The 54506-nt window shown below is 57.1% G+C and carries 60 protein-coding genes and 1 tRNA gene (1 of these 61 only partly in view); 33 read left to right on the top strand and 28 right to left on the bottom strand.

Annotation, left to right across the window (positions count from 1 at the left end; all coding sequences use genetic code 11):
* Nucleotides 1–16 precede the first annotated feature (16 nt).
* Complete coding sequence (locus tag ACR0DS_RS12095) at nucleotides 17–826, top strand: division plane positioning ATPase MipZ (RefSeq protein WP_480559621.1); 810 nt, start codon at nucleotides 17–19, stop codon at nucleotides 824–826.
* A gap of 73 nt (nucleotides 827–899) precedes the next feature.
* Here ACR0DS_RS12095 and ACR0DS_RS12090 read toward each other — a convergent pair whose 3' ends face one another.
* From ACR0DS_RS12090 to ACR0DS_RS12080, 3 genes are all read right to left on the bottom strand, one after another.
* Nucleotides 900–1514 (bottom strand): PIN domain-containing protein, encoded by a 615-nt coding sequence (locus ACR0DS_RS12090; protein WP_480507322.1) that lies wholly within the window; start codon nucleotides 1512–1514, stop codon nucleotides 900–902.
* A 229-nt stretch (nucleotides 1515–1743) separates the two neighbouring features.
* Nucleotides 1744–2994: an adenylate/guanylate cyclase domain-containing protein gene (locus ACR0DS_RS12085; protein ID WP_480616749.1), complete on the bottom strand. Its 1251-nt coding sequence runs from the start codon at nucleotides 2992–2994 to the stop codon at nucleotides 1744–1746.
* Nucleotides 2995–3054: 60 nt separating this feature from the next.
* On the bottom strand, nucleotides 3055–3507 hold the full coding sequence (locus tag ACR0DS_RS12080) for a MarR family winged helix-turn-helix transcriptional regulator (protein ID WP_480559617.1): 453 nt from the start codon (nucleotides 3505–3507) through the stop codon (nucleotides 3055–3057).
* 57 nt (nucleotides 3508–3564) lie between these two features.
* Here ACR0DS_RS12080 and hmgA point away from each other — a divergent pair, with 57 nt between their 5' ends.
* The 8 genes from hmgA (at nucleotide 3565) to ACR0DS_RS12040 (ending at nucleotide 10450) form a co-directional block, all read left to right on the top strand.
* Nucleotides 3565–4920, top strand: coding sequence for a homogentisate 1,2-dioxygenase (gene hmgA, locus ACR0DS_RS12075; protein ID WP_480559615.1), 1356 nt, complete (start codon nucleotides 3565–3567; stop codon nucleotides 4918–4920).
* A gap of 42 nt (nucleotides 4921–4962) precedes the next feature.
* Nucleotides 4963–5091 carry a hypothetical protein gene (locus ACR0DS_RS12070; RefSeq protein ID WP_480492720.1) on the top strand — a complete coding sequence of 43 codons (129 nt, stop codon included), beginning with the start codon at nucleotides 4963–4965 and terminating at the stop codon, nucleotides 5089–5091.
* Between the two features lie 44 nt (nucleotides 5092–5135).
* A complete protein-coding gene (fahA, locus tag ACR0DS_RS12065; protein ID WP_480483799.1) occupies nucleotides 5136–6392 on the top strand; it encodes a fumarylacetoacetase in 1257 nt (418 codons plus the stop codon).
* 87 nt (nucleotides 6393–6479) lie between these two features.
* The gene (locus tag ACR0DS_RS12060; protein ID WP_480559613.1) at nucleotides 6480–7430 is read left to right on the top strand and encodes an MBL fold metallo-hydrolase; all 951 of its coding nucleotides are present in this window, start codon (nucleotides 6480–6482) and stop codon (nucleotides 7428–7430) included.
* Between the two features lie 134 nt (nucleotides 7431–7564).
* Nucleotides 7565–9175, top strand: a complete 1611-nt coding sequence (locus ACR0DS_RS12055) for an FAD-dependent oxidoreductase (protein ID WP_480483801.1) — start codon at nucleotides 7565–7567, stop codon at nucleotides 9173–9175.
* A gap of 5 nt (nucleotides 9176–9180) precedes the next feature.
* Nucleotides 9181–9378, top strand: coding sequence for a DUF2783 domain-containing protein (locus ACR0DS_RS12050; protein WP_209506076.1), 198 nt, complete (start codon nucleotides 9181–9183; stop codon nucleotides 9376–9378).
* Between the two features lie 11 nt (nucleotides 9379–9389).
* Nucleotides 9390–10028 carry a maleylacetoacetate isomerase gene (gene maiA, locus ACR0DS_RS12045; RefSeq protein ID WP_480559611.1) on the top strand — a complete coding sequence of 213 codons (639 nt, stop codon included), beginning with the start codon at nucleotides 9390–9392 and terminating at the stop codon, nucleotides 10026–10028.
* Nucleotides 10029–10114: 86 nt separating this feature from the next.
* Nucleotides 10115–10450, top strand: coding sequence for a DOPA 4,5-dioxygenase family protein (locus ACR0DS_RS12040; RefSeq protein ID WP_480559609.1), 336 nt, complete (start codon nucleotides 10115–10117; stop codon nucleotides 10448–10450).
* On the opposite strand, the gene ACR0DS_RS12035 is transcribed toward ACR0DS_RS12040, so the two are convergent.
* Nucleotides 10447–12075, bottom strand: a complete 1629-nt coding sequence (locus ACR0DS_RS12035; protein ID WP_480559607.1) for an acyl-CoA synthetase — start codon at nucleotides 12073–12075, stop codon at nucleotides 10447–10449. The genes ACR0DS_RS12040 and ACR0DS_RS12035 overlap by 4 nt on opposite strands.
* A gap of 221 nt (nucleotides 12076–12296) precedes the next feature.
* On the opposite strand from ACR0DS_RS12035, the gene ACR0DS_RS12030 reads away from it, so the two are divergent.
* Nucleotides 12297–13688, top strand: coding sequence for an aminotransferase family protein (locus ACR0DS_RS12030; protein WP_480559605.1), 1392 nt, complete (start codon nucleotides 12297–12299; stop codon nucleotides 13686–13688).
* A 93-nt stretch (nucleotides 13689–13781) separates the two neighbouring features.
* Here the strand turns inward: ACR0DS_RS12030 and ACR0DS_RS12025 are convergent, their stop codons facing one another.
* The 6 genes from ACR0DS_RS12025 to ACR0DS_RS12000 all read right to left on the bottom strand — a co-directional run bounded on the left by ACR0DS_RS12025 (nucleotide 13782) and on the right by ACR0DS_RS12000 (nucleotide 17916).
* Nucleotides 13782–14372 (bottom strand): YeeE/YedE thiosulfate transporter family protein, encoded by a 591-nt coding sequence (locus ACR0DS_RS12025; protein ID WP_480483805.1) that lies wholly within the window; start codon nucleotides 14370–14372, stop codon nucleotides 13782–13784.
* A 4-nt stretch (nucleotides 14373–14376) separates the two neighbouring features.
* Nucleotides 14377–14925 (bottom strand): YeeE/YedE thiosulfate transporter family protein, encoded by a 549-nt coding sequence (locus ACR0DS_RS12020; RefSeq protein ID WP_480559603.1) that lies wholly within the window; start codon nucleotides 14923–14925, stop codon nucleotides 14377–14379.
* 224 nt (nucleotides 14926–15149) lie between these two features.
* A complete protein-coding gene (rplT, locus tag ACR0DS_RS12015; protein WP_039523695.1) occupies nucleotides 15150–15515 on the bottom strand; it encodes a 50S ribosomal protein L20 in 366 nt (121 codons plus the stop codon).
* 15 nt (nucleotides 15516–15530) lie between these two features.
* Nucleotides 15531–15731, bottom strand: coding sequence for a 50S ribosomal protein L35 (rpmI, locus tag ACR0DS_RS12010; RefSeq protein ID WP_010443552.1), 201 nt, complete (start codon nucleotides 15729–15731; stop codon nucleotides 15531–15533).
* Between the two features lie 183 nt (nucleotides 15732–15914).
* Entirely contained in the window at nucleotides 15915–17465 is a 1551-nt protein-coding gene (locus ACR0DS_RS12005) for an alanine/glycine:cation symporter family protein (RefSeq protein WP_480559601.1), read from the bottom strand.
* A 13-nt stretch (nucleotides 17466–17478) separates the two neighbouring features.
* Nucleotides 17479–17916 carry a universal stress protein gene (locus tag ACR0DS_RS12000; RefSeq protein ID WP_480473950.1) on the bottom strand — a complete coding sequence of 146 codons (438 nt, stop codon included), beginning with the start codon at nucleotides 17914–17916 and terminating at the stop codon, nucleotides 17479–17481.
* A gap of 136 nt (nucleotides 17917–18052) precedes the next feature.
* Here ACR0DS_RS12000 and ACR0DS_RS11995 point away from each other — a divergent pair, with 136 nt between their 5' ends.
* On the top strand, nucleotides 18053–18559 hold the full coding sequence (locus ACR0DS_RS11995) for a winged helix-turn-helix transcriptional regulator (protein WP_480519514.1): 507 nt from the start codon (nucleotides 18053–18055) through the stop codon (nucleotides 18557–18559).
* Nucleotides 18560–18591: 32 nt separating this feature from the next.
* On the opposite strand, the gene pyk is transcribed toward ACR0DS_RS11995, so the two are convergent.
* The gene (gene pyk, locus ACR0DS_RS11990; RefSeq protein ID WP_480559599.1) at nucleotides 18592–20037 is read right to left on the bottom strand and encodes a pyruvate kinase; all 1446 of its coding nucleotides are present in this window, start codon (nucleotides 20035–20037) and stop codon (nucleotides 18592–18594) included.
* 143 nt (nucleotides 20038–20180) lie between these two features.
* On the opposite strand from pyk, the gene ACR0DS_RS11985 reads away from it, so the two are divergent.
* From ACR0DS_RS11985 to ACR0DS_RS11975, 3 genes are all read left to right on the top strand, one after another.
* Nucleotides 20181–20918 carry an N-formylglutamate amidohydrolase gene (locus tag ACR0DS_RS11985; protein ID WP_480559597.1) on the top strand — a complete coding sequence of 246 codons (738 nt, stop codon included), beginning with the start codon at nucleotides 20181–20183 and terminating at the stop codon, nucleotides 20916–20918.
* An 86-nt stretch (nucleotides 20919–21004) separates the two neighbouring features.
* On the top strand, nucleotides 21005–21244 hold the full coding sequence (locus ACR0DS_RS11980; RefSeq protein WP_480559595.1) for a DUF6868 family protein: 240 nt from the start codon (nucleotides 21005–21007) through the stop codon (nucleotides 21242–21244).
* 88 nt (nucleotides 21245–21332) lie between these two features.
* On the top strand, nucleotides 21333–21647 hold the full coding sequence (locus ACR0DS_RS11975) for a DUF1244 domain-containing protein (RefSeq protein WP_480559593.1): 315 nt from the start codon (nucleotides 21333–21335) through the stop codon (nucleotides 21645–21647).
* Nucleotides 21648–21690: 43 nt separating this feature from the next.
* Here ACR0DS_RS11975 and ACR0DS_RS11970 read toward each other — a convergent pair whose 3' ends face one another.
* From ACR0DS_RS11970 to dgcN, 3 genes are all read right to left on the bottom strand, one after another.
* Nucleotides 21691–22551: a D-amino-acid transaminase gene (locus ACR0DS_RS11970; RefSeq protein WP_480559591.1), complete on the bottom strand. Its 861-nt coding sequence runs from the start codon at nucleotides 22549–22551 to the stop codon at nucleotides 21691–21693.
* Nucleotides 22552–22561: 10 nt separating this feature from the next.
* Nucleotides 22562–23527: an N-acetyl-D-Glu racemase DgcA gene (dgcA, locus tag ACR0DS_RS11965; RefSeq protein ID WP_480483812.1), complete on the bottom strand. Its 966-nt coding sequence runs from the start codon at nucleotides 23525–23527 to the stop codon at nucleotides 22562–22564.
* A 75-nt stretch (nucleotides 23528–23602) separates the two neighbouring features.
* Nucleotides 23603–24604 (bottom strand): N-acetyltransferase DgcN, encoded by a 1002-nt coding sequence (gene dgcN / locus ACR0DS_RS11960; RefSeq protein WP_267365121.1) that lies wholly within the window; start codon nucleotides 24602–24604, stop codon nucleotides 23603–23605.
* A gap of 294 nt (nucleotides 24605–24898) precedes the next feature.
* On the opposite strand from dgcN, the gene ACR0DS_RS11955 reads away from it, so the two are divergent.
* Nucleotides 24899–25861 (top strand): L-malyl-CoA/beta-methylmalyl-CoA lyase, encoded by a 963-nt coding sequence (locus tag ACR0DS_RS11955; protein ID WP_480559589.1) that lies wholly within the window; start codon nucleotides 24899–24901, stop codon nucleotides 25859–25861.
* Between the two features lie 51 nt (nucleotides 25862–25912).
* Here the strand turns inward: ACR0DS_RS11955 and ACR0DS_RS11950 are convergent, their stop codons facing one another.
* A complete protein-coding gene (locus ACR0DS_RS11950) occupies nucleotides 25913–26491 on the bottom strand; it encodes a PA14 domain-containing protein (protein ID WP_480487229.1) in 579 nt (192 codons plus the stop codon).
* Nucleotides 26492–26610: 119 nt separating this feature from the next.
* Complete coding sequence (locus tag ACR0DS_RS11945) at nucleotides 26611–27063, bottom strand: Lrp/AsnC family transcriptional regulator (RefSeq protein ID WP_480559588.1); 453 nt, start codon at nucleotides 27061–27063, stop codon at nucleotides 26611–26613.
* Nucleotides 27064–27136: 73 nt separating this feature from the next.
* Between ACR0DS_RS11945 and ACR0DS_RS11940 the strand changes: the two genes are divergently transcribed.
* On the top strand, nucleotides 27137–27733 hold the full coding sequence (locus ACR0DS_RS11940) for a LysE family translocator (RefSeq protein ID WP_267366163.1): 597 nt from the start codon (nucleotides 27137–27139) through the stop codon (nucleotides 27731–27733).
* Between the two features lie 185 nt (nucleotides 27734–27918).
* Nucleotides 27919–28881: an acetyl-CoA carboxylase carboxyltransferase subunit alpha gene (locus ACR0DS_RS11935; protein ID WP_267366162.1), complete on the top strand. Its 963-nt coding sequence runs from the start codon at nucleotides 27919–27921 to the stop codon at nucleotides 28879–28881.
* Nucleotides 28882–28884: 3 nt separating this feature from the next.
* Here ACR0DS_RS11935 and ACR0DS_RS11930 read toward each other — a convergent pair whose 3' ends face one another.
* The 3 genes from ACR0DS_RS11930 to ACR0DS_RS11920 all read right to left on the bottom strand — a co-directional run bounded on the left by ACR0DS_RS11930 (nucleotide 28885) and on the right by ACR0DS_RS11920 (nucleotide 31502).
* The gene (locus ACR0DS_RS11930; RefSeq protein ID WP_267366161.1) at nucleotides 28885–30015 is read right to left on the bottom strand and encodes a lytic murein transglycosylase; all 1131 of its coding nucleotides are present in this window, start codon (nucleotides 30013–30015) and stop codon (nucleotides 28885–28887) included.
* Nucleotides 30016–30128: 113 nt separating this feature from the next.
* Nucleotides 30129–30776 (bottom strand): GntR family transcriptional regulator, encoded by a 648-nt coding sequence (locus tag ACR0DS_RS11925; protein ID WP_480473964.1) that lies wholly within the window; start codon nucleotides 30774–30776, stop codon nucleotides 30129–30131.
* Between the two features lie 30 nt (nucleotides 30777–30806).
* On the bottom strand, nucleotides 30807–31502 hold the full coding sequence (locus ACR0DS_RS11920; protein WP_480483820.1) for a M48 family metallopeptidase: 696 nt from the start codon (nucleotides 31500–31502) through the stop codon (nucleotides 30807–30809).
* 100 nt (nucleotides 31503–31602) lie between these two features.
* On the opposite strand from ACR0DS_RS11920, the gene ACR0DS_RS11915 reads away from it, so the two are divergent.
* The 7 genes from ACR0DS_RS11915 to ACR0DS_RS11885 all read left to right on the top strand — a co-directional run bounded on the left by ACR0DS_RS11915 (nucleotide 31603) and on the right by ACR0DS_RS11885 (nucleotide 35468).
* Nucleotides 31603–31929 carry a TIGR02300 family protein gene (locus tag ACR0DS_RS11915; protein ID WP_267366159.1) on the top strand — a complete coding sequence of 109 codons (327 nt, stop codon included), beginning with the start codon at nucleotides 31603–31605 and terminating at the stop codon, nucleotides 31927–31929.
* Between the two features lie 143 nt (nucleotides 31930–32072).
* Nucleotides 32073–32148 (top strand) — tRNA-Ala (locus ACR0DS_RS11910).
* 784 nt (nucleotides 32149–32932) lie between these two features.
* Complete coding sequence (locus tag ACR0DS_RS11905; RefSeq protein ID WP_480616746.1) at nucleotides 32933–33274, top strand: hypothetical protein; 342 nt, start codon at nucleotides 32933–32935, stop codon at nucleotides 33272–33274.
* 95 nt (nucleotides 33275–33369) lie between these two features.
* Nucleotides 33370–33801: a c-type cytochrome gene (locus tag ACR0DS_RS11900; RefSeq protein WP_480483822.1), complete on the top strand. Its 432-nt coding sequence runs from the start codon at nucleotides 33370–33372 to the stop codon at nucleotides 33799–33801.
* Nucleotides 33802–33811: 10 nt separating this feature from the next.
* Complete coding sequence (locus ACR0DS_RS11895) at nucleotides 33812–34153, top strand: copper resistance CopC family protein (RefSeq protein WP_480559583.1); 342 nt, start codon at nucleotides 33812–33814, stop codon at nucleotides 34151–34153.
* A 2-nt stretch (nucleotides 34154–34155) separates the two neighbouring features.
* A complete protein-coding gene (locus ACR0DS_RS11890; RefSeq protein WP_480616744.1) occupies nucleotides 34156–35022 on the top strand; it encodes a copper resistance D family protein in 867 nt (288 codons plus the stop codon).
* An 11-nt stretch (nucleotides 35023–35033) separates the two neighbouring features.
* A complete protein-coding gene (locus tag ACR0DS_RS11885; RefSeq protein WP_480559579.1) occupies nucleotides 35034–35468 on the top strand; it encodes a c-type cytochrome in 435 nt (144 codons plus the stop codon).
* Between the two features lie 336 nt (nucleotides 35469–35804).
* Here the strand turns inward: ACR0DS_RS11885 and ACR0DS_RS11880 are convergent, their stop codons facing one another.
* The 6 genes from ACR0DS_RS11880 to ACR0DS_RS11855 form a co-directional block, all read right to left on the bottom strand.
* Complete coding sequence (locus ACR0DS_RS11880; RefSeq protein ID WP_480559577.1) at nucleotides 35805–36464, bottom strand: DUF2461 domain-containing protein; 660 nt, start codon at nucleotides 36462–36464, stop codon at nucleotides 35805–35807.
* Nucleotides 36465–36476: 12 nt separating this feature from the next.
* A complete protein-coding gene (locus ACR0DS_RS11875) occupies nucleotides 36477–36821 on the bottom strand; it encodes a TfoX/Sxy family protein (protein ID WP_480559576.1) in 345 nt (114 codons plus the stop codon).
* Nucleotides 36821–37042 carry an MAPEG family protein gene (locus tag ACR0DS_RS11870; RefSeq protein ID WP_480559574.1) on the bottom strand — a complete coding sequence of 74 codons (222 nt, stop codon included), beginning with the start codon at nucleotides 37040–37042 and terminating at the stop codon, nucleotides 36821–36823. Before ACR0DS_RS11870 ends, ACR0DS_RS11875 begins: the two co-directional genes overlap by 1 nt.
* A gap of 24 nt (nucleotides 37043–37066) precedes the next feature.
* Entirely contained in the window at nucleotides 37067–37453 is a 387-nt protein-coding gene (locus ACR0DS_RS11865; RefSeq protein ID WP_480559572.1) for a VOC family protein, read from the bottom strand.
* A gap of 68 nt (nucleotides 37454–37521) precedes the next feature.
* Entirely contained in the window at nucleotides 37522–38757 is a 1236-nt protein-coding gene (locus ACR0DS_RS11860; RefSeq protein WP_480487247.1) for an RNA polymerase sigma factor, read from the bottom strand.
* 3 nt (nucleotides 38758–38760) lie between these two features.
* Nucleotides 38761–39132, bottom strand: coding sequence for a YciI family protein (locus ACR0DS_RS11855; RefSeq protein WP_480483831.1), 372 nt, complete (start codon nucleotides 39130–39132; stop codon nucleotides 38761–38763).
* Nucleotides 39133–39341: 209 nt separating this feature from the next.
* On the opposite strand from ACR0DS_RS11855, the gene ACR0DS_RS11850 reads away from it, so the two are divergent.
* Nucleotides 39342–41582 carry an adenylate/guanylate cyclase domain-containing protein gene (locus tag ACR0DS_RS11850; RefSeq protein ID WP_480559570.1) on the top strand — a complete coding sequence of 747 codons (2241 nt, stop codon included), beginning with the start codon at nucleotides 39342–39344 and terminating at the stop codon, nucleotides 41580–41582.
* Between the two features lie 98 nt (nucleotides 41583–41680).
* On the opposite strand, the gene ACR0DS_RS11845 is transcribed toward ACR0DS_RS11850, so the two are convergent.
* A complete protein-coding gene (locus ACR0DS_RS11845; protein ID WP_209598847.1) occupies nucleotides 41681–42586 on the bottom strand; it encodes a LysR substrate-binding domain-containing protein in 906 nt (301 codons plus the stop codon).
* 178 nt (nucleotides 42587–42764) lie between these two features.
* On the opposite strand from ACR0DS_RS11845, the gene ugpB reads away from it, so the two are divergent.
* The 5 genes from ugpB to ACR0DS_RS11820 all read left to right on the top strand — a co-directional run bounded on the left by ugpB (nucleotide 42765) and on the right by ACR0DS_RS11820 (nucleotide 47871).
* On the top strand, nucleotides 42765–44075 hold the full coding sequence (ugpB, locus tag ACR0DS_RS11840; RefSeq protein ID WP_209505977.1) for a sn-glycerol-3-phosphate ABC transporter substrate-binding protein UgpB: 1311 nt from the start codon (nucleotides 42765–42767) through the stop codon (nucleotides 44073–44075).
* A gap of 63 nt (nucleotides 44076–44138) precedes the next feature.
* Entirely contained in the window at nucleotides 44139–45020 is an 882-nt protein-coding gene (gene ugpA, locus ACR0DS_RS11835) for a sn-glycerol-3-phosphate ABC transporter permease UgpA (protein WP_209505975.1), read from the top strand.
* Nucleotides 45021–45040: 20 nt separating this feature from the next.
* On the top strand, nucleotides 45041–45877 hold the full coding sequence (ugpE, locus tag ACR0DS_RS11830) for a sn-glycerol-3-phosphate ABC transporter permease UgpE (protein ID WP_480559701.1): 837 nt from the start codon (nucleotides 45041–45043) through the stop codon (nucleotides 45875–45877).
* A gap of 3 nt (nucleotides 45878–45880) precedes the next feature.
* On the top strand, nucleotides 45881–46936 hold the full coding sequence (ugpC, locus tag ACR0DS_RS11825; protein ID WP_480559568.1) for a sn-glycerol-3-phosphate ABC transporter ATP-binding protein UgpC: 1056 nt from the start codon (nucleotides 45881–45883) through the stop codon (nucleotides 46934–46936).
* Complete coding sequence (locus ACR0DS_RS11820; protein WP_480559566.1) at nucleotides 46936–47871, top strand: glycerophosphodiester phosphodiesterase family protein; 936 nt, start codon at nucleotides 46936–46938, stop codon at nucleotides 47869–47871. Before ugpC ends, ACR0DS_RS11820 begins: the two co-directional genes overlap by 1 nt.
* Nucleotides 47872–47944: 73 nt before the next feature.
* Here the strand turns inward: ACR0DS_RS11820 and ACR0DS_RS11815 are convergent, their stop codons facing one another.
* Nucleotides 47945–49630, bottom strand: a complete 1686-nt coding sequence (locus ACR0DS_RS11815) for a tryptophan halogenase family protein (protein WP_267365576.1) — start codon at nucleotides 49628–49630, stop codon at nucleotides 47945–47947.
* 65 nt (nucleotides 49631–49695) lie between these two features.
* Nucleotides 49696–51222, bottom strand: coding sequence for a malonate--CoA ligase (locus tag ACR0DS_RS11810; RefSeq protein WP_480559564.1), 1527 nt, complete (start codon nucleotides 51220–51222; stop codon nucleotides 49696–49698).
* 280 nt (nucleotides 51223–51502) lie between these two features.
* Here ACR0DS_RS11810 and ACR0DS_RS11805 point away from each other — a divergent pair, with 280 nt between their 5' ends.
* The 3 genes in view from ACR0DS_RS11805 to ACR0DS_RS11795 are tightly spaced (at most 13 nt apart) and all read left to right on the top strand, a layout consistent with a single transcriptional unit that may run on beyond the window.
* A complete protein-coding gene (locus ACR0DS_RS11805) occupies nucleotides 51503–53029 on the top strand; it encodes a DUF4153 domain-containing protein (protein WP_480538776.1) in 1527 nt (508 codons plus the stop codon).
* Nucleotides 53030–53042: 13 nt separating this feature from the next.
* Nucleotides 53043–53735, top strand: a complete 693-nt coding sequence (locus ACR0DS_RS11800; RefSeq protein WP_480559561.1) for a response regulator — start codon at nucleotides 53043–53045, stop codon at nucleotides 53733–53735.
* Nucleotides 53720–54506, top strand: partial view of a sensor histidine kinase gene (locus ACR0DS_RS11795; protein ID WP_480559559.1) — the 5' portion only. It continues 746 nt past the right edge of the window; only the first 787 of its 1533 coding nucleotides appear in the window; its start codon is at nucleotides 53720–53722; its stop codon lies beyond the right edge, outside the window. Before ACR0DS_RS11800 ends, ACR0DS_RS11795 begins: the two co-directional genes overlap by 16 nt.

The raw sequence follows: 54506 nt of genomic DNA, 5'->3' as shown, positions 1-54506 counted from the left end.
ACTTGGGAATACAAGCATGGCACATATCATTGTGGTCGGTAACGAAAAAGGCGGCGCTGGAAAATCGACCGTGTCGATGCATGTGGCAACCGCACTGGCCCGACTGGGGCACAAGGTCAGCACGCTGGATCTGGACCTGCGGCAGCGCAGCCTTGGACGGTATTTCGAGAACCGGAACAACTTTCTGAAAAGCGCGGACCTGACGCTGCCCGGCCCACGCCATCACGACCTGCCCGAGATCGATGCCAGCACGCTGAAGCCGGGCGAGAATATCTACGACCACCGCCTGTCTGCTGCCGTGTCGCAACTGGAAAGCGACAGCGACTTTATCCTGATCGACTGCCCCGGCTCCCATACACGCCTGAGCCAGGTGGCCCATTCGCTGGCCGACACGCTGATCACCCCTTTGAACGACAGTTTCATCGATTTTGACCTGCTGGCGCGGATTGATTCAAAGGGTGAGAAAATCCTTGGCCCGTCCGTCTATTCCGAGATGGTCTGGAACGCCCGCCAATTGCGGGCGCAGGCCGGGCTGAAGCCCATCGACTGGGTCGTTGTGCGCAACCGCGTCGGTACCCAGCGCATGGTCAACAAGGAAAAGATGCAGCGCGCGATCGAAATGCTGTCGCAGCGCATCGGCTTCCGCGTCGCTTCGGGCTTTTCCGAACGGGTGATCTTTCGCGAACTGTTTCCCCGCGGCCTGACCCTGCTGGACCTCAAGGATATTGGCGTCAAACAGCTGAACATCTCGAACATCGCAGCACGGCAGGAACTGCGCGACATGATGCGAGAGCTGAAGCTGCCGGGTGTCGAAGTCGATTTCTGATCAGTTGTATTGGAGGCAGGTCTGAGGGGAAAACGGGCAATTCAAAACGCGAAACTCTCAGCCCCTAAGCCAGTCAGTGCTGGGTAATGTCGGGGCCATAACTGACTGATTGGTCCGAAAAGACTACGTGACCACGTCTTTTCAACTCATCAACCAGCCTTTCCAGCTCTTCCTGCTCCAAGGTCTTTAAAAAAAGGGCGTTCATCGTTCCCTTAAGGGTTTTGATCTTCCTAGGACGCGAAGTTCCTCTAGACTTCAAGCTGTCAACAATCGCATCAATTTTTTGATCCAGCGAGCTTGCATTCGAGATTTTGACGAATGGAATCTCGGATAGGTCTGCATGACGGAAAGCGGGGAGCTTCCTTTGTCGCAGATGTGCAATCAATGGGTCGAAGCCTTTGTCACGAGAAATAACATGGAAGTACGCATTGGCGTCTTTAGCAGAGAGTTCTCCTAAGTAGAACGCAATATGAAAGTCCAAGGCGTTCGAGCCATTCCCTGCTATCTTCTGATAAACAGCATTTTCTCCCAAGCTTTGCAGTGCTTGTGCAAAGTCATAAGGTATGCTTTTTTGATTGGCTCCTACGAAAACAATCAAGGTGCAAACATGTCCCCGAAGGAGTTCGAGGTTCTTGGGTTGAACATTTTCAAAGTCGATTAGTATGTAGTTGTTTTTCAAAGGCCGCACTCCAATTCGAGCTCAATGCAAATACAGGACGCCGGATCAGGTCAATATGAAGGTTTCCCTGATTACCCTGCTTAAAACCGCATTGTCGGCAATGGCCTCAAACCAGTTATTCGTTCAAATCCTCACCATTCTCGAACATTCGCTCCAACCCGCCGCTCGTACCCAGCTAAACAAAGGTGTTCCTTCACGACTTTCAGTTTCGGAATCGCTGAACAGAATAGCCTCGGTTTCACTTGGAATCTGATGGCCCGCCGGGACTGTATACCGTGAACAGCTCTTTGGGTTCGTTCACCCCGCGCAGCATGTAGCGCCCGACCGAGATGAGGTCTTGTGCGCAGGGGCGTGCCGCGACCGCGACGTCGTCCGAGATCAGGATTCTCTGACCCAGCGACCGGTGCATTCCCGCGATGCGAGCGGCCTGATTGACGGCGGGGCCGATCACCGTGAAATCCAGCCGTGTTTCAGACCCGATATTGCCATACAGGATTTCGCCGGAATGCAGGGCCAGCGTGAAATTCGCAACCGGCAGCCCCTGCGCCTGACGTCGGGCGTTCAATTCATCCATGCGGGCTTGCAGCAAGGGCACCGCGCTGAGCGCGGCACGGGCGTCCTCGTCGATTTCGCCGACATCGAACATGGCCATAAGCCCATCGCCCATGAATTTCAGGATATTCCCACCCTTATCGTGCACAACGCCCACGGCCACAGCCAGGTAATCATTGAGCATGTCGATGATCTCGTGACCCGGCAGGTCTTCTGACAGGTTGGTGAACCCCTCCAGATCGAAATTCCAGATCACCGCATCGATTTGCTGCAATGATCCGCGACGAATCTCACCCGACAGGACGCGGCGCCCGGCATCACGACCCAGATAGACCCGCATCAGGTCTTCGGTCAGGTTCTGGTTCTTGGCGGATTTGAGCGCCAGCCCAAGATGCGGCAACACCGCGTGAATGTGCTTGAGATCGCTGTCATCAAACCCGGACGGTGCATCGCTGGCCCAGGACATCAGAACGCCATCACTGACCTTTTTAGTACCGTCGGGGCGCATCTTTCCCGACCCCTCATACGAGATGCCGGTGGCATAATAATCGGTCGCCCCAACCTCTCTCAGGTCGTTCAGCAACGGAAATCGGCTGGGTTCGTTTTGGTCGACCAGTTTGACCCGGATTTCATCCAGATCCTCGTTCAGCAAGGCATAGAGCGGGCTTTGTTGCCACATCGGGCTGGGCGTATCTGTGTTTTCAAACTTCTCGGATTCAACGCCGGTGCTTTTGTACCAGCTATATCCGGTTCCGCCGTAAACCGGGTGCAAGGTCGACTGCGCCGCATGAAACCGCATCAGCGGAATGCCCATATCGACCAGACTGGTGCAGAACCCTTCCAGCAACTCTTCCTGCCCGGCACCCTCAAGCCCCTTTTGGACCAACCAGTCGATCAGGGTGTGTGTGGATACCTTGGCAGGTTCAAATGACGTCATTTCAAATTCCGTATCAAGCATGACACACATCTGGGGACGGCAGGCACCAATTACCAGTGGTCAATCCGCGCCTGCCAACCGTCGCAACATCTGGCGCAGCAAGGCGGCTTCTTTTTCGCTGAACAGACCCGACAGCCTTGCGTCATAGCTTGCAGCCACCCCGTACAAGTCGCGATACACGGCTTGCCCGGCGGGTGTCAGTGTCAGCCATTCCGCCCGCCGATCAGCCTCGTCCCGTGTGCGTTTCAGGTATCGGCGCTCCTCGAGCTTGGCAACTGCACGGCTGATCTTGGTCTTGTGCATTCTGGCCCGTTCACCAATTTCCTTGGCGGTCATTTCGCCAAACAGCCCCAGATGGAACAGCACTCGCCATTCAGTTCTCAGCATTCCGTATCGCCCCTTGTAGACAGCCTGAAATTCCAACGAGGCGCGCTCGGCCGCCTGGTTCAGCAGGAACGGCAGAAAATTCTGCAGGAAAAAGTCATCATTTTTTTCAGATTCGTCATTTGTCATGCTTGTTAGTTACAAAATCAACTATTAACCGACAAGCAGCAAACGGAGGAATACGTAATGAACCGTTCGACGGATCCGCATTCATTGACGCAAGCAGCGACGCCTGTTGGTACCCATGCCGGTTACATGCCCGGCTTTGGCAACGACTTTGAAACCGAGGCGCTGCCCGATGCGCTGCCGCAGGGAATGAACAGCCCGCAAAGGTGCAACTACGGACTTTACGGTGAACAGCTGAGCGGCACGGCCTTTACCGCCAACCCGCCTGAACGCACCTGGTGCTATCGTATTCGCCCGTCAGTAAAGCATTCGCACCGTTACGAAAAAATCGACTTGCCCTATTGGAGATCGGCCCCCTGCATCGACCCGGATGTGATCAGCCTGGGCCAGTATCGTTGGGATCCGGTGCCGCATTCCGATGAAGGTCTGAACTGGATGACCGGGATGCGGACCATGACGACGGCGGGGGACGTGAACACCCAGGTTGGCATGGCCTGCCATATCTATCTGGTCACCGAATCCATGGTCGACGACTATTTCTTCTCGGCTGATTCCGAGTTGCTGGTGGTGCCACAGGAAGGGCGCCTGCGCTTTGCGACTGAACTGGGAATCATTGACCTTGAGCCCAAAGAAATCGCGATCATCCCGCGTGGACTGCTGTACCGGGTTGAAGTTCTGGAAGGCCCGGCACGCGGCTTTGTGTGCGAGAATTACGGCCAGAAATTCGAACTGCCGGGTCGCGGTCCGATCGGGGCCAACTGCATGGCCAACCCGCGCGATTTCAAAGCTCCGGTCGCTGCCTATGAGGACCGTGAAACCCCGTCGACCGTGACGATCAAATGGTGCGGCCAGTTTCATACCACTAAAATCGGACACAGCCCGTTGGATGTGGTGGCGTGGCACGGCAATTATGCACCCTACAAATACGATCTGCGCAACTATTGCCCGGTTGGCGCGATCCTGTTTGACCATCCCGACCCGTCGATCTTTACCGTTCTGACGGCACCCTCTGGCCAGCCCGGCACCGCAAATATCGACTTTGTCCTGTTCCGCGAACGCTGGATGGTGATGGAGGATACGTTCCGCCCGCCCTGGTATCACAAGAACATCATGTCCGAGCTGATGGGCAACATCTACGGTCAATACGATGCGAAACCGCAGGGCTTCGTTCCCGGTGGCACCAGCCTGCACAACATGATGATCCCGCATGGCCCCGACAGGGAAGCCTTTGACAAGGCGTCCTATTCCAATCTGGGGCCGGAAAAGCTGGACCAGACGATGTCGTTCATGTTCGAAACCCGGTTCCCCCAGCACCTGACACCGTTTGCCGCCAATGAGGCACCGCTGCAGGACGACTATATCGACTGCTGGACATCGCTTGAGAAGAAGTTCGACGGCACACCGGGCAAGAAATGACCCTCAGACCGGGTTCGCCAGACGGCACCCGTCCTGACGGCGATGAACATACCCATTCCGGTTGCAGACGTCTTGTCGCCGCAACCGGAAAACAAAGACGGGACCCTGGCAGTCGACATGCTGCAACTGCGCCCGCTGTGGGCTTTGGCGCCTGTCTATTCGGGGTTATGATCGTTTCGAACCACGTACCAAATATAGCAAAATAGGGGCAAAATATGCCTTTGATGAAGTCCTGGGTGGCCTCGGCCAATGACGCGGCGCATCCGTTTCCACTGAACAACCTGCCTTACGGTGTCTTCTCGACCGAAGGCAATGATCCGCGCTGCGGCGTGGCCATCGGTGACATGATCCTCGACGTTACCGCCGCCGAAGCCGAGGGGTTAATCACCCTAAGCGATGAGCCGCTGTTCGATCTGCCGTTCTGGAACCCTTTGATGGAGGAAGGCCCCGCCGTCTGGGCGGCCCTGCGTGAGCGGCTGATCAGCATTCTGGCCGAGGGCTCGGACGAGCAAAGCAAGATCGAACCGCTGCTTGTACCGCAGGCCGAAGCCCAGATGCACTTGCCCTTCGCGGTCAGCGAATACACCGATTTCTACGCCGGGCGAAACCATGCCTTCAACGTGGGCACCATGTTCCGTGGCCCGGAAAACGCGCTGCCGCCGAACTGGTTGCACATTCCGATTGGCTATAACGGACGGGCGTCCTCGGTCGTGGTGTCCGGCACGGATATCCGCCGCCCGTGGGGACAGCTGAAATCCCCCGATCAGGACCTGCCCGCCTTCCTGCCCTGCCGCCGCTTTGATATCGAGTTGGAGATGGGCGCCATCGTGGGCACGCCCTCGGATGGCCCGATAACCGTGCAGGAAGCTGACGACCATATCTTCGGCTACGTTCTGCTGAACGACTGGTCGGCACGTGATATACAAGCCTGGGAATACCAGCCGCTGGGCCCGTTTCAGGCCAAGGCAACCGCAACCTCGATCAGCCCTTGGATCGTGACCAAGGCTGCACTCGAGCCGTTCCGCTGTGACACGCCAGCCCGCGAGTTCGCGCTGCTGGACCACCTCAAGGATTGCGGCCCGATGCTGTATGACATCGATTTGGCCGTCTCCATGGCACCCGAAGGCCAAGACGCCACGACCATCGCGCGAACCAACTACAACCAGATGTACTATTCCGCCGCGCAACAACTGGCCCACCACACCACATCGGGATGCCCGATGAACACGGGCGACCTGCTGGGGTCAGGCACCATATCCGGCCCAACCAAGCCCGAACGCGGATCACTTCTGGAACTCAGCTGGGGCGGGAAAGAGCCGCTGACGCTGGACACAGGTGAAACCCGAAGCTTCATCGAAGACGGCGACACGATGACCCTGACTGGCGCTGCCAGGGGCGACGGCTATACTATCGGGTTCGGCGACTGTACCGGCACCGTTCTGCCTGCACTCAATTCCCCATTCGAACGATGACGCACTGAGCTTCATCTTTTTCCAAATACTCCCGCCGGAGGCATCCAACCCCTGCCTTCCGCGCAACCGCAAAAGGACAAAACCAAGATGGCCAAAGCATTCGCGTCCCAGGGGGACATGTCGGAAAAGAAAATCTCGTTCACCGAGGTGGGCGAAGGGCTCTATGCTTTCACCGCCGAGGGTGACCCGAACTCGGGCGTGATCATCGGCGATGACAGCGTGATGATCGTCGAGGCGCAGGCGACCCCGCGCCTGGCCAACAAGGTGATCGAATGCGTGCGGTCTGTGACCGACAAGCCGATCACCCATGTGGCGCTGACCCATTACCACGCAGTGCGGGTTTTGGGTGCCAGCGCTTTTGGCGCGCAACAGATCCTGATGTCTGACATGGCCCGCGCCATGGTGGTGGAACGCGGTCAGGAAGACTGGGACAGCGAATTCCAACGCTTCCCGCGCCTGTTCGAAGGGCATGAAAGCATTCCTGGCCTGACCTGGCCCACCACCACATTCAGCGACACGATGACCGTTTATCTGGGCAATCGCCGGATCGACCTGATGCATCTGGGGCGCGCCCATACCGCCGGTGATATCGTCATCCACGTGCCAGACCAGAACGTGATGTTCACCGGCGACATCGTCGAATATCACTCGGCCTGCTATTGCGGTGACGGGCATTTCAACGACTGGGGCGACACGCTGGACGAGATCAAGTGGTTCGATGTCGACGCCATCGCACCGGGACGCGGCGATGCGCTGGTTGGCAAGGACATGGTCAATGCCGCCATCGAAAACACTCGCGATTTCGTCGAAAGCACCTACCGCCCGGCAGCCAGGGTTGCGGCGCGCGGTGGCAGCCTGAAAGAGGCATGGGATGCAGTCCGCGCCGAATGTGACCCGAAATTCGCCAGTTACGCGATCTACGAACACTGCCTGCCGTTCAACGTCGCCCGCGCCTACGACGAAGCCCGTGGCATCGACACACCCCGCATCTGGACCGCACAGCGCGATCTTGCGATGTGGGAGGCCCTGCAGGGGTAAGGAAAAACGACCCAGTTTGATCCAGATCGTTTTAGGCGGCGGGATTCAATGAAACCATATGCCAAAGGCTTCGGCACATGTTGCCGGGGCACAGGACATGCAGCACTTTGGCGCATCTGCTTGGGGGGAAGCCCATGAACAAGATCTTTGAAACTCCGCTTTACGGCTATGAACGCAGTCCGGATCAGGACAGCCCGACGCCAGTTCGGCGCAAGGTTATCGTGATCGGCGCGGGCCCGGTTGGTCTGGCCGCCGCGATTGATCTGGCGCAGCAAGGGGTTGACGTCGTGGTTCTGGACGAGAATGACAAGGTCAGTTTCGGCAGCCGCGCCATCTGTTTCTCGCAACGCACGCTGGAAATTGCCGACCGGCTGGGATGCGGGCGCCGACTGGTCGACAAGGGCGTCCTGTGGGACCGGGGCAAGGTCTTCTTCGATGATCGGCAGGTCTATGACTTCAACCTGCAACCGGATGAAGGTTATGCCAACCCTGCCTTCATCAACCTTCAGCAATACCATTTTGAGAACTATTTCGTTGAACGGGTCCGCGAGTTGCAGGCAGAAGGCGCACCGATTGAGATACGCGGACGCAACAAGGTCGAGGCGATTGGCACGCATGACGATCACGTGCGGCTGGAGGTCGAGACACCAGAAGGACCTTACACAATCGAAGCCGATTGGCTGATTGCCTGTGATGGCGCGACATCCCCTGCCCGGCGGATGTTGGGCATTGATTTCGAAGGACGGATATTTGAAGACAACTTCCTGATTGCAGACGTGATCATGGATGCGGATTTTCCGTCTGAACGCTGGTTCTGGTTCGATCCGCCGTTCAATCGCGGGCAATCCGCGTTGTTGCACAAACAGCCCGACAATGTGTGGCGCATCGACCTGCAACTGGGTTGGGACATCGACAAGGAACGCGAAAAGCGCCCCGAGAACGTGATCCCCCGCCTCAAGGCGATGCTGGGCGATGATGTCGAGTTTCAGCTGGAATGGGTCTCGATCTATACGTTCCAGTGCCGTCGCATGGAAAGCTTCCGCAAGGGACGTGTCCTGTTTGCGGGCGACAGCGCGCATCAGGTCAGCCCCTTTGGCGCGCGTGGGGCCAATTCCGGCCTTCAGGACACCGACAACCTGTGTTGGAAACTGAAGCTGGTTCTGGACGGGAAAGCACCTGAAACTCTGCTGGACAGCTACAACGCCGAACGCGTGTACGGGGCGGACGAGAACATCCTGAATTCCAGCCGGTCGACCGATTTCATCACCCCGAAATCCGAGATGTCGCGGATCCTGCGCGATGCGGTACTGGACCTGAGCGAGCATTATGACTTCGCGCGCCCGCTGGTGAATTCTGGCCGCCTGAGCCAGCCCTGCACCTATGATGGATCTTCGCTGAATTCTGCGGACGCGCTGAACGGCCCCGCCGGAACGCGCCCGGGTTCGGCCTGTCCAGACGCTCCGCTTGGTGACGAGTTTCTGCTGCCCAAGCTTGCAGGCAAGTTCACGCTTTTGACTATCGATGCAGACGCCCCAGATACCCTGGAAGAAGATGGGATCGAGGTCACGCGACTGGCGCTGTCGGTCAAGGATGATATGACGCTGGCCCTCAAACGCCGCTATCTGGGTGACGCGACCAGCGCGGTCTACCTGATCCGCCCGGACCAGCATGTGGCGGCCCGGCGTGACAGTTACGAAGAAAACACCTTCCGGCACGCGATCCGCAGAGCCTGCGGTAAGGAGTAAGCCCCATGTCAGACCTGATCCTAACCCCGAACATCAAAAACGCCGATGACTTCTATGCCGAACTTCTGGCCGCGCATGAAGGCCTGGAAAAAGCAGACAGCGACGCGCTGAATGCGCGGCTGGTGCTGGTGCTGGCCAACCACATCGGTGACAGTACGGTTCTGACGGACGCCCTTCGCGCTGCCGCTTTGACTGACAGTTGACAGGCCCGGGCGTGAGCGACGTCGTCCTTTATGACTATTGGCGGTCCTCGGCCAGTTACCGGGTGCGGATCGCCCTGAATCTGGCCGGGATCGCGTATCGCCCGGTTGTTGTCGATCTGGTGGGCGGCGCACAAAAGGGCGATGAACATATCGCGCGAAACCCACAGGGCTTTGTGCCGGTTCTGGATATTGACGGGCTACGGCTGACGCAATCGCTTGCCATCCTCGACTATCTGGACCGGACCCGGCAGTTGAACCTTCTGCCTGATGATCCGGCGGAACGTGCGCGTGTTCAGGCACTGGCTTATGCGATTGCGGTCGACATCCACCCAGTCTGCAACCTGTCGGTTGCGCGCTATGCTACGACCCTAAGCCATAATGCCCCCGACATGCCCGGCGACTGGATGCGGCATTTCATCAAACCCGGGTTGCAGGCGTTTGAAACCATGCTGGGGGATTTCGAACAGGCCCCCTACTGTGTTGGGTCAAAGCCCGGTCTCGCCGACCTCTGCCTGATCCCGCAGATCTATAACGCGCGCCGGTGGCAGGTTGATCTGTCGGATATGCCCCGCCTGCTGCGGGTTGAAGAGGCCTGCGCCGATCACCCCGCCTTTGTCGCGGCGCATCCCGACGCACATGCGCCGCACTAAACCTGCACAGACCCTGTTTGCATGTGCAGCTAGGTTTTTATCGTTTTGAGCCTTAGCTTTGAGCCAACAAAGCAGATGAGGTTTCTATGCCCGAGATCACCGGCTATCACGCCCATATCTATTTCGATGCCGACACGCAGGACACCGCGCGACAGGTCTGTGATGAGGCGGCCCGCCTGTTCCCTGTTCAAATGGGCCGGATGCACGCCCGAAACGTCGGCCCCCATCCTCGCTGGAGCTGCCAGCTGGGCTTTGCCGCTGGGGCGTTCGATCAGGTCATCCCATGGCTGATGCTGAACCGGCAGGGTCTGACGGTCTTCACGCACCCGGAAACCGGTGAACATCTGGAGGATCACCGCGACCGCGCGATCTGGATGGGTGAGATGCTGGCGTTGGACCTGTCGATCTTCGACAACCTTTAACCCAGCGCCCGTGCCTGATCCCGCAGAACAAATTTCTGCACCTTGCCGGTTGATGTCTTGGGCAGGGTGCCGAACACCACCGTTTTGGGTGCCTTGAAGTGGGCCATGTGGTCGCGACAGAAGGCGATAAGCTCTGCCTCGGTTGCGGCTGCGCCGGGTTTCAACTCGACAAAGGCGCAGGGCGTTTCGCCCCATTTCTCATCGGGACGGGCCACCACGGCAGCCTCCATCACCGCCGGATGCTTGTAGAGGATGCCTTCGACCTCGACAGATGAGATATTTTCGCCGCCCGAGATGATGATGTCCTTTGAACGGTCCTTGAGCGCGATATAGCCATCGGGGTGCATGACACCCAGATCACCGGACGCGAACCAGCCACCGTGAAAGGCCTTGTCGGTAGCGTCGGGATTCTTGAGGTAGCCTTTCATCACCACGTTGCCCTGCATGAATATCTCACCCATGGTTTCGCCATCAGCCGGAACCGGTTCCAGCGTTTCCGGGTCGGCCACCATCAGTCCGGACAACGCGGTATAGCGCACCCCTTGCCGCACCTTGAGGGCCGCGCGGTCTTCAGGCCCTTTGCTGTTCCATTCTTCTTTCCATGCGCAGACAACCGAAGGCCCATAGGTTTCGGTCAGGCCATAGACATGCGTGACCTCGACACCCATCGCCTCCATCGCTTCGATCACGGCCGCAGGCGGCGGGGCACCTGCCGTCATCACTTTGATCTGGTGGTCAAAGTCCTTCAACTCATCCGGAGCGTGGGCCAGCATGTTCAGAACGATCGGCGCACCGCAGAAATGGGTCACTTTCTCGTCCCGGAAAGCAGCATAGATCGGTTCGGCCCGCACCGCGCGCAAGCAAACGGAAACACCTGCATTGGCTGCCATGGCCCACGGGAAGCACCAGCCGTTGCAGTGGAACATCGGCAGGGTCCACAAATAGACCGAATGCTTGGGCATATCCCAGTCCAGCAAATCGGACTGCGCATTCAGGGTCGCGCCGCGATGGTGGTAAACCACGCCCTTGGGGTTGCCCGTGGTGCCCGAGGTATAATTCAATGTGATCGCGTCCCATTCGTCCGCTGGCAGTGACCAGTCAAACGCTGGGTCGCCTTCGGCCAGCAGGGCATCATAGGTCAGGCGGCCCATCTTTTCACCGCCGTCGAAGGTGGGGTCTTCGATATCGATGACCAGAATGTCATGATCGACCTGTTGCAGTGCATCTTTCACCACATCCGAAAACTCGGGGTCGACCAGCAGCGCCTTGGCTTCGGCATGGTTCAGGATGAATGCGACAATCGGTGCATCCAGCCGCGTGTTGATTGCGTTCAGAACAGCGCCCGTCATGGGCACGCCAAAATGCGCCTCGTACATTTCCGGGATGTTGGCCGCGATAATCGACACTGTGTCACCCCGTCCAATCCCACGCGCTGTCAACGCACTCGCCAGACGCCGGCAACGGGCATAGGTTTCAGCCCAGGAATACCGGCGATCCCCATAAACCACGGATGGATAATCCGGGTAGACCTGCGCCGTCCGTTCAATGAACGTAAGGGGCGACAGAGGTGTGTAATTTGCCCGGCATTTGTCCAAATGACGCTCGTAGATATGTGTCGCTGCCATCCGCTGTCCTCCCGAAACGCAGTTTGGGCGAATTGAGCACAAAGTTCGCGTTCTGACAAACCCGTAGAAATACGGCGGCAAAACCGACTGGCAATACGGGATGATACGATCTGGCCCTATCTACAGCAGGGCTTTCGCGGTGATCTGAAGCATCTTAAACACATGCTGGGATGTGGTATTCCCATATCCCGCGCACCGCTTCCTCACTGAAAGGACATGTCATGGACGGCACGTTCAACGAAAACGATCTTTCCCGCGTAGTCGAGGCTGACCGCGCCCATATCTGGCACCATCTGATCCAGCATAAACCCTTTGAAACCAATGACCCACGCATCATTGTCGAGGGCAAGGGTATGCGTGTCTGGGACCAGAAAGGCAAAGAGCATCTGGATGCGGTTTCTGGCGGCGTCTGGACCGTCAATGTCGGCTATGGCCGCGAATCGATCTGCAAGGCGGTTTACGACCAGCTGATGAAGCTGTGCTATTTCGCCAATTCGGCCGGTTCGATCCCGGGTGCGCTGTTTGCCGAGCAACTGATCGACAAGATGCCGGGCATGAGCCGCGTCTATTACACCAATTCAGGTTCCGAAGCGAACGAGAAGGCGTTCAAGATGGTGCGCCAGATCGCGCACAAAAAATACGGCGGCAAGAAAACCAAGATCCTGTACCGTGATCGGGACTATCACGGCTCTACGCTGGCGACCATGTCGGCAGGCGGTCAGGACGAGCGCACGGCGCAATACGGCCCCTTTGCACCTGATTTCGTGCGCGTGCCGCATTGCATGGAATATCGCAAACACGAGCTGGACGGCGCACCCGAAGAGAATTTCGGCGAATGGGCCGCAGATCAGATTGAAGCCGTCATCCTGCGCGAAGGCCCCGATACCGTAGGTGCGCTGTGCCTTGAGCCTGTAACAGCGGGTGGTGGTGTAATCGAAGCGCCTGAAGGATACTGGCAGCGCGTGCAGGAGATCTGCAAGAAATACGACGTGCTGCTTCATATCGACGAGGTTGTCTGTGGCGTGGGCCGCACCGGCACGTGGTTCGGGTACCAGCAATACGGTATCAAGCCCGATTTCGTGACCATGGCCAAGGGCGTTGCATCGGGTTATGCCGCGATTGCCTGCATGGTTACCACCGAGGAAGTCTTTGACTTGTTCAAAGACGATGCCGCGGACCCGATGAACTATTTCCGCGATATCTCGACCTTTGGTGGGTGCACCGCTGGTCCGGCAGCGGCCATCGAGAACATGCGCATCATTCAGGATGAAAACCTGTTGCAGAACTGCACGGACATGGGCGCGCGTATGACGAACAACCTTCTGGCGCTGATGGCCAAGCACAAGGTCATCGGCGATGTGCGCGGCAAAGGCCTGTTCCTGGGGGCCGAACTGGTTGTGGATCGTGGCACCAAAGAGCCGGTGGACGAGAAACTGGCGCAGGCCGTTACTGCCGACTGTATGGCACAGGGCGTGATCATCGGCGTCACCAACCGCTCGATCCCCGGTCGCAACAACACGCTGTGCTTCTCGCCTGCGCTGATTGCTACGGCCGATGACATCGACCAGATCACCGACGCGGTTGACGGCGCGCTGGGGCGTGTGTTCGGGTAAGATCACCGATATCCCTAAAAAAAAGAAACCGGCGCGTGTTGCGCCGGTTTTTTTGTCGGGATGCTGGTCGTGAATGTGTACGTTCAGCCGTGATTATTCGGCCGCAACACCAACCTTTTCACCGGTTGCGATCAGGCTGTCCGGAAGAACGAAAGCAACCAGAACAAAGACGGCACCCAGTGCGATACCGAGAATATCGCCGGACATTAACAAAACACCCTCGTAAGCGGATCCCGGAACTGTACCCAGGGTGACTTTGCCGCCAGCAATTCCATCGAGCAGACCCGTGGCCTTCCAGGCCGGATATGTCGCCATATAGGCCGCAGCACCCAACAAACCACCGACGATGAAGAACAAGGCGTCACGGCGACCGGACGCAGCGGCGCAGACCCCTGTTCCCGGACAGTAGCCCGATGCAGCCCAGCCCGCACCCAGTAACAATCCGCCAATGAAGACACCGACATAGGCCGATTTCACCGACATATGGCCGACATCCACAAACCCCAGCATCTGCCCGCCGAACATGAGGATCGAACCGGTTCCGATTGCCAGAAGGATCGTTTTCATCAGCTGGAGTCGACGCAGTGTCAGCATGCCCACAATCCAATTTGGATTCGCTGCGCCAATCCGGTCAAGTACGGCTCCGAAAGCGGCGCCAATGATGATCGCAAGAATGATTTCCATCGCCTTATCCTTTCCGGTAGATCAGCATTGCCGTAGGAATTGCCGCTGCAAATGCTCCGGCTGCAAAGATATAGCCTGACAGGGCTGTCTGCATCATACCGGACATCATGTGACCGGATGTGCACCCACCCGCCAACCTGGCCCCATAGAGGACGACAAAGCCGCCCAATAGCGCGACCAGGTTTCGGGCCCAGGGCGTGTCGCCATAGTTTTCGCGCCAGATCATGGGCAGCTTGCCCTCGCCGCGTTCCAGACCGCCGCGCGCCTTGACCGACAAGAACGCCCCCGCGGCCATAGCCAAAACGAAAACAAAGCTGTAATTCAACGGATTGGATACGTATTTGGCGTATTTACCATTGGATTTCGCCATGTATGCGTTGGTTGAACTGTAACCGTCATCCGTCTGCGTCACGAATTCTGAATTGACGGTGTCCGCGATAATTCCGTCAAGGATGACGAATTGGGTCGAAACACCGATCGGCTTCACCAGAAGAACTGCCCCGAAGAACACGAGCCCTAGCAGAACACCTCCAACTTTCCAGTTTAGTGTCATGATTTCACCCTTCTCACTTATATTCATAAAATCATATATAATGTGATCCGGGGATTGTTACATGATCTAGATCAAACCGGTCATGCCTGAAACTGGTTGGCGTCATCCCAATGCAGAAGGGGTGGATGTCCTGATCCAAGAAGCGCCTGGAATGCGCCGCATGTTGCAACAAAAAAGACCGCCCCAAGGGGACGGCCTTTCTTTCACTGTCTCTTTTCAGAGGTTCAGGCAGCCAGAGCAGCCTGAGCTTTGGCGACGATCGCGCCGAACGCTTCCGGTTCGTGCACGGCCAGGTCGGCCAGAACTTTGCGGTCCACTTCGATACCGGCCAGGTTCAGACCGTTGATGAAGCGGGAATATGTCAGAGCCTCGTCATGGCTGCGCACAGCAGCGTTGATCCGCTGGATCCACAGCGCGCGGAAGTTGCGCTTGCGGTTCTTGCGGTCACGGGTCGCGTACTGGTTGGCCTTGTCGACGGCCTGAGTTGCGACTTTGAAGTTGCTCTTGCGACGACCATAATAGCCTTTTGCGGCCTTGATGATCTTCTTGTGACGGGCGTGAGTTACGGTTCCACCTTTAACGCGGGACATCTCTTACATCTCCTCTTAGCGGTCGTAGGGCATGTAGCCCTTGACGATCTTTGCGTCGGGGGCGGACAGGGTGGTGTTGCCACGGGCATCGCGGATGAATTTCTTGGTCCGCTTGATCATGCCGTGCCGTTTGCCGGCCTGGCCAGCAAGGACCTTACCGGTCGCAGTCACCTTGAAGCGCTTCTTGGCGCTTGATTTGGTCTTCATCTTAGGCATTTCCGTCTCCTTTTCCGGGTTCGGTTTCAGACGCGACTCGGCATGCCATCTCGGCCGGTCACGCGATCAGAAGCGCCGTTTACGCAAGTTCGGTCATACTGGCAAGGGGGTTTGGACCAGAATCTATGCTTTTTGCAGGCTGGTCAGGCACCGGGGCGACAAAAGCCGCCCCGGTGATTGGACTTAGTGTTCAAATTTGCGGATTTCACCGCTCTTCAGCCTTGCGGAGTAGGACGCCAGTTCCTGCCGCACCACTTTCATCAGGAAGTAGAGGGCAAAGACGTTCACAACCGCCATCGCAAAGATCGCCGCATCCGAGAAGTCGATAACCGGACCGAGGTTGGCTGCAGCACCGATCACCACGAAGACGCAGAAGATGATCTTGAAGATCAGCTCTTTTGTGTGACCTTCTCCGAACAGGTAGGTCCAGGCCTTCAGGCCATAGTAGGACCAGCTGATCATTGTCGAGAAGGCAAACAGGATCACCGCGATCGCAAGGATGTACGGGAACCAGCTGAACGCGCTGGCAAAGGCGGCAGAGGTCAGGCTGACGCCGGAATTGCCATCCACTGTTGCGATGGCGGAACCCGCCTCGTTCAGCATGTAGTTGCCGGTTTGAGGGTCGATGATCAGCTGTTGCGTGATGATGATCACCAGTGCCGTCATGGTACAGATCACGACGGTATCGATGAACGGTTCAAGCAGCGATACAAAACCCTCGGTGATCGGTTCCTTGGTCCGAACCGCCGAGTGCGCAATCGCCGCCGAGCCAACGCCCGCCTCGTTCGAGAATGCCGCGCGCTTGAAGCCCTGGATCAGCGCGCCGACCATGCCCCCTGCTACGCCCAGCCCCGTGAAGGCACCGGCAAAGATCTGACCAAAGGCCCAGCCGATCATGTCCGCATTCATCGCGATGATGACCAGTGCGGTGGCGACATACAGCACACCCATGAACGGCACGACCTTTTCAGTCACCCGAGCGATGGATTTCAGACCGCCAACAATGACCATGAACACGACCGCGGCAAAAACAATACCGGTAATCCAGCCCGGATAGTCGCCAACGATACCGGCGATCTGCTGATGCGCCTGGTTAGCCTGGAACATGTTCCCGCCGCCCAACGCGCCCAGAATACAGAAGATCGAGAACAGCACCGCCAGGATCTTACCACCGGGCAGACCCAGCTCGTCGAAGCCCTTGGACATGTAATACATCGGGCCACCTGAAACGGTGCCGTCTTCGTATTCATTGCGGTATTTCACGCCCAGCGTACATTCGGTGAACTTCGATGCCATGCCCAGAAGACCCGCAAGGATCATCCAGAAGGTTGCGCCTGGCCCACCGATGCCAATGGCAACGGCCACGCCCGCGATGTTCCCCAGGCCCACAGTGCCGGACAGCGCCGTGGCCAATGCCTGAAAGTGGCTGACCTCGCCCGCGTCGTTGGGATCGGAATAGTCACCTTTGACAAGGCTGATCGCGTGACCAAAAAACCGCAACTGCACAAGCGCGAAATACAGCGTGAAAACCGATGCAGCGATGACCAGCCACATAACGATCCACGGAAAGCTGGTTCCGGGCAGCGGTGCAAATATGAAGCTGACAAACGGCCCGGTCAGGTTTGCAAAGGCCTGATTGATTTTTTCGTCCAGTCCCGGCGCCTCTTGCGCAAGGGCAGGGCTGGCGGCAATGGTGGCGGCCGTTACGGCGCCAAGTGTTTTTAGCGTTCTCATTTTAGCCCTCCCCTCAGTTCACGACCGTAACCGGAACGTCGGCATGCATCACCAGATATTGCGTCGAACTGCCGAACAGGCGTTTCTTGATCCCGTCCGCAGATGCCCGGCCCACGACGATTTGCGAGCCTCCGTTTTCGACAGTGATGGCGTTCAGCGTTTCCGCCACATCGCCATGGCGCACAATGCCCTGCGCCTCGAAACCCGCTGCCCTGAGGGCCTCTACGGCTGGTGTCACGACACGCGACAACGCCAGATCAACCTCTTCTTCGCGGCGCTTGTGGCGCTGGGCGTTTTCTTCAGGTGTCTGGAATGTGTAAGGTGACCATTCGATCACATAAGCGACCAGCAAATCGCACGTTCCGATCAGCTTTGCCAAATCCTTGGCAAAGGCAATCGCACGCTCGCCGGTTTCAGTCCCGTCGAGTCCTATGACAATCTTTGTTGTCATTTCGTTCCTCCGTTTTTGTTGTTAAGGCCGGGGCCCACGCCCCCGGCAGGGCGGCCGGAACTTGGAACTTTTCAACAAGACCGCCCTTTGGTAAGTATTAGGAAATTTCACTAGGAATTGGAGATTTTTTTGGGCCATTTTCAGTGTAATTTATCGAATTGCGCCAAAAATACAGGGAATTTTACTGATTAGCAGAGATTTAGACAATATCGATCAACGCATCCTGTACGAGCTGGAGGCCAATGGCCGGCTCTCGATAGTTGAGTTGGCGGCGCGCGTAAACCTTACCAATACGCCCTGTTCCGAGCGTGTAAAACGACTTGAGAAGAATGGTTATATCAAAGGGTACAGAGCCGTCGTCGACAAGGAAAGGATGGGGCTGGCGCTGCTGACCGTGGTGCAGGTATCCCTGGTCGCAACTGCGGAACAATCCCTTGTGAAATTCAATGAGGCTGTTCGGAATGTGTCGGAAATCGAAAGCTGCCTGATGGTGGCGGGATCGTTTGATTATCTCTTGACCGTTCGAACGCGCGATATTGCACATTTCCGGCTGGTTCTGGGCGAGAAGATCAACAAGCTACCGGGGATACATCAGACCAGCTCTTTTACAGTTATGGAGATTGTAAAAGAGCCGGTTGGCTGACATGACACTCGGGCCCGAGTGTCGGGGTTCGGTTATTCCGGATCCGTGCTGTAGATCAGCCGTTCATCACACGGGGCCACGCGCAGAATGTTAGTCGTGCCCGGTACGTTGAAGGGGACACCGGCCGTAACCACGATCTGATCGGTTTCGGTTGCAAACCCCCCTGCCCGCGCCGCGCGGGCCGCGTTGACCACGGCGCTTTTGAACCGCTGGAGTTCGGGCGTCATGACGCAATTGCAGCCCCAGCTCAGGCAAAGCCTGCGCGCAGTTCCCATCAGCGATGTCATCGCAATGATCGGAACACCGGGACGTTCACGGGCTGTCAATGAGGCGGTGGTTCCGCTTTGCGTAAAGCAGCAGATGGCCTTGATATCGGTCTTTTCAGCAATCTCTCGGGCGGCCGCGACGATGGCATCGGCCACAGTGCTTCCTTTTGCCGTGCGGGACGCGGCGATAATCTGGGAATAGGTCGGGTCGGCCTCGACCTCGATGGCGACCTTATTCATGGTCTGCACGGCCTCAACCGGATAAGCACCTGCCGCCGATTCCGCGCTGAGCATAATGGCGTCAGTGCCCTCATAGATCGCGGTGGCCACATCCGACACTTCGGCGCGGGTGGGCATCGGGCTTTCGATCATGCTTTCCAGCATCTGGGTGGCGACAATGACTGGCTTGGCGGCACTACGGCACTTGCGGACCAGCCTCTTTTGAATGGGCGGCACCGCAGATACCGGCAGTTCCACACCCAAATCGCCCCGCGCCACCATGATCCCGTCCGACGCATCTAGGATGTCGTCGAACGCCTCGACCGCCGCCGGCTTTTCGATCTTCGACAGGATCGCGGCGCGTCCATCAGCCAGCGCGCGGGCCTCGAACACATCCTTGGCGCGTTGCACGAAACTCAGCGCCAGCCAGTCAACGCCCAATTGGCAGACAAACTCAAGGTCACCGCGGTCCTTCTCCGACAAGGCCGCCAGCGGCAGCACCACATCCGGGACGTTCACACCCTTGCGGTTCGAGATCGTACCGCCGACCTCAACTGTGCAATTGGCAAAGTCCTGACCACAATCTTGAACGATCAGACGGATCTTGCCGTCATTGACCAGAAGGCGCGCGCCCGGTTCAAGGGCCGCGAAAATCTCGGGGTGCGGCAGGCACACGCGGGCGGTGTCGCCGGGAGCCGGATCAAGGTCCAGACGGAACGCCGCGCCCTCTTCCAGTTCCTCCGCATCATTTGCAAAAACACCAACCCGCAGCTTGGGACCCTGAAGGTCAGCCAGAATGGCAATCGGGCTGTCCAGATCCTTTTCAACCTGCCGAATAATCTTGTGGCGTTCACGTATCTCGTCATGGCTGCCGTGGCTCATGTTCAGACGGAACACATCCGCCCCGGCCTCGTGCAGGGCGCGAATGGTGTCATAGTCACTGGACGCCGGTCCCAGCGTCGCCACGATTTTTACATTCCTCAGGCGTCGCATTGGTCTTGACCTCCTCATGCCGGTTCAGATTGCGCAGATCAGCTTTTGCAAAATGTTACCGCAAACACTGCTGTGGCGCTTATTGCGCAATTCCCTTTTTAAAGCAACTGCCCTACACCTGCGACAAACTAGATGACAGGCTTATGACTTACACCCCGTTTTTTGTTCACGGCGCGGATCGCCCGTCCCGATGGCTGATCACATGCGACCACGCAACCAACATCGTCCCCCCCGAGGTCAATGACGGAGACCTTGGCCTGCCGCGCGAGGATATGGAGCGCCATATCGCCTATGATGTCGGCGCGTATGAGGTATCAAAACATCTGGGCGAGATTCTGAACGCGCCAGTGATTGCCGCCAATTTCTCGCGCCTTGTAATCGACCCGAACCGAGGGGAAGATGACCCCACGCTGTTGATGAAACTGTATGACGGGTCGATCATTCCCGGCAACCGCCACGCCGATGCCGCCGAGCGCGAACGCCGCCTGAACATGTGTTATCGCCCCTACCACACAGCGTTGGCCGAGTTGGCGGCACTGCCACATGCGGTAATTGTGTCGATGCACTCCTTCACGCGCCAGTTGCGTGGACGTGACCCCCGACCATGGCACATTGGCGTATTGCACACCCCGGACGAGCGGTTCTCGCGTCCTTTGATCGAACGGCTGCAACAGGAAGATGACCTGTGCGTTGGTGTCAATGAACCCTATACCGGCGTTTTGCCGGGTGATGCGATTGACAAACACTGCACCGCTTTTGGCCGTCCCAATGCATTGATCGAGCTGCGCAACGACCTGATCGCCGATCATGCCGGACAACGGCATTGGGCCGAGCGGTTGGCGGTAATCCTGCAAGAAGCGCTGGACGCCAGCAACCTTTGACCGCAAGGTTTGCAGGGACGTTCCACCCATCACGCCATTGTGAGCAAAACCCCTGATCCCCATATAATGCGGGAAAGGGGATCGTCATGACACATGAGTTTCTGACAACGTTTTTCGGTTGGATGGCCGCGCTTAATATCGCGGTTTTGCTGTTCACCACCGTCATGATTCTGCTTTTGCAGGACTGGATCGCTGGCATTCACGGCAGGATGTTTCAGGTGGATCGCGCCGACGTGAAACGTGCCTATTTCAGATACCTTGCCAACTACAAGATCCTGACACTGATCTCTTGCATCGTGCCCTGGCTGGCCTTGAAACTGATGTAGGTAGCGCTGACCAAAAGCGCCGTAGTTGTAACGACACGGCAGGATTGTTAGGTCAGACGCAACACACACTGCCTTCCGGAGCCACAAGATGGACAAGCAAACCGAAATCGAACTTCAGGCTGCCGCCTTTCGTCGGCTGCAAAAGCACCTGATGGAAGACCGCACCGATGTGCAGAACATAGACATGATGAATCTAGCCGGGTTCTGTCGAAACTGCCTGTCGCGCTGGTATCAGGAAGCGGCCAATGAAAAAGGCATCGAGATGGGCAAGGACGAGGCCCGAGAACTTTTCTACGGCATGACCATGGATAAATGGAAAGCCAATTATCAAACCGAGGCCAGCGCTGAAAAACAGGCCGCCTTCAAGGTCGCGTTTGAAGAGAATGTAACGAAAAAGGGCTAGGCCCAATACGAAAAAGGCCCGCCAGATTGGCGGGCCTTTTTCTTTAGATCGCCGCCTTGCGGCTTTCGTCCAGATAAATCTCGCGCAAGCGTTTTGCAATCGGCCCCGGCGTACCGTCACCCAGCGCAACTCCGTCGATTTCAACCACCGGCATTACAAAGGCACTGGCCGAGGTGGTGAATGCTTCGTCCGCCTCTTTGGCTTCGTCGATGGTGAACAGACGCTCTTCGATTTCCATCTGCGCCTCAGCCGCCATGCGCAGCACGGCCTTTCGGGTGATGCCGTGCAGGATATCGTTGGACAGCGGGCGGGTGACAATCTTGCCGTTTTTGACGAAATAGGCGTTGTTGCTGGTGCCCTCGGTCACAAAGCCGTCCTCGACCAGCCATGCGTCGTCGCAACCTGCCTTCTTGGCCATCATCTTGCCCATCGACGGGTAGAGCAATTGCACCGTTTTGATGTCGCGGCGGCCCCAGCGGATGTCTTCGATCGAGATGATCTTGGCGCCTTTCCTTGCCGCCGGGCTGTCAGCCAGCCCCGGCTTGTTCTGCGTGAACAGAACGAGGCTGGGCTGGGTATCTGCCGACGGAAACACAAAATCCCGGTCGCCATCGCTGCCGCGCGAAACCTGCAGATAGACCAAACCTTCCTCGATACCGTTCAGCTCAATCAGCTTACGGTGGATTTCCAACAGTTCATCCTTGGTGCAGGGCTCGGCCATCTCCAGCTCGTTCAGCGAGCGCTTCAGACGGACTGAGTGACCTTCGAAGTCGATCAGCTTGCCGTCCAGCACACTGGTGACTTCGTAGACCGCGTCCGCAAACAGGAAGCCACGGTCAAAAATGGAAACCTTGGCCTCGGTCTCCGGCAGATATTCGCCATTTACGTAAACGGTGCGGGTCATGTTCGTCTCCTCAACCCCAAAGTGCGGCCGCAGGCGGGTGCACTCCGGCGTCGTCAAAATCCAGCGGGGTGTCGCGGTCTTCGGCCAACAGAAGCGGGCCGTCAAGGTCCGTTACCATCGCACCCTGTGCCAGCAATGTCGCAGGTGCCATGGCTAGCGAGCTGCCGACCATGCATCCCACCATAATGTCATAGCCTTCGGCAATCGCCGCTTTGCGCAACTCCAGCGCCTCGGTCAGGCCCCCGGTCTTGTCGAGCTTGATGTTGATGACATCATATTTGCCCTTCAACTTGGGCAGGCTGGCGCGGTCATGGCAGGACTCGTCAGCACAGACTGGCACCGGGCGCTTCATCCCGATCAATGCGTCGTCATCTCCTGCGGGCAAGGGCTGTTCCACCAACGCCACGCCCAGCCGCACCAGATGCGGGGCGAGGTCGGCGTAAACCTCGGCCGACCAGCCTTCGTTTGCATCCACAATGATCTTGGAGTTCGGCGCCCCTGCTCGCACTGCCTCAAGTCGGGGCATATCATCGGGCGTGCCCAGCTTGATCTTCAGAAGCGGGCGATGCGCGTTCCCGGCGGCCTGCGCCTGCATTGCCTCGGGGGTGTCCAGCGACAATGTATAGGCGGTGATCTCGGGGCCGGGCTTGGGCAGACCTGCCAGGTCCCAGGCGCGTTTGCCGGTTCGTTTGCACTCCAGATCCCACAAGGCGCAATCCACGGCGTTTCGCGCGGCACCTGCTGGCAGCAGACCCATCAGCGACCGGCGGTTGACATCCGCGGGCAGACCGGCAATCTCGGCCTCTACGGACTCCAGCGTTTCGTCATAACGCGCATAAGGAACGCATTCGCCCCAGCCCTGATGAGTTCCGTCCGACACCCGAACCGTCAGCACCTTTGCTTCGGTCCGCGACCCGCGCGAGATGGTGAAGACCTGCGCCAGCCGGAACACATCGCGAGAAACCTCAATCTGCACGCACCCGTTCCTTCATCTTTTCCCAAATACTCACGCCGGAGGCGAAACAGCCCCGCCTCCGGCGCATTGTTCAGATCACATTGCGGCCAGCGCGTCCACCAGCTTGCCCGAACCAAAGCGGAACGGGTCGGTCGCAGGCAGGCCCATATCCGCTTCGATCTTGGCCAGGTAGGCGGTCGCGTCAGCCTCGGACATGTGCTGCGTGTTGACCGAAACGCCAACAACCTGACAATCCGGGTTTGCCACTTTGGCCAGTGCCAGCGCGGTGTCGCGCAGGGCCTCCAATGTCGGCAGTTGATAGGTTGGCAAGCCGCGCATATGCGCACGGGTCGGTTCATGGCTCAGGATCAGGGCGTCCGGCTGGCCGCCATGGATCAGTGCCATGGTCACGCCGGAATAGGATACGTGGAACAATGATCCCTGCCCTTCGATCAGATCCCAGTGATCCTCGTCATTGTCCGGTGTCAGCCATTCGACCGAACCAGCCATGAAATCGGCAATGACTGCGTCCAGCGGCACACCGTCACCGGTGATCAGGATGCCGGTCTGGCCGGTCGCGCGGAAGGTCGATTTCATCCCGCGCTCACGCATCTCGGCGTCCATCGCCAGCGCGGTGTACATCTTGCCAACCGAACAGTCTGTTCCGACGGCCAGACACCGCTTGCCCTTGCGCTTGATCCCGTTTGCGATCGGGTAATCGATCTCGGGCACCCGTACATCATGCAGTTTTCGCCCGGTTGCTTCGGCAACCGCTACCAGGTCGGGCTCATCCCGCAGCAGGTTATGCAACCCCGAGGCCAGGTCGAACCCTTCCTCAAGCGCCATAACCAGAACCTTTTTCCAGTCCTGGCTGATCACACCGCCGCGGTTTGCCACGCCGATCACCAGCGTCTTGGCACCGGCTTCTTTCGCTTCGGTCAGGGTCATGTCAGTCAAGCCCAGATCGGCCTTGCAGCCATCCATTCGATACTGGCCCACGGCGTTTTCCGGACGCCAGTCCTTGATCCCAACAGCCACTTTGGCCGCCAATTGGTCGGGCGCATCGCCCAGGAACAGCAGGTACGGTGTCTCGATCATTGCGGTCACTCCTTTGATTCCGGCGCAGGCTAGAGAAGCGGTAACACGAGCGCTTCGCGTTCTAGTCCGTCAACTGCGACCCATGCGCGAGATTCTTGCGCCATGTCACCAATGTGCGCAAAAATCTTCGAAGTTTTCAAATTGATTAAACTTTAGTCACCCCACTCGGGTTGTTTGAAGCTTCTTTCTGCGACCGCATTGCCGCAGATGCACAATCACCCTTGCGCCACGTCGCGCAATTTAATACCTCATTGAGCAGAAAAATCGCAATTTCATTACTCAGACGAGGTCCTGATGAGCTTTCGCATCCAACCTGCCGCACCGGCGCGTCCCAATCGCTGTCAGCTGTTTGGCCCGGGGTCGAACACCAAACTGTTCCCGAAGATGGCAGCATCCGCTGCGGATGTGATCAACCTCGATCTTGAAGACTCAGTTGCGCCTTCGGACAAGGATGCGGCCCGCGCCAATGTCATCGAAGCGCTGAACACCGTGGACTGGGGCAACAAATACATGTCCGTTCGCATCAACGGATTGGACACCCCGTACTGGTATCGCGACGTTGTCGATGTACTGGAACAGGCGGGCGACCGTCTGGATCAGATCATGATTCCCAAGGTCGGCTGTGCGGCAGATGTCTATGCGGTGGACGCACTGGTTACCGCCATCGAACGCGCCAAAGGTCGTGCCAAACCGATCAGCTTCGAAGTTATCATCGAATCCGCGGCTGGCATCGCCCATGTCGAAGAAATCGCGGCCTCCTCGCCTCGTTTGCAGGCTATGAGCCTTGGCGCGGCTGATTTTGCCGCTTCGATGGGGATGCAAACCACCGGCATCGGCGGCACGCAGGAAAACTATTACATGCTGCACGAGGGTGCGAAACACTGGTCGGATCCATGGCACTGGGCACAGGCGGCCATCGTCGCCGCGTGCCGCACCCATGGCGTGCTGCCAGTCGACGGGCCCTTCGGTGATTTCAGCGATGACGAGGGGTACGTTGCACAGGCCAAACGCTCGGCCACGCTGGGCATGGTGGGCAAATGGGCCATCCATCCAAAGCAGATCGCGCTGGCCAATCAGGTCTTCACCCCGTCGGAGGAAGCCGTGTCAGAGGCCCGCGAAATCCTCGCAGCGATGGAGCAGGCCAAAGCCAATGGCGAAGGTGCGACAGTTTACAAAGGACGTCTGGTCGACATCGCGTCGATCAAGCAGGCCGAAGTGATCGTGGCACAGGCCGAACTGATCGCGGCCAACGGCTGAGAAACAAAAAAAGGCGCCTGCCCTGGCGCCTTTTTCAGGTGTTTTCTGGCGTCACCGCCCAAAGACAGCATTCGGCGTCCAGGTGAACCTTTCGCCTTTTTTACCCGACTTCATCATCAGGCAGGATGTTCCAAGCTTCTGGAAATAGATAATCTTGAGCGGGTACCACCCGGCCTTGGGCACTTCGACTTCGGTCCGCTGGTTGGCCTCGCAGCCCTGAATACCCGTGACATAGCCGATATTCTGGCCTCCGACGAATGCTTCTATCCCGTCATTCGACCAGGTTTCCAACTCGTAAACCCCAGGCGAGTCGAACCGCATATATCCCGTAATCTCGGCGGCAACATTGTAAGCTCCGTCAAATGTCATGACATTGTCACCCTGATTGGTGTCCCTGTAATCCAATCCCTGCAGCGGTTGCCCAGGCTGTGCTTTGGACAGCATGCTTTTTGCCTGACTCAGATCGCGGATCTTCTTGTGTTGATTGCCCGTGCCAATGTATTTCACATTCAGCCCTGCCTTCGGAGAAGGCTGCGGGTTGGCAGGTTGCAGTTTCAGCGGGGCAGACAAGGCAGCCCCGGCAACCACTGACAAGGCAACTGCGGCCGCCACTGTTCGAACGCGTTTCATCGTAATCTCCCTGTTTGCGTGCCGTTATGGCTGTGCATATCCCCTGGCAACGTCATTTCCACGACATTAGGCCGTGAGTTTTCGCCCTGCAAGTGAGTGTGCCTTCACAATTCAAGACGTCACGCCCGTAAATTCTTGGGCGAACCCATAACCACATAAGATGTGATCGAGGTGACATGCGGCAGCGTTCCCAACACCTCGGTATGGAAGGTCTTGTAAGACGGCAGGTCTGCACATTCGACCCGCAGCAAGTATTCGATTGTTCCTGTTATGTTGTGGCACTCGACAACTTCCGGCGCTTGTTGGAGCGCGCGTTCAAACCCCTCCTGCGCGGCCTTCGTATGCTCGCCCAGCCCTACACCGATGTAGGCGACAAAGCCGATACCCATCGCCGCCGGGTCCAGAACTGCGCGATACCCCGTGATCACCCCGGCCTTTTCAAGCTCTTGCACGCGGCGCAGACAAGCAGAAGGGGAAAGGCCCACACGCTCGGCCAGATCCAGATTGCTGATCCGTCCGTCGCGAGATAGCTCTTGCAATATCTGGCGGTTTATCCGGTCATTTTTCATCATTGATTGCACAACTACAGGAAACACGCACAAAAAAGCAATTTCATTTGCCGCAGCGCGGACAATACTTCGCCCCATGACTTATGACATCCTGATGGCCCTGATCGCCTTTGCCTTCGTAACCTCGATCACACCGGGGCCGAACAACCTGATGCTGATGGCTTCGGGGGCGAATTTCGGCTTCCGACGCTCGATCCCGCATATGTTGGGCATTGGGCTTGGCTTTACCTTCATGGTGCTGCTTGTCGGGGCCGGTCTGGTGCAGGTCTTTGACCGGTATCCCGTCAGCTATACAGTGTTGAAAGTCCTGTCGGTGATCTATCTGCTCTATCTGGCCTGGAAGATCGCGCATGCCGCGCCGGCAAACAGCGCCGAAGCCACCGGCGTGCCCATGACATTTCTGCAAGCCGCAGCGTTTCAATGGGTAAACCCAAAAGCCTGGGCCATGGCCCTGACCGCCACCACGGCCTATACACCAGATCGGACGATGTATGCGATTGCCATCGTTGCGTTTGTCTTCGGAGCCGTCAACTTACCGTCCGTCAGCACATGGACCGTTCTGGGACAGCAGATGGCCCGGATGCTGACGAACCCGCGCCGATTGGTCGTATTCAACTGGACAATGGCTGTGCTGCTTGTGGTTTCGCTCTATCCCGTGCTTTGGCCGGGGTGAGTTTCCTCAATGGTCGATTTCAGTGATTGTTTTGCTGGGCATGTCGGGAATGTGCTGGCAAGCAAACGAATCTCTTAATCTGATCAACGGCTTTTGACATGAAAGATGCCGCTTCCGTGTCATCTAGTTGCATCTGAGGCCAGCCAGCGGCATATAGCTAGGAAAATTCACGCAGATGAGGCGTCATGACCCAGTATCTGGATTTCGAAAAACCGCTGGCCGAGATCGAAGGCAAAGCTGAAGAGCTGCGCGCGCTGGCCCGTGCCAACGAAGAAATGGATGTGGCCGAAGAAGCCGCCGCGCTGGATGCCAAAGCCTCCAAGCTGCTGGATGAACTCTATCGCGACCTGACACCCTGGCGGAAGTGCCAGGTGGCGCGTCACCCGGAACGCCCGCATTGCAAGGATTACGTGGACGCATTGTTCACCGAGTTCACACCGCTGGCCGGGGATCGCAATTTTGCCGATGATTTGGCCGTTATCGGTGGTCTTGCGCGCTTTAACGATCAGCCGGTAATGGTGATCGGCCACGAAAAGGGCAGCGATACCAAGTCGCGGATCGAACGCAATTTCGGGATGGCCCGCCCCGAGGGGTATCGCAAGGCCGTGCGCCTGATGGAGATGGCGGGTCGTTTTGGCCTGCCTGTCATTACCCTGATCGACACCGCCGGTGCCTATCCCGGCAAAGGGGCCGAGGAACGCGGTCAATCCGAGGCGATTGCCCGGTCGACCGAGATGTGCCTGAAAATCGGCGTGCCGCTGGTTTCGGTCATCATCGGCGAAGGCGGCTCGGGCGGCGCTGTGGCGTTTGCGACCGCTAACCGTGTGGCGATGCTGGAGCATTCGGTCTATTCGGTGATCTCGCCGGAAGGCTGTGCATCGATCCTGTGGAAAGATGCCGAAAAGATGCGTGAAGCGGCCGAAGCGCTGCGTTTGACCGCTCAGGATTTGCACAAACTGGGTGTGTGTGACCGGATCATCCCGGAACCCAAGGGTGGCGCACATCGCGATCGCCCGTCTACGGTTGAGTCGGTGCGCGCGGCCATCACCGCCATGTTGGCGGAATTGGACGGCAAGGACGGGGCGGCCCTGATAAAAGACCGCCGTCAGAAGTTCCTTGATATCGGGTCGAAAGGGCTGGCGGCGTAACGGTCAGCCACCCAACCTGCGCAACAACGCAACCGAAGGCTCACCTGTCACGGGCAGACCATTGGCGCTTTGATAAGCGCTGATGGCTGTAGTGGTGTTGTTTCCGATCACGCCATCTGCGCCCTGGGTGTCATACCCCGCAGATGTCAGGCGGCGCTGCAATTCCTTGCGGTCGTCCAGCGTCAGCCCACTTGCGTCCGGCCCAAACGAGGCCTGAAACGGCGCGCCGCCCGCGATCCTGTCCGCCAGATGACCGACACCGATCGCGTAGCTGTCCGAGTTGTTGTAGCGTTTGATCACCTGGAAATTGCGAAACACAGCGATGCGGGGCCCGGGTGTTTGCGGCTGCAACACGGCTACCGGAGCACCGGATACACGCCCCGCCTCTCCGCCCCACGGTTGGCCCCGCACCCAACCTGCACGCGCCAGATAGGCCGCCGTCGAGGCCAGCGCATCTGTCGGATCATCTGACCAGATGTCGCGCCGCCCGTCGCCGGTGAAATCCACGGCATAGGCAAGATACGAGGTCGGAATGAACTGCGTGTGCCCCATCGCCCCGGCCCAACTGCCGGTCATGTTGGCAGGCGTGGTATCGCCGTTCTGGAGGATCTTCATCGCCGCGATCAGCTGGCTTTCAAAAAACTGCCCGCGCCGGCCATCATAAGCCAGCGTCGACAACGCCGATATAACAGGCACATCACCGCGGCGCGCGCCATAGCGGCTTTCCAGCCCCCAGACGGCCACGACGATTTCCTTATCCACGCCATATTGCGCCTCGATCCGCGACAGAGTGCCGTTATGTTGCCGCAGCATCTGCTGGCCGGTGCTGATCCGCTCGTCCGACGCCGCGATGGCTAGGTAATCTTCGAGGCTGCGCTTGAATTCGACCTGATTTCGATCGCGTTCGATTACGTCGGGCAAATACCCGGCCCCCTGAAAGGCGCGGTCAACGGTTGTCCGGGAAATCCCCTGCGACACTGCCCTGCCCTTGAAACCGGCAACCCAGGCATCCCACCCGGCATTGGGAACAGCCCGCATCCGGGTTGCAGGCGTGCCGGACGGAGCGGCGCCACCCGTGCAGGCGGCCAAAAGCGTTGATCCGAGGCAAATGGAAAAGGTCCGGCGAGTTATCATGGTTTGGGTCTGCTCTTGTTTGTGATTTGCCGCAAGAGTAACCCAGCCGGGTTGCACAGGCCAGAACAGTGACACCTTGGAAGGGCGCTTTGACGATGTCGGCAGGAAGCCGCTCAGCTGACCAGCAAACGCAGCCCTTGTGTCACATCCGAGCGCACTGCCAGCCGCAATCCCGGCTCGTCCCCGGCCTTAAGCGCGGCGATGATCAGCTTGTGGTAATGTGGCGGCTCTGCGCGTCTGAGGCGTCCGTAAAGAGCCCGCATCGTCGGCCCAAGCTGCAGCCAGACAGTTTCGGCAATGGCCAGCATCGCAGGAGCCTGAGCGCGCAGATACAGGGTTCTGTGAAATTCCAGGTTCGAACGGATATAGCCAACCGCATCCCGTTTGGTCACCATCTCGGCAACTGTCATGTTGATGCTCTGCAACCTATCGATCAGGGCCATGTGTGCCCTGGGCAAGGCCCGGCTTGCCAGTTCGACCTCAAGCAAGGCGCGCAAGGCAGCCAGTTCCTCAATCCGGTCATTCGTCAGCTCCGGGGTCGATACCCGGCCCGATGTAGACAGGAACAATGCCCCTTCTGCGGCCAGGCGGCGCACCGCCTCTCGCGCCGGGGTCATTGAGACGCCGAACTCCTTGCCGATGCCCCGCAGGGTCAGGGCCTGCCCCGGTGCCATCTCACCATGCATGATCCGGGATCGCAGTGCCCGGTACACCCGGTCATGTGTTGCGGTCTGGGTTTCGGAAGGGCGCGCGGTCAACATATGCTCATGTGATCACAAAAAGGCGCCACGTCAACTCGGCTCGGTATCAAATCTGTAGCGATGCAACTCGGCCCCGTTGTCGCGCAACCAGCGGCGGGGCGGCTTATACGGGCCAAATATCTTTTCGACCTGCGCCCAGAAGGCAGGTGAGTGGTTCATCTCGGCAAGATGTGCCACCTCATGCGCCGCAACATAGTGCAACACATCAGGAGGCGCCAGAATAAGGCGCCACGAAAACATCAATCCGCCATGCGAGCTGCACGACCCCCAACGCGACCGCGTGTCACGCAGGCTGAGTGTCGTGTACGAACGCCCCAGCATGGCTGCATAATCATCACAGGCTCCGGTCAACCGGTCCCGCGCCAGTTCCTTCAGGAACCGGCCCAACCTGCGGGCCTCGGCTCCTGTGGGCACGGCAACCTCATCTGCATTCAGCAGAACCCGCCGCCCGGTTGCAGGAACGATTCGGCGCGCTTTCCCTTCGATCGGGATCACTTGCCCAAACTGCACGGTGGTCATATCGGGCCGACCCTGAAGATGCTGCCGGATCCACCCTTCTTTGGTGCGCGCAAAACTCAAGGCCTCAGATTCCGGCACGCCATTCGGGTAAGTCAACGTGACGCGCCCATCCAGCTGGGAGATTCGCAGGCTGATACGCCGCGCCCGAGCCGATTTGCGCAATCTCAGTGGCACCGGCGGTGTCCCTGGCAATGCGTGCTCTCCCATATCGCGACCTCTCTTGCGCAAAGACTTTGACAGTGCCCTCTGCCTGTGGCAGGTGAGCTGAATCATTTAGACGACTCACCTGATATCAAGGGGATTTGACATGCCCAAGGAAGAATGGGGCGTAAAGCGTGTTTGCCCGACAACCGGTAAGCGGTTTTACGACCTGAACAAGGACCCGATCATCAGCCCCTACACTGGCGAGATCGTGGAGCTTGAAACATCCAAAAGCCGTATGATCTCGGCGGATGCAGAAGACGCAGCTTCGGTCAAAGCACGTGAAAACACGGCGGATGACGATCTGGTTCTGGACGATGATGACAACGTCGACGTGGATTTGGATGACGATCTGCTGGACGATGATGATGACGACAATGATGATGTTTCTCTGGACGACATCACCGACATGTCATCAGACGACGACAACTGACCAAGTAAAAGGCGATCCCCAGGGTCGCCTTTTTCACCTGAGGAGCAGCCCGGGTGAAAATTCGCGCCCGATTCAAACTTTGGACTTGCACTCGCTGCCGCTGTCTCCTAAACGTCCGTCCACCGTACCGATGGTACAATGATGGGGCCTTAGCTCAGTTGGGAGAGCGCTTGCATGGCATGCAAGAGGTCAGGGGTTCGACTCCCCTAGGCTCCACCAAAACCTAACAATACAACCAGATAGCAAGCATTAGAGCGGTGTGACACACAGGTGTGACACAAAATGAAGCTGTATGCATATCTCTCTCTGTCCCGACACGGCATCTACTACTTCCGTTGGCCCTTGCCCGACACAAGACCAAGCACCAAACGTCGGGCAGTGCATTGATCTGTCGCCCACCAGCCCCGGAAAACATCATTCCAACGGATCAGAGGCCGACGATGCACTAACAATCAAACTGGACCAGTCAGATGAGGCTGTTCACTATCAACAGCGGCCTCGTGATCACCAAACATAAACTGGCTAAACTGGTTGTTTGCGAGTGCGCCTTTGCTAAGTAGCTTACTCAAACGCCCCACAACGAGCTTCGCCGATAGCGTCATGGTGAGGTCCATAGCAACCCTCTGCACCATGGCCGTGCCAGTCACCGTGGTGATGCCTGTCCGTGCATGCGGCCATAGCTATGAGTATAGCCAAAAACGCCACCGTTCCCCGGGTTGCTTTTATGCTGATGCTCTGACCCATTTGCGAAGCACCTTGCCAACAACTTGGCAAACTACGCTTTGACACATGTCAACACTCAACCACAGCGTCGCCCAAATCACTGCAGTTAGGGGGGTATTAAGACGGTCCTTCTCGTGTTGCTGTCTAGGAAAAGGGGAAGCTTCAATCAATTGTCCGAACAAAAAACTGGTCGTGATCCGAAAAACCAAAGGGCTGGCGTTGTCATGCTTGGTCTACTGCAGTAGCGTCCTGAACCATGGTCATCCGACGATACTCACTATTGGTACTCGCTGGCATTCTGGTCATCCTGACCGGGCTTGTTGGCGTTGCTCACGCGCGATCGGATGGCTGCATCGGTCTTGGCTGTGAAAGCCACATGCAATCGGCAGAACACATTTTCGTGGCGAATAACAGCATCGACAAATCGACCCTACACAGCCACCACGACCCGGACAATTCAGGAACCGGCGAGTGTAATCCCACTATCTGCCAAGCAGTTGTTTTGCTCGCCCAAATCGGGGAAGCCGCGAAGAGTCAACGTGAAATTGCACCCGAGTTCCAGGTTGGAGCCCAAGCCAAGCCGATTGAGCCGGATAACCCTTACAAGCCCCCTGACCTTTGAAGCAGCGTAAATCCTTGCGAACATCTGCGACCTGCGCGTGCCGCTGTTCGCAGTGAATCGCAGCACTACCAGCTTCCAAAAGTCAGGATCAACTCATGAGAAAAAGTCTCTTATTCATCGGCGCAGGCACCGTCGCAGCCGTCGCCGCTTTCATAACCCTTCGGCCCGGCCCAATCGAAGAGGCCACATCGCCAGAGACAGGCACAGGCGGCGCCATAGTCGCAATTCAGATGCCGCCAATCGAGGGCAACGCAGTAATCGGTCAGCGTGTCTTTGATGTCTCTTGCGCTGCTTGCCACGGCGTCAATGCGGTCGGTGTAGAAGGCGCGGGACCGCCTCTGATCCACAAGATATACGAGCCCAGCCACCACGCTGACGAAGCCTTTCAGAGGGCGGTTTCACAAGGTGTAAGAAGCCATCATTGGCAGTTTGGTGACATGCCGCCGGTCGAGGGATTGACGCGAGGTGACGTTGCCATGGTGATCGCGTACATTCGTGAAATTCAACGTGCCAACGGAATAAATTGAGGACAGGACCATGAAAAAGATCGTAACTCTCGTAATCATGGCTGCTATTCCCAGCGGGGTACTGGCGCATTCCAAGGCCGAAGAAACGACACCTGCCAATGGGGCGACTGTAACCTCTGTGCCCGCTGAAATTGGCCTCAGCTTCACCAAGGACATCCGGCTGACGCGGATAGAGATGGCCCATGAAGAACACTCGGCAGTAAGCCTAGATTTGGGGGACCAGACAAGTTTTAGTCAGGAGTTCACGATCCCACTGCCGGGCAATGGAACCGGCACCTATGTCATCGAGTGGCGTGGTTTAGGTAAAGACGGCCATGCGATGCAGGGCGAGTTTTCCTTTTCCGTGGAATGAGCATGCCAGACATTTGGGGAGTTGTCGCAATCCTCGCAAAGCTGGTGCTCTACATCGGCTTTGCTGGGTCCACCGGGCTTGTCGTCGTGAAGTGCTTCTATTCCGAACTAGTCGCGCCGATAAGCCTTGCGATGAAGCGCCAAGCCATGGTCTTGGCGTGGCTTTCCCTCGCAGCAACGGTATTTGGCTTCATGCTCCGAGGAGCCGCCTTAACAGGCGGAGTTGACGGCATGGTCGATCCAGAGATGCTTGGCTTGCTTTGGCAAACATCCGTAGGCGACGTACTTGTTTATCGCCTTGCAGGCGCAGTGTTGATCCTTGTGGGACTGTCTGTTCCTCGCTTTGGCCTATGGATCGCGCTGTTGGGTGGCGCATTGGCCATGTGGTCCTTTGCACAGATCGGACATGTGCCGGAACTGGAGAGTTTTGGTGTCCAACTCTTGCTCCTGTTGCATCTTCTATGTGTAGCCTTTTGGGTGGGTATCTTTAGCCCGCTGCGGGGTATGGCTCTCATGCCTGAACACCTGACAGATGCTGCTGAACTAGGGCACAGGTTCGGACAAGCTGCTGCACTGATTGTGCCAACGCTGGTCGCGGCGGGTCTCTGGATGGCTTGGTTGTTTGTTGGCAATCTCCAAGGGCTCTTGTTCACTAGCTACGGTCAGGCTCTGTTGCTCAAAGTGTTCCTTGTGGCGCTGTTGTTGATCCTCGCCGCTGCCAACAAGCTCCGATTTGTTCCGGCCTTACAAAGCGGAGAGGCTAAAGCAGCGCAACGCCTCGCCCGATCTATCGAGGTTGAGGCAATAGTCGTATTTGCGGTTCTGGCGACAACGGCGACACTCACCAGCGTACTAACGCTTCCGAGTTAAGGTAGGTAGAGATGAACAAACACCTGTATGCACTCGCTATATGCAGTATTGGTACTAGCGTCGCTGCAGATCATGAGTTGTTAGACCGGGACCTCGCGAATGGGCAAAAACTCTACGCAGAGTACTGTGCCTCGTGCCATAGAGTTAATCTGGAAGGCCAACCCGACTGGCAAACACCCGGCGATGACGGAGTGTTACCCGCCCCACCACATGACGTGACAGGGCACACTTGGCACCTCGACAACCAGTTACTGTTCGAGTACACCAGACTAGGTGGGACAGACGCATTGGCAGCACGCGGCATTAAAGACTTCAACAGTGGTATGCCGGGTTTCGAGGGAACGCTGACTAACGAAGATATTTTGGACGTGCTGGGTTACATACGCTCCACATGGCCCGACGATGTTCAGCAAATGCAGGCCAGCCGCAACCTTCCCCACCAGTAAAAGACAGCTGGCCTCGTAAAGGTTTGGACGTACACAGTACACCGTAGCAGGTTGTGCAACATCAAGTGTGACTTCAAGAGAAGCCACAGTGCAAACCAGATATCCATTATAGTTTTACGATCAGTGTATCAGGCGTTCGGCGGCGTTTCCCGCAGGCTCCACCATATCCAAACAAAAAAACAGAGGGCAAACACTGGAGCGGCGTGGCACACAGGTGCGACCCAAAATGAAGCTGCATACTTATCTCTCACTTTTCAGACACAGCGTTGAACGATTGAGGTCGGCACCTTGGCGATATCCATCGAGCCTATGTTCCCCGCATATGGAAAGATGGGGTTACTCGACCCGAGAAAGCAGCAGAAAAACAGGTAAGAGATCCTCGAACAATTCTATAGTTCGTTCAATGAGGTTTGGTTCGATAGCAAAGGCAGAGTTGCCCAAATCCGTCCAGACGGTAAAGCCTTTGCGGCGCAATGCCTCTTCGTTTGGATGATCTTTGTTATAACCGGAGGGAACACGTTTCAATTCAGGATCCCCGACCCGGAATCCACGCTTTCGCATCTCAGCGGTTAGCTTGGTCAACTCAGCCCCTTTTGGGCCTGCCATCTCAGTTCGGAAGGCACCCAACGCTTCCTTTTCATACTGAAACACCCCGCAGCCAAGCGCCAGATCGTCGGGCGAGAGCCCAAAGAACCACATCGGCGGCTGATCCGCACTCCCGTCTGGAATAAACGCAATATACAGGTGTGCGTTGTAAGGTGTTTTGTCCTTGGAAAATCGGACATCCCGATGAATACGAAAAATCTTGCTGCTATGGGTCTGGCCGGTCAGATCACGCAAGGCATCCGCAATGTCATTCGCGAACTGCGTGCCTGCCTGCTTCAAATGGGTCTCGTAAGTTGATTTGTTGGCTGCAAACCATTCCTTCGTGTTATTGGCCCGCAAATCCCTGAGAAAACCAAGCGCTTCGGGTGAGAAACTTTCAAACTGAGCCATTGCTTTCTCCGTTCAGTCTTTCGCGGGAAGGGCTGCGGCGTGTTCGAGACAAAGGTGTAACCAGCGCAGCAAAGCGGCGTCATCGCAATCACTCTCATCCACGCGGATAAAACCACCCAGTTTGCGTGCACCGTGAATCACTTCCTGAGCCGCAGGGTCCGTCAGCGCCATGCTTTCGTTGTTCTTGCCCACCCGGAACATGAAACGGCCCAGCCCGTCGTTATGCCGCCGCGCCCCGCACAGCATGTTGCCGTTCAAGAAAAAGCAATTGCCACCCATCATACGCTTTTCTGAAATGCCCACATGCGCGGCCAAAGCGTCACGAATGCGTGCGTTGAGGGTTTCATCCACCGGCATCAGCTGGATGCCTCAGGCTGCCGGTGGATCGACGGCGCGAACGAAACATATTCGACGAAGTTTCCATGTGACCGCATTACGCGCAAGAGCCTGTTGCCCCCATCCCATAACGGATGGATACCCGCCCTGGACCGACGCAGGCCAAAAGCAGTCGCCAGTGGAACGGTTACCCAGACCAATACCGCCGCAATAACCTGCACGATGTGCGAATATTGTTCCATCTGCGCCCTCCTTTCAGGCAGTTCTCAGGGTCTCATGCTTTCGTAGGTGATCAATGCAAAGCGTGCACCTTGCGGGTCGTTCAGCGTGGCCATGCGCCCGACACCCGGCATATCCATCGCGGGTTGAAGAACTGAGGCGCCTTTGGCTTCGGCCTTTGCAACACTCGCATCCACGTCGGCCACTGTGAAGAAGATCGTCCAGCTTCCACGCTCTTCCGGCATTGGTGAAAAGCCTCCGATAGCGGTCTCGCCCACAACTGCGGCCGAATAACTTGACCCATCCTGCATCGGCATATCGCTGATCGTCCAGCCCAGCACATCCTGATAAAAGGATTTGGCCTTGCTCTGATCCGGCCCGGAATGCCCGATCCATCCTGAATTTCCGACAGCCGTCATCTCAAGTATACTCATGGGTACCTCCGTTGGTTACGCCCGCCACATACGGGTCTGACCCAAGGACGTATGAGGAGTGTGTTTTCCTACAGGCCCTCCAATTCTTCTTTGCTAATTTTGATTTTTTCGTTGATCACGTCGCATTCCAACGCGGTGGGAGAAAGCGCCAACACGGTTTCAAAGGCGGAAATGGCGTCTTTATGATCCCCCGCTTCTTGCAAAAGGCCACCTCGCATCGCGTGAAACCAACGATAGTTGGACAGCTCCTGTGACAGAGGATCCATTGCCTTCAAAGCATATTGTGCGCCGTGTAGCTTGGCCTGTGCGGCAATCTGGTTGAGCCGGATCACAGGTGTCGGCTGCAATGCGTAAAGGGCGGCGTAGTGGCTTTCGATTAACGCCCAGTTGGTTTCTTCGGACGAGGTTGAACAGGCATGTGCCTGGGCGATTGCAGCCTGGATGACATAGACCCCGCGGTGGCCAATCCGCTGGGCTTTTTGCAACAGGGATGTAGCCTCAGCGATATTCGAGCGATCCCAAAGATCGCGGTTCTGATCGTCGAGTGCGACGAGCTTGCCTTCCGCGTCAATCCGGGCCCGGCGCCGGGCGTGTTGAAACAACAACAGCGCCAGCAATGCGGCCTGCTCGCCCATTGCAGGGAACAATGCGGCAAGAAGGCGGGCAAGCCGGATCGCTTCTTTGCACAGCGTGAGCTTGATTTGCTGCGGCCCGGCCGAGGTCGACCACCCTTCGCTGAACATCAGATAAACCATTGTCGAGACTTCGCCCAACCGGGCTTGTCTTTCAGCCGGGCTTGGCGTTTCAAAGGCGACCGGGTTATTTGCTATTTTCTTTTTGGCGCGGGTAATGCGCTGTTCCATGGTCTTGGACTTGACCAGAAATCCGCTGGCGATCTCATCGACGCTCAGCCCCGCGACCACCCGCAAGGCGATGGCGATCTGATCCCGCCGGTCCAGTTCCGGGTGACAACAGATGAACAGCAAGCGCAGGACATCATCCCGCATCTCGTCAGGGTCGGGTGTTTCCGCCGGCATCGGTTGAAACTCCTCTGCGTGGCGCGACAGGATTGCCGCGCGCCGCCGGGATTTGCGTAAATCATCCAGACCCGCATTCCGGGCCGTGGCCAGAAGCCATGCCAATGGATCACGAGGCGCCCCGTCCTGAGGCCAAACCGCCAAGGCTTTCAGGCAGGCGTCGGCAAAGGCCTCCTCTGCGGTGTCCAGATCCCGAAAAGCCCGCGTCAGGGCAGCAATGGCGCGCGGGCGTTGTTCAGCAAATGTGGCCTCCAGCCAGTCTGACATGATCTATTCCGACGATATGGCACCCCCGGCCCAGGCCACAGGCCGAACTTCCAGCCGCGCGACCGGTGAAGAGATCAGTTTTGCATGTTCCAACGCTTCTTCAAGATCTTTGAAATCAGCGGCGTAAAACCCAAGGAAGTTTTCCTTGGTCTCGGAAAACGGGCCATCGGTGATCAGGGGGGCAGCACCTTCGGACGCCGCCGGTTCGACCATTACCGCTGACGTTGGCGGCATCAGTTTTATCGACACAAACTCTCCGCGTTCCGACAAAACCGCTTGCAGGGCGCGATGGCCTGACATCACTTCGTCCTGGCGATCTTTCGGCAATGCCTCGAACACGCCCGGTTCCCCATAAATTGTGATTGCGTAGATCATTTTCGCCTCCATGCGTTGGTCGCATTGTGCAAGGACGCGCGACGCCATGCAAATCCGACAACACGCAGAGCCGACAGATTGCCCAGACCGCTTTTGTCTAAAAACCCAGCAGTCCGGGCTTCCATTGCCATCCAGATAACAGGTCGGGGGATTTCAAAAACCGGAGCAAAACCGGTACCTTGAAAACCGGTTCCCAGAAAAATGGCTAAATGGTAGGCTGCGAGACTATGGAAAGCCGGCCAAATCGTCGATTAGCAGCCATCTTAGCCGCCGATATCGCAGGCTATTCAAGATTGGTTGGCTTGGATGAAGAAGGCACCATCGACAAGCTGCGCCGGATCCGCGCTGAAGTTATCGAGCCCTTGATCGCCGGGTATTCAGGGCGCATTGCGAACACAGCCGGTGATAGTTTTCTGATCGAATTCCCCAGCGCAGTCGATGCGGTTCGCGCTGCAGTCGAGATACAGGCCGAACTGTCGAAAAGAAACTCGGATACCGAACCTGATCGCGCAATCGTTTTTCGGATCGGTTTGAATGTCGGCGATGTCGTCTCAAACGCCGATGACATCTTGGGTGATGGTGTCAACGTTGCCGCACGGCTTGAGGCGCTGGCAGAACCTGGGGGGATTATCGCCTCGCAGGCGATTGTCGGATACGCGCGCAACAAGGTGCCCTTCGCCTTTACGCCAATTGGCCCGCAATCCGTCAAAAATATCGCGGACCCTATTGAGGCGTTCCGCGTCGAAACAGATGCGTTGACCCCGGCGGTAAAGCAAAAAACGAAGAAAGCGCCGCGTTTAATGAAGCTGGCTGCAATCCTGATCGTGTTGGGCGCGACCGGGTATATCGGGACAAAGACATGGGAAAAGGGTCAGCTGCGCGCTTCTGAAGCACAGATGGCTTACCCTCTGCCGGACCTGCCCTCGATCGCCGTGCTTCCCTTGACGAATTTCACCAGCGACGCGTCCAACAAGATGTTGATAGATGGCGTTTCCGAGGATCTGATAACGGACCTGTCCCGCATATCAGGGTTATTTGTCATCGCCGGAAACACATCCTTTGCATTTCAGGACCGCGACATTGATGCGGCAGGTTTTGCCGAGAAACTGGGCGTTCGCTATGTCGTTGATGGAAGCCTTAGACGTAGCGGAGAGGGTTTTCGGGTCAACATCCGCCTGACGGACACGTTGAACGGCAGATTGATTTGGGCGGAACGTTTCGACGGTGAAATCGATGAGATCTTCGACCTGCAAAACAACATTGTACTGGCGATTGCGCGCGAGTTGGATGTCCCGCTCGACACGCAAAGCCGGATTGCTATCGAAAACATAGAGACTGAAAAGATCGAGGCGCGCGAAGCGTTCCAGCGCGGGTGGGCGCTTTATTCACGCTTCAATGAACAGGACAATCTGGCCGCAATTCCGCATTTTGAGCGGGCTGTCGAGCTGGACCCGAATTATGCGCGCGCCTGGGCGATGTTAGCTATGGTACATTTGCGACCGCACATCTTCCACCACTGGTCAGGCTTTGCGAATGCTGAAGAACAGATGCATATCGGGCTGTTCTATAAATACTACCGTGAACTGACGCATCAGGACACCTCGCTTATCCACGTCATCAGGGCAATTGTCGCTCTCAACCTTCCGGATTGGGACAGTGCCAAGGGTGTAAGTCGGGGAACGGAAGAAGCGAGACAAGAAGCCGCAAAGGCCATCGCCCTGCAACCAAGCGACCCAGAATCGCATTTGACAATGGGATGGGCTTTGATCGCGGGTGGCGAGCCAGAGGAAGGGCTGGCATTTGTGCAGGCTGCGATGCGCCTCGACCCGGAATACCCCAGTCACTATGCGTTATTTCAAGGTGCCGCGCTGTTTGCCATGAATGATCTGACAGGCTCAGAGGCGGTCATTATGTCTGAGCTGGATAGAAACCCGCAGGCAGTTGAGTTGATGCCATTTGCGGCCTCGATCTTGGCCTTAAACGGCGACCGAAGCAGCGCGCGTGCAATGATCGAACAATGGCAGAATGGAAAAAACGAGAAGGTTCTGGGCGAAGCGGTGCGCGATTATTTCTTTATCGTGCGATGGATCGGCGAGCATCAGCATTTGAACAATCGCTTGAAAAACGGCCTTCAATTGGCCGCGCTTCCGCCGAGCACGACAGTTGCGAGCCTCAAAGCTGATCTGATGCGCGGAGATGCCAAGGAACAACGTGACGCGGCTCAGTCTTTGGCGCTCTTTGGGGCCGATGCAGCCCCAGCCGTTCCGGAACTGATCATGCTGTTGGGCAGCCCTTCGGTTTTTGTCAGAAAAGAAGCGGCCATCGCCTTGGGTGAAATCGGAGAACAAGCATCCCCCGCATTGCCTGCATTGGAAGCAAACGCAGACGGGTCTTTGTCGGGAAGATTTGCCGCCCGAGCCATTGAACAGATACGCGGAGCCTCACAATAACGACGACTTTGGGCGCTATCGACCACTTGGCTCCTGCTTTTCTGGAGAGTGTTGGCTGGAAACGCGGGCAGGTATCCTTCGTCCCGGTGACCGCAGCCTCACGCAAGTGTTCTGAACGCATTCAGACTTTCGCTGAAATGCTCGATGAACTCCAGTGTTATCAAAGACGGCTGCTTCAGAACCGGGCGTACCAGCGAAAGTGTATGCGGCAAAAACGGCTTGAATGGCCTGTAGCTTAGCCCCCGGTCTGTGTAATGGACAGCGTCCAGTTCGCTGACGATTGAGACACCAACGCCTTTTATGGCCAATTCACATGCCGCCGTGAATTGCCGGACTTCGATATGAGAGTTGAGTGTAACATTGGCCTGCTGAAATGCCTTCGAAAGCCGTCCGAAAAAGTCGCTGTCGCGCCGCGTATGTATGATGTTCTCATCTGCAAGATCGGATGGCGTCACCTCCGAGAGGTTCTCAAGCGCGTGATTTTTCGGGAATACGCAAACCGTGCGCACATCTACATTTCTGCTTTCGACCCCCGGATGACCGTTAAAGCCATCGGTGATTCCAAAGTCATATTGTTCGCCAACCATCCATTCCAATATCCGTTCCGGCCTGTCCGGTTCGATCGTCATGGTGACACCTGGCCGGTCTTTCAGAAAACTTGCCACAACATCCGGCAGATGGCTGGTGGCGAAACCGGGCAGGCAGGCGACGCGGATATGCCCGGCTTTACGCTGTGTGATATTCTGACTCGCGTCCGATATCTGCTTCATCAATTCCAGGACACGGTCCACGCTGGGTTGCAGATAGCGAACTTCCTGGGTTGGCACCAATCGCCCTTTGCGGCGATCAAAAAGTTGAAAACCAAACGATTTTTCAAGATCCGACAGCAACCTGCTGACAGCTGGTTGGCTCACCCCCAAATCGGCGGCCGCTGCTGTGACCGAACCATTGGTGGTCACCGCCATAAGCGCTTCCAGTTGCCTAATTCTCAAAGTTTGTCTCATTGCAGACCCAGTTCCGCTTTTTTATTCACACTGTATAACATTGTATTATGTTTTTTGCTAATAAGTAGGGCTTGAATTATATTTCTGTAACGGTAACGTCGTGAAATCGTCATGTGTGTCGAATACGCGTTGCAGTCGGTACTCAACGAAGCATCAAACCTGATGCATGGGAGGAATCATGAAAAAGAATTTGCTTGGCGCTCTTGCCGTTACAACTGCCTTGTCCCCCTTGGCGGCAATGGCACAAACCGAAGTTCAATTCTGGCATGCCTTTACCGGCCGCCTTGGCGAACTTGTCAAAGCGCAGGTTGAAGAGTTCAACGCCAGTCAGGATGAGTTTGTCGTGGTCGAAAGCCACAAGGGCAACTATTCGGAAACCCTGAACGCTGGCATTGCCGCGTTCCGTGCTGGCGAACAGCCACACATCCTGATGGTTTTCGAAGTTGGCACCGCAACGATGATGTCGGCAAAAGGCGCGATCAAGCCGGTCTACGAAGTCATGGCTGAAAGTGGCGCGTCTTTTGATCCCGACGCCTATATCGGTGCGGTGAAAGGTTACTACACCACCACCGACGGAGATATGTTGTCGCTGCCGTTCAACTCTTCCACGCCGGTCTTGTGGGTCAACCGAGATGCCATGCAGGCAGCAGGCGTTGATCCCGACACCGACCTGTCGACTTGGGAAAAGGTTGGCGACGTTCTGGAGCAACTCAAAGCCGGAGGCGAGGACTGCCCGCTGGTGACGGCATGGCAAAGCTGGATACACCTGGAAAACCTGTCTGCCTATCACAACGTACCATTTGCATCGCAGGACAATGGTTTTGCCGGTCTGGACACAGAACTGATGCTGAATGGCCCGGTACAGGTCGCGCACCTGAGCGCCATGGGCGACTGGGCCAAGGATGGTAAATTCATCTATACCGGTCGCAGAAATGAAGGCGGCGCAAACTTCCGGGCGGGTGAGTGTGCCTTGTTCACCGAAAGCTCGGCCGGGTATGCCGGGATCAAAGCCGAGGCCGAGTTCGACTTTGATGTGCGTCCGCTGCCGTATTGGGAAGCGGTCACAAGCGAGCCTCAAAACACCATCATCGGCGGTGCATCGCTTTGGGTGATGGAAGGTCATGATCCCGAAGAATATAAAGGCGTTGGTGAGTTCCTGAGCTTCTTGTCCTCGTCCGACGTTCAGGCGGCATGGCACCAGAATACCGGCTATCTTCCGATTACCGCAGAAGCCGGTGAAGCGACCCGTGCAGCCGGTTTCTATGATGAAAATCCGGGCACCGATATCGCTGTGATCCAGATGACCGCGAAAGAGCCGACAGCAAACTCGAAAGGTCTGCGTCTGGGATCGTTCGATCAAATCCGCGGTATCATCGATGAGGAGCTTGAGGCCATCTGGTCCGGCGAGAAATCCGCCCAGGAAGCCATGGACAGCGCAAAAGAACGCGGTGACGCGCTTCTGCGCAGGTTCGAATCGGCAAATCAATAAACCTCTGAAATCCGGTGCGGGCTCGGCAGAGCCCGCATCCACTTTTCCCGGCGGGTCATCAGGATGGAAAAACGCGTCACATTTCGCGGCTGGCTGTTGCCATTGGCGCTGATCGCCCCACAGGTCGTCATTTCTGCCGTATTCTTCTTCTATCCCGCTGCACAAGCTGTATGGCAGTCGCTGTTCATCCCAGATCCGTTCGGGTTGTCGTCCAAGTTCGTCGGTCTGGGCAATTTTGAATTTCTGCTAAGCGACAAGTTTTATCGCGCATCCTTCGTAACCACGGCGGTGTTTTCGACGCTTGTTACGCTCTGCTCCATGATCCCGGCCCTGTTTCTGGCAGTCATTGCAGATCGGCTGATCAAAGGATCCGGAGCTTATCGGACGCTGCTGATTTGGCCTTATGCAGTCGCACCGGCGGTTGCGGGTGTGCTATGGCTGTTCATGTTCAACACGCGCGTCGGTGTCGTGTCGTGGTATCTTGGACAGCTGGGCTATGACTGGAACCACGTCTTGAATGGCACCGAGGCGATGGGGCTTGTGGTCGTCGCTTCGGCCTGGGGGCGCATCAGTTATAACTTTTTGTTCTTCTTCGCCGCACTCCAGTCGGTTCCACGGTCGGTCATCGAGGCCGCAGCGATCGATGGCGCACGGTTCTGGCGCAGGTTTTTCACGATTGTCCTGCCGTTGCTGTCACCGACAGCGTTTTTCCTGCTTGTAGTGAATGTGGTCTATGCGTTCTTTGAAACTTTCGGCGTAATCCACACAATCACCGGTGGCGGTCCGCAGCAGGCCACGACCATTCTGGTCTACAAAGTCTTTTCAGACGGGTTTGTCGGTCAGGATCTGGGCTCGTCTTCGGCGCAATCGGTCATTTTGCTGATTGTCGTCGGCCTTCTGACCGTCATTCAGTTCAAGTACGTGGAAAAGAGGGTGCATTACTGATGGCAGCCCAACAGCACGGAATGGTCGAAAAGCGCGGAGCGGGTATCTGGCTGACACATGCCCTGATGATCTTTGGCGTCCTGGTCATCTTCTTTCCGATTTGGCTGGCATTTGTCGCCTCAACCGTTACCCAGCCGGAAGTTGTATCACCACCCATGCCGCTTTTGCCGGGTGATCAGTTCTGGGAGAACTACAAGGCAGCCCTGTTTTCCGGCGTGAATGTCCCCGTCGCAACGATGCTGTTCAACAGCCTTGTGATGGCCATCGGGATCGCAGTGGGCAAGATCGTCATTTCACTGCTGTCGGCATTTGCAATCGTCTATTTCCGCTTTCCCGGTCGAACAACGTTCTTTTGGCTGATCTTCCTGACCCTTATGTTGCCGGTCGAAGTGCGCATCGTTCCGACATTTGAGGTCGTGGCCGGGTTCGGCATGCTCAACAGCTATTACGGGCTGATCTTTCCGCTGATCGCCTCGGCCACGGCGACCTTCCTGTTCCGTCAGTTCTTTCTGACAATCCCGGACGAGCTGGCCGAAGCTGCGCGTGTGGATGGTGCCCGGCCTATGCGGTTTTTCATCGATATCGTCGTACCGATGAGCCGGACAAACATCGCGGCACTGTTCGTCATCCTGTTTATCTATGGGTGGAACCAGTATCTGTGGCCGCTGCTTATCACCACCGACCCTGAAATGAACACCATTGTGATGGGCATCAAGCAGATGTTCCCGTCTGGCGATGATGTAGCTGATTGGCCGGTCATCATGGCAACCTCCATTCTGGCGATGATCCCGCCGGTCATCGTGGTGGTGTCGATGCAAAAGCTTTTTGTCCGCGGCCTTGTTGATAGCGAGAAATAGAAAATGGCAACAGTAACCCTGGAGAATGTCAAGAAGAGCTTTGGCCCGACAGATGTCATACATGGCATCGACATCCACATCGAAGATGGCGAGTTTATTGTCATCGTCGGCCCTTCGGGCTGCGGAAAATCCACGCTGTTGCGGATGGTGGCAGGGCTTGAGACCGTGACCGCGGGTGAAATCCGGATTGGTGCGGAACGGGCCAACGAAAAAGAGCCGATGGATCGCGACATTGCCATGGTGTTCCAGAACTATGCGCTCTACCCGCATATGTCGGTCCGGCAGAACATGGGCTATGGCCTTAAGATCGCAGGGTTGCCCAAGGCTCAGATCGATCAAAAAGTGACTGAGGCGGCAAGGCTGTTGCAGCTTGAACCATTGCTCGACCGCAAACCCAGACAATTGTCAGGCGGCCAACGTCAGAGGGTGGCTATGGGGCGCGCGATTGTCCGTGAACCTGCGGTGTTCCTGTTTGACGAGCCACTTTCGAACCTGGACGCAAAGCTTCGCGTGCAGATGCGGCTTGAGATTCGTGAACTACAGGAAAAACTGGGGATCACCTCGCTTTATGTAACCCACGATCAGGTTGAAGCCATGACAATGGCCGACAGGATGATCGTCATGAACGGCGGTATCGCCGAACAGGTTGGCACACCGCTAGAGGTATACGAAACGCCAAGAACCCTGTTTGCAGCACAGTTCATCGGCAGCCCCGCGATGAATGTCTTTGACGCCCAACGCGAAAACGGAACCGTCATGATTGGTGGGGTCGCGGTTGGTTCGTCGCAGGGCCCTGATACTGCCTTCAAGCTGGGGGTACGACCCGAGCATCTATTGCTGGACGACAATGGCCCGATTGAGGCTACGATTCAGATGGCAGAGCCACTGGGGGCAAACACGCTGTTGCACGGTCAACTGACCGGCTTGGGCGATCCGATCACGATCAGCCTTCCTGGTGTGCACCCGATCGAAGGCCGACATCCGAACATGCGGTTTTCTGTGTCCTCAGACCATATGCATATGTTTGACCGATCCACCGGTGAAAGGCTGGAAGGCTGATGGCATTCCCTCAGGTCGAGGCTTTCCGGGGGGGCGACAACCTGATCCGCATCGTAGGCCACCGGGGTGCGCGAGGCGTATTGCCTGAAAACAGCATGATTGGTTTTGACTTTTCGCTGTCCATTGGCGTGCCGCTTCTGGAGTTTGATGTTGTCCTCACGGCTGACGACATCCCCGTCATAACCCATAATCACCGGCTGCACGCCCCCAGTTTTCGCGATGCTGACGGCCAGTTTTTGACCGGGGAAGAGCCGAAGGTTTCAACTCTGACGTTTGAGCAGATTCAGAAGTTCGATATCGGGCGGTTGGATGGGAATTCTGCCTATGGTCGGCGATTTCCAGATCAGGCGCTAATGGATGGCGTTCGCGTTCCAAGGCTGCTTGACCTGCTGGATCTGGTGAGTGACCCCCAACATAGCGATGCCTGTCTGATGCTCGAGCTGAAATCGGACCCCGATTTGGCCCATGACGCGCGCTACAGAGAGAAGTTTGTCAGTCTTGTCCTGCAAGAGGTCCGTTCCAGGGCCCTGTCGTCGCGTGTGGTGCTGCACAGTTTCGACTGGAATCTGTTAGAAGAATGTCAGCGGCAAGCGCCGGATATACCATCTTCTTATCTGACCCAACTTCCCGAAAACGCCGAGGATGTAGGGGAGGATTCGTCCAAGGCAGTCTGCCCGGATTTTCGCGGCCGCGAAGGCGATATTCCGCGATTGGTCAAGCAAGCGGGTGGCTCACTGTGGTGCCCGTATTATGCGGATGTAACTGCTGAAAACGTCGAACTGGCCAAGGATTTGGACCTTCGCGTTGCGGTCTGGACGGTCAATGACCCTGAAGATATTGCCAGGATGATCGACCTGCGTGTGGATGCCATTGTTTCTGATTATCCGGGTCGGGTGCAAAGGCACTTGTCTGACCGGGGTATGAGCTGGCGTTAAACCGCCCTGAAGGCCGGGGCTGAATGCCTCGCCCTTCAGTTTATCAAATTTCCTTCGTACGGGCAGAGAACCCCTAGAACAGTTGCAAATCCTTCGCGCCGCTTTGGATTTCAGCAAAGTTCGGCATGTTCTGGATCGTAACAGGTGCGGGTTTCGTGCCCGGCATCGCAACCGTCGGTTTCGCCACGTTCGCCATTCCAAAGACCGGTTTTTCCAGCTCCCCCCGGATATCGCGCAGCAGCGTTTTATGATCCGGCATCACTTTGACGATCTGCGCAAGATCCTCTTTCGCACGCTGCATGCCCTGGAACCAGATCACCTTCTTCAACGGCCGCAAACGATCTCGGATGCCGGTACCGTAACCCGTATCATAGACCTGTTTGCCCAACAGAACCGTCTGGTACACGCGATGATCAAACAGCGTGGCAAATTCCACATCGTGATCCATCGGCAGACGGTGCTGCCACAATTCCAGATTCTCGGCCAGCCGATCCGGTATCTTCATCTCTGTTCGCGCGTCGATCCAATACGGGTCATCCTTTCGGTTACCCAATCGGTAATGCAGGCAGATGAATTCCAGAACCTCGTTATAAAGCTTGTCCATCTGCCGGTTGTATCTTGCCCGCAGTGACGGTGCGACGTCGCGCGTCGGCAAGTGTTCTGCAAACCAGCGCACTGCGTGGTCAATCATGTGGATCGCGGTACTTTCCAACGGCTCGATAAACCCGCCGGACAGACCAATTGCCACACAATTCTTGACCCAGGCATTGCGCACGCGCCCGACGCGCATCGGGATGATCCGCGGTGTCAAACCCTTGCCGCTGTCACCCAGCCATTCAAGATATTCGTCGGCCGCCTGATCATCCGTTCGATGCGCCGAGGAGAACACATAGCCTGTACCCACACGATTGTAGAGCGGCACCCGCCACGTCCACCCCGCGCCCAGCGCGGTCGACCGCGTGAGGCTTTCGATTTTATTGGGATTGCGGTGTTCAACCTGCAACGCCATGGCGCGGTCATTGGGCAGATAGTCCGAATAATCCAAAAACGGCTCGCCCAGTGCCTGATTGATGATCAGGCCGCGGAACCCGGTGCAATCGATGACCATTTCGATGTCATGACGTCCTGCCCGCTCCAGCATCAGATGGCTGACGTTGCCTTGTTCATCCAGCTCGACCTTCTGTACCTCGTCCTGGATATGCTCGACGCCGCGCTTTGTGCAGACCGTGGTAAGCATACCCGCAAACTTCACCGCATCCAGATGATAGGCATAGCCAAAACGCTGTTCAAACTCGGGCTGACCCAGCTGCCGCGCGCCTTTGCACAGACGTCCCAGATGATCGTGAGGCGAGATGGACTGTGTAAAGTCCCGCTCTCCGTTGCCAAAGCGCAGGAAATACTCGGCGGCGTCCAACCCTTCCAGCATCTGGCCATGGGCAAAGGGGTTCACGTAATCGATGCGTTTTCCTTTGGGGTCTTTGTTCCAGTTGCAGAACTTCACACCCAGCTTGAAGGACGCGTTTGTCTCGCGGAAAAAATCCCGTTCGGAAATGCCCGCCTGACGCAGCGTGACCGGCATGCGCGGCACCGTAGCCTCACCAACACCCACGGTCGAGATATTGGGGCTTTCGATCAGGCAGATATGTGGTCGGTCTTTTGTTGCTGAAGTGCGTGAAAACACCATGTCCAGGATCAACGCGGTCATCCAGCCTGCCGTGCCGCCACCTACGATGGTGATTTTGCGCAAACGATTGTTCATATTCTTCTGTCCCCATTGGTTTTGAGGACTATATCAAGTTTCCGACGCTTATCTAGGCTCTGCCATTATGTGCCTTGTGACCCGGCTTTGAACATGTCCCTAAACTGGTCACGCAAGATGTTCTTTTGGACTTTTCCCATTGTATTGCGGGGCAATTCACCCAGTTGAATAAGCGTGCGGGGATGTTTGAACCGCGCCAGGCTGTCGCGCACTGCAACCATGACCGCGTCGAGATCCGGAGACTGCCCGGGTTCCGCTACAATCAGGCCCAGCACGGTTTCACCGAAGTCGGGATGCGGCACGCCGATCACTGCGCTCTCCAGAACACCGGGGTGGCTGTCCAGAACCAGCTCAATTTCCTTGGGGTAGATATTGTAGCCACCCGAGATGATCAGGTCCTTGTTGCGCCCGACGATATGGACATACCCATCTTCGTCGACCCGTCCCAGATCACCGGTGATGAAAAACCCGTTTTCGCGCAGCTCGGCAGCCGTCTTTTCCGGCATCTGCCAATATCCCTTGAACACGTTCGGGCCACGCACTTCGATCTCACCGATTTCACCCTGCGGCAAAGGGTTGCCGTCTGCATCGCATATCTTCAGTTCGACCCCTGGCAAGGGAAACCCGACCGTGCCCGCGCGACGTTCGCCGTCATAGGGGTTTGAGGTGTTCATATTGGTTTCAGTCATACCATAACGTTCTAGGATACGATGCCCGGTACGCTCCTGGAATTGTGCATGGGTATCCGCCAGCAATGGGGCCGAACCCGAAACGAACAGGCGCATATGTTCGGTCAGCTCGCTGGTAAAACGCGCGTCTGCCAGCAGGCGCGTATAGAAGGTCGGAACGCCCATCATCGACGTGGCTCCGGGCATTCTGTTAATGATCTGATCCGGGTCGAATTTTGGCAGCCAGATCATGCTTCCGCCGACAGCCAGAATGATATTGGTGGCCACAAACAGCCCATGCGTGTGAAAGATCGGCAGCGCGTGCAACAGAACGTCTTCCGACGTGAACCGCCACTCTTCGACCAGTGTCCGCGCATTGGACAACAGGTTGTTCTGGGTCAGCATCGCGCCCTTTGAACGTCCGGTGGTGCCCGACGTATAAAGAAACGCCGCCAGATCCTCACCATCCCGATCCACAGTCGCAAAGCTGTCTGGCATTGCTGCTGCCAGATCCATCAGCGAGCCCGAGCCATCCGCATTCAGCGTTTCCACCCTGCCCCCGAAACGCGCGGCAATCGGGGTCAGTTGGTCTTTGCTTCGGCCGTCGCAGACAACAAGTGACGCGCCGCTGTTTTCGATGAAATACGTCAGTTCGTCCACGGTATAGGCGGTGTTCAGCGGCAGGAAAACCAGACCGGCCTGCGCGCATGCTGCGTATAGCGCCAGCGCCTCAGGCGATTTATCGACCTGAGCCGCAACCCGGTCCCCGGGTTTTAGGCCCAGTTGCGTGGCCACATGGGCGATCCGGGCGGCTGTGCTCAGAAAGTTTTGATAGGTGACGGTCGTCCCGTCTGTCAGGTGCAGGAAAGCCGTATCTTTGTCGGCGTGAATGCCAAACAGATCATCATAGAGAGGGTTAGCCATGTTCGATCCTCCGTTTCCCCAGCCATAACGGCGAACCGCTTCTCAGGGGAAGGTTCAACTGTGTCACACTGCGCTTTTGCTTGCAGTTCAATGTCTGGACACGTCGCATTTATTGCGCGGCGCGAGTTGCAGCTCGGAAATCGTGGTTGGTAATGCCTTTCACCGCCTCTGCACATTTTCTGCACGAAAGCCCCATGAAGGCTGCGGATACGTCGCGCCAAAGATGCAAGCGCCGCAGGCAATCTGCCGGGAAAGGAAACCTGCAAGCAGGAGACAGGACATGAGGCAGGAACTGACAATTCGCGGCGTGCCGGACAGCATCGTACTGGACGCGTGGTGGCTGGGAAAGATGGACGAAGCCCCCCGATGGGGAGGCAACAGACGACAGCAAAGTGGTTCTCTGATGTCCACGCTGAAAATGCGCCATGCGATCCCACTTCTTGCATCGCTGGTTGCACTTGCAGATTGGCTGTTTTGGGAACAGCCGCTAGGCATTTCTGTCTCAGTCTTCGCGCTGGTCTTGTCCGCCGCGATCATGGCGATGAAGCCCCGGCGGGCGACTGCAACGGAATGGCTCATAGCCGCCGCATTTGCCTTGTTCACCAACCTGCCGGTGGCCATCGATTTGCAGCTTCTATCGTTATTGTTCAGCCTTGCTGGTTTGGTCAGTCTGGCCACCTGGGCGCTATTCGGTCAGGCCGTAAACGAACGTCTGCTGCTGCGCTCCGCCCTGCGCCTGCCTTCCATCGGCGCGACGCTTTTGCTGCGCGACACATGTCGCACCGCAGTGGCCGCCGATCTTGGGTCCGACACCCGCCGCCACGCAGCCTCGCTGGCCTTGCCGCTGCTATTGGGTACGGTCTTCCTTGCCTTACTGGCCGCCGCCAATCCGGTGCTGGAAGACCTTCTGGCAGAGCTGGACCCAAGTCTTCTGTTCGAAGGGTACTTTTGGCTGCGGCTTCTGTTCTGGGGTGTTATGGCCTCGCTGCTGTGGCCGTTCCTTAACCTCAGCGATCCATGGCTGGGCGGCATTGCCCGCCCCGCCACCATGCCAAAGACAGGCCCAAGCCGGGCCGCATTTCTGATCAATCCAATCTCGGTGCGCAATTCGCTGTTGCTGTTCAACCTGATGTTTCTTGTACAAACCGTGATGGACCTCGGTATCCTGACCGGCGGAGTATCCCTGCCTCAAGGGATGAGCTATGCCGCTTATGCTCATCGGGGCGCTTATCCGCTGGTGGTGACGGCCCTGTTGGCGGGCGTATTCACTCTGGTCACTCACAGCATGATCGGCGCGGACCGGACCTTGCGCATTCTGATCTACATGTGGTTGGCGCAAAACGTGTTCCTGGTGCTGACAGCTACCATCCGGCTGCATCATTACGTCGACGCCTATGCGCTTACCTATTTGCGGGTGGCCGCCTTCATATGGATGGCGCTGGTTTTCACCGGTTTGCTGCTGATCGTGGTGCAAATCCATCGCGGCTTCGGTACAACCTGGCTTCTGCGGCGTTGTTTTGCAGCGCTTCTGGTGGTCTTGTATATTTGCAACTTTGTGAATTTCGCATCAGTCATTGCCAGCTACAATCTGAGCCACGGCAGCGCTCTGACGCAACAGGATACCGGTTACATATGCAGCCTTGGTGCTGATGCTTACCCCGCTATCCGTGATCATGAAACCAGAACCGGACAGCAGGTCTGTGACGTATGGATGCGATATGATCTGAATAAGGATGCAATCACCAACTGGCGCGAATGGGGCTTTCGGAGATGGCGGATCCGAGCCTATTATCGGCAGCAGAGTTGAAGGACCCCATTTTATGCCTGCACGCATTCTTGTTGTCGACGATGATCCGGATATCCTTGAGGTGACGAGGTTCGCGATTGAAAAGGCAGGTTATGCGCCACTTCTGGCCAGCGACGGCCTGACCGCGCTTGATACATACCGCCAGGAAAACCCCGACTTGATCGTGCTGGATATCGGGCTGCCCGAAAAGGATGGTCTGGAAGTATGCAGGGAAATCCGCAAATCCTCGGACGTGCCGATCCTGTTCCTGACCGCCCGCGATGACGAGGTCGACCGTATCGTCGGGCTGGAGCTGGGCGCCGATGATTATCTGACGAAACCCTTTTCCCCACGCGAATTGGTGGCCCGGATCAAGGCCATTCTGAAACGCAGCGCTCCGACACCTGCCCAGCCCGATCCGGTGTTGTCGCAAGGCAGCCTGCACCTGGATGCAGAGCGTCACCTGTGCAGGTTCGCTTCAACGCCCGTGACGCTGACCGGTTCGGAATTTCGGCTGCTGGCAACTCTGATGGCCCGTCCCGACCGTGTTCTGTCAAGGGCGCAGCTGATCGATGCGCTTTACGGCTACAACATCCACGTCTCGGACCGCACCATTGACAGCCATATACGCAATGTCCGTGCCAAGCTGGCCCAGGCCGGCTGTGCCGAAGGGATCGTGACCATTCACGGTGTCGGCCTCAGGATGGGTGCATGCACGCCCGGCTGAACCGCAAATGGCGCCCCAGATTGTGGACCATCGTTCTGCTGGTGCTGGGCATTGTCCTGTGCCTGCCCTTTGCCGGGCTGATCCTGTTCCGTTTTTACGACAGTCAACTGGTGCAACAGACCGAAGAAAGCCTGCTGACACAGGCTGCGGTCATGTCAGCGGCGTATGCCGAGCTTTATGCAGATGCAGCCGGGATCAAGCCGCCCCGCCCGAGTGCAATCTCAACCGAGCACGCGGTGTTTCCATCGCTGTCGGTCAATCGCGAAACGGTTCTGCCGCCGCGCCCGGACGCGCGACCGGCAACCGTTCGACCCGGTTCGGTTTATCAGGCCATCGCCGCCCCACTTAGCCGCATCGCCAACGCTGCCCAGGCGCAAACCCTTGCGGGTTACCGGATGCTGGATGTCGATGGGAACGTGTTTGCCGGAACCGCGGAAATCGGGCAGAAACTGGGCCATGTTGACGAGGTTCGCGAGGCTCTTTCGGGTAATACTGTCTCGGTCGCGCGCACCCGCGTGCGCGAGGATGCAACACCTGCGCTTTATACCCTCAGCCGCGGTGCCCGCGTGCGCGTTTTCGTGGCGATGCCAGTGTACGTGGATCAGACCTTGATCGGGGCGGTTTACCTGAGCCGCACCCCGAACCATATTTTCCGTTTTCTGTACGGCGAACGTTTCAACCTTGCCAAAGCCGCGGCATTTGTCGCTTTGTCCACGGCGCTTATCGGGTACGTGTTCTGGCGGTTCATCACCCGGCCGATCCACCTGTTGA

The organism is Ruegeria sp. AF5 (assembly GCF_056541905.1).
This window is presented reverse-complemented; position numbering and strand designations above follow the sequence as displayed.

Coding starts and splice junctions, on each gene's coding strand:
- ACR0DS_RS11895 (WP_480559583.1), top strand. CDS start 33,812: ATGAAAAAGATCGTAACTCTCGTAATCATGGCTGCTATTCCCAGCGGG.
- ACR0DS_RS11915 (WP_267366159.1), top strand. CDS start 31,603: ATGCCCAAGGAAGAATGGGGCGTAAAGCGTGTTTGCCCGACAACCGGT.
- ACR0DS_RS11850 (WP_480559570.1), top strand. CDS start 39,342: ATGGTAGGCTGCGAGACTATGGAAAGCCGGCCAAATCGTCGATTAGCA.
- ACR0DS_RS12035 (WP_480559607.1), bottom strand. CDS start 12,075: ATGGCAGCGACACATATCTACGAGCGTCATTTGGACAAATGCCGGGCA.
- ACR0DS_RS11925 (WP_480473964.1), bottom strand. CDS start 30,776: ATGTTGACCGCGCGCCCTTCCGAAACCCAGACCGCAACACATGACCGG.
- ACR0DS_RS11855 (WP_480483831.1), bottom strand. CDS start 39,132: ATGATCTACGCAATCACAATTTATGGGGAACCGGGCGTGTTCGAGGCA.
- dgcN (WP_267365121.1), bottom strand. CDS start 24,604: ATGATCGAGACACCGTACCTGCTGTTCCTGGGCGATGCGCCCGACCAA.
- ugpC (WP_480559568.1), top strand. CDS start 45,881: ATGGCAACAGTAACCCTGGAGAATGTCAAGAAGAGCTTTGGCCCGACA.
- ACR0DS_RS11980 (WP_480559595.1), top strand. CDS start 21,005: ATGACACATGAGTTTCTGACAACGTTTTTCGGTTGGATGGCCGCGCTT.
- ACR0DS_RS11975 (WP_480559593.1), top strand. CDS start 21,333: ATGGACAAGCAAACCGAAATCGAACTTCAGGCTGCCGCCTTTCGTCGG.
- ACR0DS_RS11860 (WP_480487247.1), bottom strand. CDS start 38,757: ATGTCAGACTGGCTGGAGGCCACATTTGCTGAACAACGCCCGCGCGCC.
- ACR0DS_RS11870 (WP_480559574.1), bottom strand. CDS start 37,042: ATGGAACAATATTCGCACATCGTGCAGGTTATTGCGGCGGTATTGGTC.
- rplT (WP_039523695.1), bottom strand. CDS start 15,515: ATGTCCCGCGTTAAAGGTGGAACCGTAACTCACGCCCGTCACAAGAAG.
- ACR0DS_RS11880 (WP_480559577.1), bottom strand. CDS start 36,464: ATGGCTCAGTTTGAAAGTTTCTCACCCGAAGCGCTTGGTTTTCTCAGG.
- ACR0DS_RS12030 (WP_480559605.1), top strand. CDS start 12,297: ATGGACGGCACGTTCAACGAAAACGATCTTTCCCGCGTAGTCGAGGCT.
- ACR0DS_RS12040 (WP_480559609.1), top strand. CDS start 10,115: ATGCCCGAGATCACCGGCTATCACGCCCATATCTATTTCGATGCCGAC.
- ACR0DS_RS11985 (WP_480559597.1), top strand. CDS start 20,181: ATGACTTACACCCCGTTTTTTGTTCACGGCGCGGATCGCCCGTCCCGA.
- ACR0DS_RS12080 (WP_480559617.1), bottom strand. CDS start 3,507: ATGACAAATGACGAATCTGAAAAAAATGATGACTTTTTCCTGCAGAAT.
- ACR0DS_RS11845 (WP_209598847.1), bottom strand. CDS start 42,586: ATGAGACAAACTTTGAGAATTAGGCAACTGGAAGCGCTTATGGCGGTG.
- ACR0DS_RS12020 (WP_480559603.1), bottom strand. CDS start 14,925: ATGACACTAAACTGGAAAGTTGGAGGTGTTCTGCTAGGGCTCGTGTTC.
- ACR0DS_RS11810 (WP_480559564.1), bottom strand. CDS start 51,222: ATGGCTAACCCTCTCTATGATGATCTGTTTGGCATTCACGCCGACAAA.
- hmgA (WP_480559615.1), top strand. CDS start 3,565: ATGAACCGTTCGACGGATCCGCATTCATTGACGCAAGCAGCGACGCCT.
- ACR0DS_RS11885 (WP_480559579.1), top strand. CDS start 35,034: ATGAACAAACACCTGTATGCACTCGCTATATGCAGTATTGGTACTAGC.
- ugpB (WP_209505977.1), top strand. CDS start 42,765: ATGAAAAAGAATTTGCTTGGCGCTCTTGCCGTTACAACTGCCTTGTCC.
- ugpE (WP_480559701.1), top strand. CDS start 45,041: ATGGTCGAAAAGCGCGGAGCGGGTATCTGGCTGACACATGCCCTGATG.
- ACR0DS_RS12025 (WP_480483805.1), bottom strand. CDS start 14,372: ATGGAAATCATTCTTGCGATCATCATTGGCGCCGCTTTCGGAGCCGTA.
- ACR0DS_RS12055 (WP_480483801.1), top strand. CDS start 7,565: ATGAACAAGATCTTTGAAACTCCGCTTTACGGCTATGAACGCAGTCCG.
- ACR0DS_RS12050 (WP_209506076.1), top strand. CDS start 9,181: ATGTCAGACCTGATCCTAACCCCGAACATCAAAAACGCCGATGACTTC.
- ACR0DS_RS11875 (WP_480559576.1), bottom strand. CDS start 36,821: ATGCCGGTGGATGAAACCCTCAACGCACGCATTCGTGACGCTTTGGCC.
- ACR0DS_RS11920 (WP_480483820.1), bottom strand. CDS start 31,502: ATGGGAGAGCACGCATTGCCAGGGACACCGCCGGTGCCACTGAGATTG.
- ACR0DS_RS11940 (WP_267366163.1), top strand. CDS start 27,137: ATGACTTATGACATCCTGATGGCCCTGATCGCCTTTGCCTTCGTAACC.
- ACR0DS_RS11890 (WP_480616744.1), top strand. CDS start 34,156: ATGCCAGACATTTGGGGAGTTGTCGCAATCCTCGCAAAGCTGGTGCTC.
- rpmI (WP_010443552.1), bottom strand. CDS start 15,731: ATGCCTAAGATGAAGACCAAATCAAGCGCCAAGAAGCGCTTCAAGGTG.
- ACR0DS_RS12070 (WP_480492720.1), top strand. CDS start 4,963: ATGAACATACCCATTCCGGTTGCAGACGTCTTGTCGCCGCAACCGGAA.
- ACR0DS_RS11950 (WP_480487229.1), bottom strand. CDS start 26,491: ATGAAACGCGTTCGAACAGTGGCGGCCGCAGTTGCCTTGTCAGTGGTT.
- ACR0DS_RS11805 (WP_480538776.1), top strand. CDS start 51,503: ATGAGGCAGGAACTGACAATTCGCGGCGTGCCGGACAGCATCGTACTG.
- ACR0DS_RS11900 (WP_480483822.1), top strand. CDS start 33,370: ATGAGAAAAAGTCTCTTATTCATCGGCGCAGGCACCGTCGCAGCCGTC.
- pyk (WP_480559599.1), bottom strand. CDS start 20,037: ATGCGACGCCTGAGGAATGTAAAAATCGTGGCGACGCTGGGACCGGCG.
- fahA (WP_480483799.1), top strand. CDS start 5,136: ATGCCTTTGATGAAGTCCTGGGTGGCCTCGGCCAATGACGCGGCGCAT.
- ugpA (WP_209505975.1), top strand. CDS start 44,139: ATGGAAAAACGCGTCACATTTCGCGGCTGGCTGTTGCCATTGGCGCTG.
- ACR0DS_RS12060 (WP_480559613.1), top strand. CDS start 6,480: ATGGCCAAAGCATTCGCGTCCCAGGGGGACATGTCGGAAAAGAAAATC.
- ACR0DS_RS11865 (WP_480559572.1), bottom strand. CDS start 37,453: ATGAGTATACTTGAGATGACGGCTGTCGGAAATTCAGGATGGATCGGG.
- ACR0DS_RS12095 (WP_480559621.1), top strand. CDS start 17: ATGGCACATATCATTGTGGTCGGTAACGAAAAAGGCGGCGCTGGAAAA.
- ACR0DS_RS11935 (WP_267366162.1), top strand. CDS start 27,919: ATGACCCAGTATCTGGATTTCGAAAAACCGCTGGCCGAGATCGAAGGC.
- ACR0DS_RS11800 (WP_480559561.1), top strand. CDS start 53,043: ATGCCTGCACGCATTCTTGTTGTCGACGATGATCCGGATATCCTTGAG.
- ACR0DS_RS11945 (WP_480559588.1), bottom strand. CDS start 27,063: ATGATGAAAAATGACCGGATAAACCGCCAGATATTGCAAGAGCTATCT.
- ACR0DS_RS12005 (WP_480559601.1), bottom strand. CDS start 17,465: ATGAGAACGCTAAAAACACTTGGCGCCGTAACGGCCGCCACCATTGCC.
- ACR0DS_RS11970 (WP_480559591.1), bottom strand. CDS start 22,551: ATGACCCGCACCGTTTACGTAAATGGCGAATATCTGCCGGAGACCGAG.
- ACR0DS_RS11930 (WP_267366161.1), bottom strand. CDS start 30,015: ATGATAACTCGCCGGACCTTTTCCATTTGCCTCGGATCAACGCTTTTG.
- ACR0DS_RS11955 (WP_480559589.1), top strand. CDS start 24,899: ATGAGCTTTCGCATCCAACCTGCCGCACCGGCGCGTCCCAATCGCTGT.
- ACR0DS_RS11815 (WP_267365576.1), bottom strand. CDS start 49,630: ATGAACAATCGTTTGCGCAAAATCACCATCGTAGGTGGCGGCACGGCA.
- ACR0DS_RS12000 (WP_480473950.1), bottom strand. CDS start 17,916: ATGACAACAAAGATTGTCATAGGACTCGACGGGACTGAAACCGGCGAG.
- ACR0DS_RS12085 (WP_480616749.1), bottom strand. CDS start 2,994: ATGACGTCATTTGAACCTGCCAAGGTATCCACACACACCCTGATCGAC.
- ACR0DS_RS11820 (WP_480559566.1), top strand. CDS start 46,936: ATGGCATTCCCTCAGGTCGAGGCTTTCCGGGGGGGCGACAACCTGATC.